At 68.9% G+C, this 57,671-nt stretch carries 49 protein-coding genes and 2 pseudogenes (2 of these 51 cut by a window edge); 22 read left to right on the plus strand and 29 right to left on the minus strand.

The window, feature by feature from the left end; genetic code table 11:
- A protein-coding gene (locus ACM6LR_RS31180) for a bifunctional lysylphosphatidylglycerol flippase/synthetase MprF (protein WP_414940761.1) crosses the window boundary here: on the plus strand, positions 1-1,033 show its final stretch. 1,142 nt of this gene lie to the left of the window's left edge; the window shows 1,033 of its 2,175 coding nt (coding positions 1,143-2,175); its start codon lies off the left edge, out of view; the stop codon is at positions 1,031-1,033.
- On the opposite strand, the gene ACM6LR_RS31185 is transcribed toward ACM6LR_RS31180, so the two are convergent.
- Together ACM6LR_RS31185 and ACM6LR_RS31190 are read right to left on the minus strand one after the other, a co-directional pair.
- Positions 970-1,722 carry a hypothetical protein gene (locus tag ACM6LR_RS31185; protein WP_414945077.1) on the minus strand — a complete coding sequence of 251 codons (753 nt, stop codon included), beginning with the start codon at positions 1,720-1,722 and terminating at the stop codon, positions 970-972. The two genes, ACM6LR_RS31180 and ACM6LR_RS31185, sit on opposite strands and share 64 nt — an antisense overlap.
- A gap of 193 nt (positions 1,723-1,915) precedes the next feature.
- The gene (locus ACM6LR_RS31190) at positions 1,916-3,664 is read right to left on the minus strand and encodes a proline--tRNA ligase (protein WP_414940763.1); all 1,749 of its coding nucleotides are present in this window, start codon (positions 3,662-3,664) and stop codon (positions 1,916-1,918) included.
- Positions 3,665-3,790: 126 nt separating this feature from the next.
- Between ACM6LR_RS31190 and ACM6LR_RS31195 the strand changes: the two genes are divergently transcribed.
- Positions 3,791-4,147, plus strand: coding sequence for a VOC family protein (locus ACM6LR_RS31195; RefSeq protein ID WP_414940764.1), 357 nt, complete (start codon positions 3,791-3,793; stop codon positions 4,145-4,147).
- A 28-nt stretch (positions 4,148-4,175) separates the two neighbouring features.
- Entirely contained in the window at positions 4,176-5,078 is a 903-nt protein-coding gene (locus ACM6LR_RS31200; protein ID WP_414945078.1) for a 2-hydroxyacid dehydrogenase, read from the plus strand.
- Between the two features lie 109 nt (positions 5,079-5,187).
- Here ACM6LR_RS31200 and ACM6LR_RS31205 read toward each other — a convergent pair whose 3' ends face one another.
- Complete coding sequence (locus ACM6LR_RS31205) at positions 5,188-6,123, minus strand: aminoglycoside phosphotransferase (RefSeq protein ID WP_414945079.1); 936 nt, start codon at positions 6,121-6,123, stop codon at positions 5,188-5,190.
- 73 nt (positions 6,124-6,196) lie between these two features.
- Positions 6,197-7,165: a GNAT family N-acetyltransferase gene (locus ACM6LR_RS31210; protein WP_414940767.1), complete on the minus strand. Its 969-nt coding sequence runs from the start codon at positions 7,163-7,165 to the stop codon at positions 6,197-6,199.
- Positions 7,166-7,224: 59 nt separating this feature from the next.
- Between ACM6LR_RS31210 and yaaA the strand changes: the two genes are divergently transcribed.
- Both yaaA and ACM6LR_RS31220 read left to right on the plus strand, forming a co-directional pair.
- Positions 7,225-7,971 carry a peroxide stress protein YaaA gene (gene yaaA, locus ACM6LR_RS31215; protein ID WP_414940768.1) on the plus strand — a complete coding sequence of 249 codons (747 nt, stop codon included), beginning with the start codon at positions 7,225-7,227 and terminating at the stop codon, positions 7,969-7,971.
- Positions 7,972-8,154: 183 nt separating this feature from the next.
- Positions 8,155-9,606: a trypsin-like serine protease gene (locus ACM6LR_RS31220; protein WP_414945080.1), complete on the plus strand. Its 1,452-nt coding sequence runs from the start codon at positions 8,155-8,157 to the stop codon at positions 9,604-9,606.
- On the opposite strand, the gene ACM6LR_RS31225 is transcribed toward ACM6LR_RS31220, so the two are convergent.
- The 5 genes and pseudogenes from ACM6LR_RS31225 to ACM6LR_RS31245 all read right to left on the minus strand — a co-directional run bounded on the left by ACM6LR_RS31225 (position 9,545) and on the right by ACM6LR_RS31245 (position 14,549).
- Positions 9,545-9,967, minus strand: coding sequence for an Imm1 family immunity protein (locus tag ACM6LR_RS31225; protein ID WP_414940770.1), 423 nt, complete (start codon positions 9,965-9,967; stop codon positions 9,545-9,547). The two genes, ACM6LR_RS31220 and ACM6LR_RS31225, sit on opposite strands and share 62 nt — an antisense overlap.
- A 93-nt stretch (positions 9,968-10,060) precedes the next feature.
- Positions 10,061-10,138 (minus strand): annotated as a pseudogene (locus ACM6LR_RS31230) (hypothetical protein); the annotation flags it as partial.
- 95 nt (positions 10,139-10,233) lie between these two features.
- A complete protein-coding gene (locus ACM6LR_RS31235) occupies positions 10,234-11,766 on the minus strand; it encodes a phytoene desaturase family protein (protein WP_414945081.1) in 1,533 nt (510 codons plus the stop codon).
- Between the two features lie 72 nt (positions 11,767-11,838).
- Positions 11,839-13,386: a S8 family serine peptidase gene (locus ACM6LR_RS31240; protein ID WP_414940771.1), complete on the minus strand. Its 1,548-nt coding sequence runs from the start codon at positions 13,384-13,386 to the stop codon at positions 11,839-11,841.
- A complete protein-coding gene (locus ACM6LR_RS31245; RefSeq protein ID WP_414940772.1) occupies positions 13,386-14,549 on the minus strand; it encodes a S8 family peptidase in 1,164 nt (387 codons plus the stop codon). The genes ACM6LR_RS31240 and ACM6LR_RS31245 overlap by 1 nt, the downstream gene beginning before the upstream one ends.
- A gap of 309 nt (positions 14,550-14,858) precedes the next feature.
- On the opposite strand from ACM6LR_RS31245, the gene ACM6LR_RS31250 reads away from it, so the two are divergent.
- The 4 genes from ACM6LR_RS31250 (at position 14,859) to ACM6LR_RS31265 (ending at position 22,327) form a co-directional block, all read left to right on the plus strand.
- Positions 14,859-17,684, plus strand: a complete 2,826-nt coding sequence (locus ACM6LR_RS31250; RefSeq protein WP_414940773.1) for an ATP-binding protein — start codon at positions 14,859-14,861, stop codon at positions 17,682-17,684.
- Positions 17,685-18,183: 499 nt separating this feature from the next.
- A complete protein-coding gene (locus ACM6LR_RS31255) occupies positions 18,184-19,125 on the plus strand; it encodes a serine protein kinase RIO (RefSeq protein ID WP_414940774.1) in 942 nt (313 codons plus the stop codon).
- A 365-nt stretch (positions 19,126-19,490) separates the two neighbouring features.
- Entirely contained in the window at positions 19,491-20,990 is a 1,500-nt protein-coding gene (locus ACM6LR_RS31260; RefSeq protein WP_414940775.1) for a DEAD/DEAH box helicase, read from the plus strand.
- A gap of 149 nt (positions 20,991-21,139) precedes the next feature.
- Complete coding sequence (locus ACM6LR_RS31265; protein WP_414940776.1) at positions 21,140-22,327, plus strand: 8-amino-7-oxononanoate synthase; 1,188 nt, start codon at positions 21,140-21,142, stop codon at positions 22,325-22,327.
- Here the strand turns inward: ACM6LR_RS31265 and ACM6LR_RS31270 are convergent.
- Entirely contained in the window at positions 22,293-22,775 is a 483-nt protein-coding gene (locus ACM6LR_RS31270) for a GNAT family N-acetyltransferase (RefSeq protein ID WP_414940777.1), read from the minus strand. The genes ACM6LR_RS31265 and ACM6LR_RS31270 overlap by 35 nt on opposite strands.
- Before the next feature lie 33 nt (positions 22,776-22,808).
- Entirely contained in the window at positions 22,809-23,642 is an 834-nt protein-coding gene (locus ACM6LR_RS31275) for a S1 family peptidase (RefSeq protein WP_414945082.1), read from the minus strand.
- A gap of 399 nt (positions 23,643-24,041) precedes the next feature.
- On the opposite strand from ACM6LR_RS31275, the gene ACM6LR_RS31280 reads away from it, so the two are divergent.
- Positions 24,042-25,436, plus strand: coding sequence for a mycothione reductase (locus tag ACM6LR_RS31280; RefSeq protein ID WP_414940780.1), 1,395 nt, complete (start codon positions 24,042-24,044; stop codon positions 25,434-25,436).
- A 16-nt stretch (positions 25,437-25,452) separates the two neighbouring features.
- On the opposite strand, the gene ACM6LR_RS31285 is transcribed toward ACM6LR_RS31280, so the two are convergent.
- Complete coding sequence (locus ACM6LR_RS31285) at positions 25,453-25,926, minus strand: hypothetical protein (protein ID WP_414940781.1); 474 nt, start codon at positions 25,924-25,926, stop codon at positions 25,453-25,455.
- A 94-nt stretch (positions 25,927-26,020) separates the two neighbouring features.
- Entirely contained in the window at positions 26,021-27,268 is a 1,248-nt protein-coding gene (locus ACM6LR_RS31290; RefSeq protein ID WP_414940782.1) for a CynX/NimT family MFS transporter, read from the minus strand.
- Between the two features lie 48 nt (positions 27,269-27,316).
- On the opposite strand from ACM6LR_RS31290, the gene ACM6LR_RS31295 reads away from it, so the two are divergent.
- On the plus strand, positions 27,317-28,003 hold the full coding sequence (locus ACM6LR_RS31295; protein ID WP_414940783.1) for a FadR/GntR family transcriptional regulator: 687 nt from the start codon (positions 27,317-27,319) through the stop codon (positions 28,001-28,003).
- A 188-nt stretch (positions 28,004-28,191) separates the two neighbouring features.
- On the opposite strand, the gene map is transcribed toward ACM6LR_RS31295, so the two are convergent.
- The 6 genes from map to dxr form a co-directional block, all read right to left on the minus strand.
- The gene (gene map, locus ACM6LR_RS31300) at positions 28,192-29,049 is read right to left on the minus strand and encodes a type I methionyl aminopeptidase (RefSeq protein ID WP_414940784.1); all 858 of its coding nucleotides are present in this window, start codon (positions 29,047-29,049) and stop codon (positions 28,192-28,194) included.
- A gap of 23 nt (positions 29,050-29,072) precedes the next feature.
- Positions 29,073-30,878 carry a penicillin-binding transpeptidase domain-containing protein gene (locus ACM6LR_RS31305; RefSeq protein ID WP_414940786.1) on the minus strand — a complete coding sequence of 602 codons (1,806 nt, stop codon included), beginning with the start codon at positions 30,876-30,878 and terminating at the stop codon, positions 29,073-29,075.
- A gap of 50 nt (positions 30,879-30,928) precedes the next feature.
- On the minus strand, positions 30,929-31,783 hold the full coding sequence (locus tag ACM6LR_RS31310) for a GNAT family N-acetyltransferase (protein WP_414940787.1): 855 nt from the start codon (positions 31,781-31,783) through the stop codon (positions 30,929-30,931).
- A gap of 155 nt (positions 31,784-31,938) precedes the next feature.
- Complete coding sequence (ispG, locus tag ACM6LR_RS31315) at positions 31,939-33,090, minus strand: flavodoxin-dependent (E)-4-hydroxy-3-methylbut-2-enyl-diphosphate synthase (protein WP_414940789.1); 1,152 nt, start codon at positions 33,088-33,090, stop codon at positions 31,939-31,941.
- 118 nt (positions 33,091-33,208) lie between these two features.
- Positions 33,209-34,450 (minus strand): M50 family metallopeptidase, encoded by a 1,242-nt coding sequence (locus ACM6LR_RS31320; protein WP_414940790.1) that lies wholly within the window; start codon positions 34,448-34,450, stop codon positions 33,209-33,211.
- 3 nt (positions 34,451-34,453) lie between these two features.
- Positions 34,454-35,659, minus strand: coding sequence for a 1-deoxy-D-xylulose-5-phosphate reductoisomerase (gene dxr, locus ACM6LR_RS31325; protein WP_414940792.1), 1,206 nt, complete (start codon positions 35,657-35,659; stop codon positions 34,454-34,456).
- Between the two features lie 95 nt (positions 35,660-35,754).
- Between dxr and ACM6LR_RS31330 the strand changes: the two genes are divergently transcribed.
- Complete coding sequence (locus ACM6LR_RS31330) at positions 35,755-36,024, plus strand: DUF2631 domain-containing protein (protein ID WP_414940793.1); 270 nt, start codon at positions 35,755-35,757, stop codon at positions 36,022-36,024.
- 12 nt (positions 36,025-36,036) lie between these two features.
- On the opposite strand, the gene ACM6LR_RS31335 is transcribed toward ACM6LR_RS31330, so the two are convergent.
- Positions 36,037-36,636 (minus strand): hypothetical protein, encoded by a 600-nt coding sequence (locus ACM6LR_RS31335; protein ID WP_414940795.1) that lies wholly within the window; start codon positions 36,634-36,636, stop codon positions 36,037-36,039.
- A 90-nt stretch (positions 36,637-36,726) separates the two neighbouring features.
- Here ACM6LR_RS31335 and ACM6LR_RS31340 point away from each other — a divergent pair, with 90 nt between their 5' ends.
- The 3 genes from ACM6LR_RS31340 (at position 36,727) to ACM6LR_RS31350 (ending at position 42,754) form a co-directional block, all read left to right on the plus strand.
- A complete protein-coding gene (locus ACM6LR_RS31340; protein WP_414940796.1) occupies positions 36,727-37,401 on the plus strand; it encodes a peptidylprolyl isomerase in 675 nt (224 codons plus the stop codon).
- Between the two features lie 292 nt (positions 37,402-37,693).
- Positions 37,694-41,302: a methionine synthase gene (gene metH, locus ACM6LR_RS31345; protein WP_414945083.1), complete on the plus strand. Its 3,609-nt coding sequence runs from the start codon at positions 37,694-37,696 to the stop codon at positions 41,300-41,302.
- A gap of 12 nt (positions 41,303-41,314) precedes the next feature.
- On the plus strand, positions 41,315-42,754 hold the full coding sequence (locus ACM6LR_RS31350; RefSeq protein WP_414940799.1) for a PLP-dependent aminotransferase family protein: 1,440 nt from the start codon (positions 41,315-41,317) through the stop codon (positions 42,752-42,754).
- 38 nt (positions 42,755-42,792) lie between these two features.
- On the opposite strand, the gene ACM6LR_RS31355 is transcribed toward ACM6LR_RS31350, so the two are convergent.
- Positions 42,793-43,521: an alpha/beta fold hydrolase gene (locus ACM6LR_RS31355; protein WP_414940801.1), complete on the minus strand. Its 729-nt coding sequence runs from the start codon at positions 43,519-43,521 to the stop codon at positions 42,793-42,795.
- Between the two features lie 49 nt (positions 43,522-43,570).
- Between ACM6LR_RS31355 and ACM6LR_RS31360 the strand changes: the two genes are divergently transcribed.
- Positions 43,571-44,830 (plus strand): cytochrome P450, encoded by a 1,260-nt coding sequence (locus ACM6LR_RS31360; protein ID WP_414940804.1) that lies wholly within the window; start codon positions 43,571-43,573, stop codon positions 44,828-44,830.
- A gap of 46 nt (positions 44,831-44,876) precedes the next feature.
- Here ACM6LR_RS31360 and ACM6LR_RS31365 read toward each other — a convergent pair whose 3' ends face one another.
- Entirely contained in the window at positions 44,877-46,334 is a 1,458-nt protein-coding gene (locus ACM6LR_RS31365) for an MFS transporter (protein WP_414940806.1), read from the minus strand.
- 86 nt (positions 46,335-46,420) lie between these two features.
- Here ACM6LR_RS31365 and ACM6LR_RS31370 point away from each other — a divergent pair, with 86 nt between their 5' ends.
- On the plus strand, positions 46,421-46,807 hold the full coding sequence (locus ACM6LR_RS31370) for a MarR family winged helix-turn-helix transcriptional regulator (protein ID WP_414940807.1): 387 nt from the start codon (positions 46,421-46,423) through the stop codon (positions 46,805-46,807).
- Positions 46,808-46,810: 3 nt separating this feature from the next.
- Here ACM6LR_RS31370 and ACM6LR_RS31375 read toward each other — a convergent pair whose 3' ends face one another.
- A complete protein-coding gene (locus tag ACM6LR_RS31375) occupies positions 46,811-47,206 on the minus strand; it encodes a PASTA domain-containing protein (RefSeq protein ID WP_414940808.1) in 396 nt (131 codons plus the stop codon).
- Between the two features lie 162 nt (positions 47,207-47,368).
- On the opposite strand from ACM6LR_RS31375, the gene ACM6LR_RS31380 reads away from it, so the two are divergent.
- The 4 genes from ACM6LR_RS31380 (at position 47,369) to ACM6LR_RS31395 (ending at position 50,614) form a co-directional block, all read left to right on the plus strand.
- Positions 47,369-47,794 carry a hypothetical protein gene (locus ACM6LR_RS31380; protein ID WP_414940810.1) on the plus strand — a complete coding sequence of 142 codons (426 nt, stop codon included), beginning with the start codon at positions 47,369-47,371 and terminating at the stop codon, positions 47,792-47,794.
- The gene (locus tag ACM6LR_RS31385; protein ID WP_414940812.1) at positions 47,788-48,003 is read left to right on the plus strand and encodes a helix-turn-helix transcriptional regulator; all 216 of its coding nucleotides are present in this window, start codon (positions 47,788-47,790) and stop codon (positions 48,001-48,003) included. Before ACM6LR_RS31380 ends, ACM6LR_RS31385 begins: the two co-directional genes overlap by 7 nt.
- A 13-nt stretch (positions 48,004-48,016) precedes the next feature.
- Positions 48,017-48,979, plus strand: a complete 963-nt coding sequence (locus ACM6LR_RS31390; protein ID WP_414940813.1) for an NAD(P)-dependent alcohol dehydrogenase — start codon at positions 48,017-48,019, stop codon at positions 48,977-48,979.
- Between the two features lie 96 nt (positions 48,980-49,075).
- On the plus strand, positions 49,076-50,614 hold the full coding sequence (locus ACM6LR_RS31395; RefSeq protein ID WP_414940814.1) for an alkaline phosphatase D family protein: 1,539 nt from the start codon (positions 49,076-49,078) through the stop codon (positions 50,612-50,614).
- Between the two features lie 260 nt (positions 50,615-50,874).
- On the opposite strand, the gene ACM6LR_RS31400 is transcribed toward ACM6LR_RS31395, so the two are convergent.
- A complete protein-coding gene (locus ACM6LR_RS31400; RefSeq protein WP_414940815.1) occupies positions 50,875-51,747 on the minus strand; it encodes an alpha/beta fold hydrolase in 873 nt (290 codons plus the stop codon).
- Between the two features lie 28 nt (positions 51,748-51,775).
- On the minus strand, positions 51,776-52,600 hold the full coding sequence (locus ACM6LR_RS31405; protein ID WP_414940816.1) for a GAF and ANTAR domain-containing protein: 825 nt from the start codon (positions 52,598-52,600) through the stop codon (positions 51,776-51,778).
- Between the two features lie 369 nt (positions 52,601-52,969).
- Between ACM6LR_RS31405 and ACM6LR_RS31410 the strand changes: the two genes are divergently transcribed.
- Positions 52,970-54,433 carry a PP2C family protein-serine/threonine phosphatase gene (locus tag ACM6LR_RS31410; RefSeq protein ID WP_414940818.1) on the plus strand — a complete coding sequence of 488 codons (1,464 nt, stop codon included), beginning with the start codon at positions 52,970-52,972 and terminating at the stop codon, positions 54,431-54,433.
- A gap of 6 nt (positions 54,434-54,439) precedes the next feature.
- Here ACM6LR_RS31410 and ACM6LR_RS31415 read toward each other — a convergent pair whose 3' ends face one another.
- The 4 genes and pseudogenes from ACM6LR_RS31415 to ACM6LR_RS31430 all read right to left on the minus strand — a co-directional run.
- Positions 54,440-54,994 (minus strand): cysteine hydrolase family protein, encoded by a 555-nt coding sequence (locus ACM6LR_RS31415; RefSeq protein ID WP_414940819.1) that lies wholly within the window; start codon positions 54,992-54,994, stop codon positions 54,440-54,442.
- Positions 54,995-55,064: 70 nt separating this feature from the next.
- Positions 55,065-55,892, minus strand: coding sequence for a chlorophyllase/cutinase-like alpha/beta fold protein (locus ACM6LR_RS31420; RefSeq protein ID WP_414940820.1), 828 nt, complete (start codon positions 55,890-55,892; stop codon positions 55,065-55,067).
- A gap of 261 nt (positions 55,893-56,153) precedes the next feature.
- Positions 56,154-57,337, minus strand: a pseudogene (locus tag ACM6LR_RS31425) (cysteine desulfurase-like protein).
- Between the two features lie 81 nt (positions 57,338-57,418).
- Positions 57,419-57,671: the final stretch of a WD40/YVTN/BNR-like repeat-containing protein gene (locus ACM6LR_RS31430; RefSeq protein ID WP_414945084.1), read on the minus strand. The gene runs 1,727 nt beyond the window's last position; 253 of the gene's 1,980 nt are visible here — the last part of the coding sequence; its start codon lies beyond the right edge, outside the window — the gene reads right to left on this strand; it ends in the stop codon at positions 57,419-57,421.

Raw genomic sequence — 57,671 nt, forward strand, 5'->3', positions numbered from 1 at the left:
CTCGTGGATGACGACATGGCCGCAGAACTCGTACTTCGTGACCGCGGACGGCAAGTCCTACCTCGCCTACCGTCGGCACGCGGGTGTCGCCATCGCCCTCGGTGACCCGATCGCCCCGGACGGCGCCGGTGACCGGACGATCACCGAGTTCATCACGATGTGCGAGAACACCGGGCTCGTGCCGTGCCTGTTCTCCGCCACCGGGAGCACCACCGCCAAGACCACGGAACTCGGCTGGAAGCAGGTCCAGGTCGCCGAGGACACCCTGATCGAACTGGAAACGCTGGAGTTCCGCGGCAAGCGCTGGCAGGACGTGCGGACCGCGCTCAACCGCGCCAAGAAGGACGGGATCGAGTTCCGGCTTGTCCGGCTCGCCGATCAGCCTCGTTCGGTGATCTCGCAGGTCCGCGCGATCTCCGAGGAGTGGATCAGCGACAAGGGCATGCCGGAAATGGGTTTCACGCTCGGCGGGGTCGACGAGGCGATGGACCCGGAGACCCGCGTCGGTCTGGCGGTGGACGCCGACGGCGTGGTACACGGCGTGACGTCGTGGCTGCCGGTCTACACCGGTGCCGGCGCCGTCGGAGGCTGGACGCTCGACGTCATGCGCAAGCGCGCTGACGGTTTCCGTCCCTCGATGGAGTTCCTGATCGCTTCGTCGTGCCTCGCTTTCCGCGAGGAGGGCGCGAAGTTCGTGTCGCTGTCCGGCGCTCCGCTGGCGGGCTCCGGCGAACCCGCGCACGCCGTCGAACGCGTCCTGGACGCGCTCGGCACGATGATGGAACCGTTCTACGGATTCCGTTCGCTGCACGCGTTCAAGGCGAAGTTCCAGCCGCGTCACGTCCCGCTGTACCTGGCGTTCCGCGACGAGGCGGATCTGCCGCGGATCGGGATCGCGCTCGGCCGGGCCTACCTGCCGAACACCGGACTGCTGCGGCTGGCCAAACTCGCCAGGTCCGGCAAGAGGCCTCAGCGCAGCGTCGAAGGCGGCGGCGTGATGGTCTTGCGGTCGGCTTCCGGAACGCCCCGGTAGGTCTTGAGGATCTTCAGGATCAGCTCGCGGTCCGCGCTGCCCTGTTCGTCGGAATCCGAATAGACGAGCAGGGCAGCGGACGCGTCTCCCATGTCCACCGCCTGTACGCCGACCAGAGCGCGCTTTGGGACGCAGGGGCCGGTCTGCGCGAGGGTCACCTCCGCGACGACGATGCTCGCGGGGACCTTCTTGCCGGTGCCCAGCGTGAACTCCGCCGCCTGCGCGGGTTCCGCGAGGATCTTGGCGGACAGCGGGCCGTCGTCAGGGTTGTACGCGCTCACCGCGAGGTCGTTCAGCGCTTTGGCCGCCGCGGCCGGCGCGTCGGGGAGCTTCACGGTCGTCAGGCCGCTGCCCCCGATCCGGCTGCCCTTGACCGCCGGGCAGTAGCCCTCGCCGACGAAGGCGCTGGAGAACATGCTGATGCCGGGGACGAGAGCGCTCTTCTCCCAGCCGTGGACAGTGCCCGGTTTCGGCGCCCAGTTCGGCGGGACGTCGTAGGCGACCTGGCCGTCCGCCCCGGCCACCGACTGCCAGCCTTCGGTCACCGGCGGAGCGACGACCCGAGGCGAAGGCGTGTAGACGACCGGGGTCCGGGTAGTCGGCGTGCTGCCGCTCGATGACCGATCCGAGCCGTTGTTCGCCAGTGCGGCGACCGCGATGACGCCGAGCGTGGCGAAGAGGCCGTACATGGCCCTTCGCCGCTTCGCGACATCGGCTGCTTCGCCGACTTCTGCGGCTCGGGGGTGGGTTGGACAGGAGCGTTGAGCTCGGGCGACGGCGTGTAGCCGGGCGAGTCCGAGGGCTGATAGCCCCCGAACCCGCTCAGCGCCTCTTTGTCCTCATAGCCCGGTTCGTCCCCGCGCTTCTCGCCGAACAGGCCCATTACGAGCGGACGAGCTTGACCAGGTGCTCCACGACCGCGTCGACGGCGATCTCCTCGCGGTCGCCGGTGCGGCGGTCCTTGACCTCGACGACGCCGTTCGCCAGTCCGCGCCCGACCACCAGGATGGTCGGGACGCCGACGAGTTCGGCGTCCGCGAACTTCACGCCAGGGGAGGCCTTGCGGTCGTCGAGGACGACCTCGATCCCGGCGGCGTCCAGTTCGGCGGCGAGCTTCTCCGCGCCCGCGGAGACCGTCTCGTCCTTGCCCGCGATGACGACGTGCACGTCGAACGGCGCGACCTCGCGCGGCCAGATGATGCCGAGGTCGTCGTGGTTCTGCTCGGCGAGCACGCCGACCAGCCGCGAGATGCCGAGGCCGTAGGAACCCATGGTGATGCGGATGGGCTTGGAGTCCGGGCCCAGGGCGTCCAGCTCGAACGCGTCCGCGTACTTGCGGCCCAGCTGGAAGATGTGCCCGATCTCGATACCGCGCGCGGCGACCAGGGTGCCCTTGCCGTCGGGTGAAGTGTCGCCTTCGCGGACCTCGGCGGCCTCGATCGTGCCGTCGCCGGTGAAGTCACGGCCCGCGACCAGGTCGACCACGTGGTGGTCGCGCTCGTCGGCGCCGGTGACCCAGGCGGTGCCTTCGACGACGCGCGGGTCGAGCAGGTAGCGGACGCCGTTGTCCTTCAGTGCCTTCGGGCCGATGTAGCCCTTGACGAGGAAGGGGTTCTTCTTGAAGTCCGCTTCTTCGAGCAGTTCGAACTCGGCGGGCACGAGCGAGGCTTCGAGGCGCTTCGTGTCGACCTCGCGGTCACCGGGGAGACCGATGGCCAGCAGGTCCCACTCCTTCGCGCCCGGCCGGCGCGTCTTGACCAAAACGTTCTTGAGCGTGTCCGCGGCGGTGAAGGTGCGGCCGAGGTCGGCGGCGTTCAAGAACGCGACCAGCGACTCGATGGTCGGCGTGTTCGGCGTGTGGTGGGTCTTCGCCTCGGGCAGGCCCTCGATCGGCTTGGCCTCGGGAGCGGGCGTGGTGACCGCTTCGACGTTGGCCGCGTAACCCGATTCGGTGCTGCGGACGTAGGTGTCCTCACCCGTCTCGGCGACGGCGAGGAACTCTTCGGAGGCCGAGCCGCCCATCGCGCCGGAGGTGGCCTTGACGACGACGTACTCGATGCCGAGGCGGTCGAACAGCTTCGTGTAGGCCTGACGGTGCAGGTCGTACGACTTCGCCAAGCCCTCGTCGTCGAGGTCGAAGGAGTAGGAATCCTTCATGACGAACTCGCGGCCGCGCAGGATGCCCGCGCGGGGGCGCGCCTCGTCGCGGTACTTGGTCTGGATTTGGTACAGGACGACCGGGTAGTCCTTGTACGAGTTGTATTCACCCTTCACGGTGAGCGCGAAAAGCTCTTCGTGCGTCGGGCCGAGGAGGTAGTCGGCGCCCTTGCGGTCCTTGAGGCGGAACAGGGCGTCGCCGTACTCGGTCCAACGGCCGGTGGCCTCGTAAGGCTCCCTCGGCAGCAACGCGGGGAACTGGATCTCCTGCGCGCCGAAAGCGTTCATCTCCTCGCGCACGACGTTCTCGATCCGGCGCAGCACCCGCAGGCCCAGCGGCAGCCAGGAGTAGCCGCCCGGGGCGACTCGGCGGACGTAGCCGGCGCGTACCAGGAGCCGGTGGCTCGGTACCTCGGCGTCCGCCGGATCCTCACGCAGAGTGCGAAGGAACAACGACGACATCCTGGTGATCACTTCTGGGCTCCTCGCTGGAATTACGCGCTTAGACGTTCTGCGCAGCGTAGTCACCCCACCCCTGGCAGGTTCAACCGGTTATCGCGGGTGCCCGGTTTTGTCGGTGGGTGCCGCTAGCGTTCGGGGATGGGCATCAAGCTGGGCATGATCACGATCGACTGCGTGGATCCGCGCGGCCTCGCGGCGTTCTGGACGCAGGCGCTCGGAGTGGAAGTGGACCAGGACCACGGCGGAGAGTTCGTGATCCTGCGCTCCCAGGTGGAGAACGGACCCGTCTTCGGGTTCCAGCGCGTGCCGGAGCCGCGCGCGGGCAAGAACCGGGTCCACGTGGACTTCGGTACCGACGATGGCGAAAAGGAGGTGGAACGCCTGATCGGATTGGGTGCGAAGAAGCTGGACGAGCAGAAGGTGCCGGGCCTGGCCTGGACGGTGCTTGCCGATCCGGAGGGCAACGAGTTCTGCGTCGCGACCCACCACGGGTGACGCCGATCCCGATGGTCAGAATGGCGGCATGACGGAGCGAGCCATCCTGCCCTGGTCCGACGTCGAGCTGCCCCAGGGCCTGGCAGCCCGGTTGTACGACGGCACCGGTCCGTTTCCGGACGGCGACCTCGATGACGTCGAGGTCTACGTGCTCCCGTACGACACCGGCATGGAGCCGACGAAGCTGATCGCCCAGCTTCCGTCGCTGAAGCTCGTGCAGTCGCTCTCGGCCGGGGTGGAGAAGCTGTTCCCGCTGGTGCCGGCGGGGGTGAAGCTGGCCAACGGCCGCGGCCTGCACGACCTCAGTGTGGCCGAGCACGCGCTGGCGTTGATCCACGCGTCGCAGCGGGATCTGCCGCGTTGGTTCGCGCAACAGGCGAGGGGATCGTGGCAGCGTGAGCACACGCGCTCGCTGGCCGACAGCCGCGTCCTGCTGGTCGGCCACGGCTCGATCGGCCAGGCCATCGAGCGGCAACTGGTCGCGGCCGAAGCCGTCGTGACCAGGGTGGCGAGCACGGCCCGTCCCGCGGAGCGGGTACACGGCGTCGGCGAGCTGGCGGCGCTGCTGCCGTCCGCCGACATCGTGGTCCTGATCCTGCCCGAGACACCCGCGACCACGGGCCTGATCGGCGCCGCGGAACTCGCCGCGCTGCCGGACGGTGCCCTGGTGGTGAACGTCGGGCGAGGCTCGGCGGTCGACACCGCGGCGCTCACGGCCGAGACCGTCGCCGGGCGGTTGCGTGCCGCGCTGGACGTCGTCGATCCCGAACCGCTGCCGTCGGACCATCCACTGTGGACGGCGCCGGGCGTGCTCGTCACGCCGCACATCGCGGGCGGGTCCGCGTCGTTCTACCCGCGCGCGAAGCGGCTGGTCGCCGAACAGCTGCGCCGGTACGTCGCCGGGGAAGAACCGCTGAACGTAGTCGGCTGACAGGACCCAAGCGGCTGAAGGGGACTTTCCCCGCGTCTCACGCGGTGAAGGGCGCTTTCGTCGCATGGCATGCGGGGAAAGCGCCCTTCAGTCCGGTCGAACCGAGCGTCTAGGGCCAGTGCGTGCGGTAGGCGAGCCAGTCGCGCATGGCCGCGGCGAGACGGCGCTGCGCCGCGCGGACGCCGGTCGTCGCGGGTGGTTCCGGCAGACGGCACGCTCGTTCGGCGTGGCCTGTCAAGGCGACGCCGAACGCGGTGACCGCCCAGACCGGGACGCCGGTGAGCACGGGACGCCGCCGCAGCAGGCGGTCGACGTCGGCGGGCTCGTGCCCGGCGTCGAGCAGATACGGGACGAGCGCGACCAGATCCAGCCAGCCCGCGCCTCGCGCCGGGTAGCGCCAGTTGGTGACCAGTACCCGTCCTGGTCCGGTCCGCACCAGGTACTCGGGCTGGATGTCGTTGTGCAGCAACGTGTCCCCGGCCGACCAGGGATGCCAGGAAGTCTCCAGCTGGACGAGCCTGTCGAGGTTGCGGACGGCCCAGCCGTCGAGGTCGTCGGGCGGTTCCTTCGCCAGTTCGTGCCAGCCGCGCAGGATCGGGCCGAGATCGTCGAGCGCGTCCGGGACGTCGGGCAGCGGGCACGGCGTGAGCGTGCGCCCGAGCGCGCCGAAGGTGGCCAGAACCGCGGAGAGGTCCGGCGACCCAGGGCGCAGGTTCGGCCTGGCGCCGTCGAAGTCGGCGAACGCGAGCACCAGCCATTCGCCATCCACAAAGGACAGCAACTGCGGCGTCGGCGCCTCCGGGGGCAGCCGCCGGGCGATGGCGGCCTCCATCCGGTAGCCGCCCGCTCGCGGACTGTACGCGGGGATCGCCTTCAGGAAGACCCAGCGATGACCACGTTCGAGTTCGAGCCTCGCGGCGACACCGCCGTCGAACTCCGGGGTCTGCCACAGCGAACGGCGGACCACCGACCCGAGCTCTCGCTCCACGGTGTCACGCGTCGCCGAAGGGAGGTCATGCCAGCCGAGGCGTGCGGAAACCGGCAACGCCCTACCACCCCCAGCGATCTCTCCGAGAAGATCGACTGTACCGAAATCCACCCTTTCGGGTATCAACCGGTCAGTTCACGATGGACTTCACGTACCCGGCCCAGCGCTGATGTTCGCTGAAGCCGACACGCTCGTAGACACCGAGGGCGCGGTGGGTGTTGTCCTGATCGACGTTGAGCGAAGCCCGCTGGAAGCCCTTCGCCTTGGCCTCGACGATCGTGTGCCCGAGCAGTGCGCCCGCGATGCCGCGCCCGCGGAGGGCCGCGTCCGTCGCGACGTGACTTACGTACAGGTCCTTCACGCCCGTAGCAGCCGCGTCGGAGGCGAAGAACGCGCTCAGCACCATCGCGACCACTCGGTCGCGCTCCGGGCTCAGCAGCAGGAACGACAAGTCCGGCTGGAAGTCCTTCCCGCCGACCACCAGATGCCGCCAGGCCTCCGGAGACTGCTCCGTGCTCCCCCAGTGGTCCGCGAAGGTCTCGTTGCGAGACCGAAGGGTGAAGGCCTCGTACTTGTCCTCGTACGTGACGAGCGGGAACTCTTCGGGCAGCGGCTTCACCGGCGGGATCGAGCCGAGGTCGGCACGCATGTCGACGAACCACCGGGCGTGCTCGTACCCGGAGCCTGCCAGGACTTCGGAGAGCCAGCGCTGCTTGGTGTTGGCCGCGGCGTGCAGTTCCAGTGGCACGTCCGGGTGGGACTTCGCGTGGAGCCGCTTCCCCGCCTCCTCGAACCAGCCGGTGAGGTGCGCGGCGATCGCGTCGTCGCGGTACTCGGGGTGGACGAGCGTCTCGGCCCGCATCATGTGCACCGGATTCGCCGCGTCACGTCGCCTGAGCAGACCGTAGGCGACCAGCTTGTCGCCATCCCAGGCGCTGGTGGACGCGGTCGGCAGGTCGACGGTCGGCGTGCCGATCTCTTCGGCGAGATCTTCCGCGCTGTAGTGCTCCTCGATCGGCTCGACACGCTCAGCCGCGGCGAAGGTCTCGGCCAGTCGCGGCATGTCGTCCAGGGTCAGCGGGCGCCAGGTCAAGCTCATACGGACGAGGCTAAGCCCGCGCCTCGGGGTGACGCACTCCATTTAGTTACGCTTTCGTGGTGCTCGTGCTCCTCCCCCCTTCCGAAACCAAGGCCGCCGGAGGCACCGGTGCGCCGCTGGACCTCGGCGCGCTGTCGTTCCCGGAACTGAACCCGACCCGGGCGAAGCTGGCCGACGCGCTGGCCGAACTGGCGGGCGATGTCCCGGCCAGTGTCGCCGCACTCGGCATCACGCCGCGCCAAGCCGACGAGGTCGCCCGCAACGCCGAGCTGTGGACCTCACCCACGATGCCGGCGCTACGCCGCTACACCGGGGTGCTCTACGACGCGCTCGACGTCAAGTCGTTCACCAAGGCGACGCTGGCGAAGGCCGAGAAGCGCCTCGCCGTCGCTTCGGCACTGTTCGGCGTGGTCGCGGCCACCGACCCGATCCCCGCGTACCGGCTTTCCGGTGGGAACACGCTGCCGTCGTTCGGGACCGTTCGCAGCGTGTGGAAGCCGACGCTCGAACCAGTGCTCCAGGGCGTCGAAGGGCTCGTCGTCGACCTGCGCTCCGGGACCTACTCGGCGCTCGCGAAGCTCCGGCCGGACGCGGTGACCGTGCGCGTCGTGACCGAGGACGCCAAGGGCAACCGGACGACGGTGAGCCACTTCAACAAGGCTTACAAGGGAAAGCTGGCTTCGGAGCTGGTGAAATCCCGCAGCGAGCCGTCCACTGTGGAACAGCTGCTGCGAGTGCTGTCGAAGGCGGGCCTCGACGTCGAGCGCACCGGCGACCACAGCCTGGAACTACTCACCGGGGATTGACCCGACGGACAACTCACGTGGCGAATCCGGCCGCGGTCGTGTTCTCCGTCCAATCACGCGTGTCGTCCATCCAATCACGGGTGTCACGCGCATTAGTTCCGTACCCCTACGGGCTTCTTCCTCGGTTGTTCCGCCAGGTGCACATGCGGAAAGTGATTTCCAGCCACCTGGAAAGGAACCACCGTGAACAGAAGACAACGGCTACTGGGGATCGCCACCGCCACCCTCGGCTGCCTCTCGGTCCTCCTGCCCGCGCCCGCGGCCGCCGCGAACCTGACCGCCGTCACTCCGACGGATCAAGCGATCGTCCCCGGTGGACCGCAGACGAACTCCATCGGCGGCACCCCCGCCTCGGTCAAGGACCACCCGTTCATCATCGCGGGCCTGCGCCAAGGCGGGACGCGGCCGCAGGGCCAGACCTGCACCGGCTCGGTCGTCGCGCCGCGCAAGATCCTGATCGCCGCGCACTGCAAAGCGGCCGACGGTGAGAAGAGTTTCCTTTACGGGCTGGACGATCTCAACGCGGGCGGCGGGACGCGGATCGGCGTCGTCAGCTATGACATCCACCCGAAGTACGTGAACTTCGACCAGGGTTACGACGTCGCGGTCGTCACCACGGACGCCGACATCCCGGTGCCGGGCGGGCAGTACGCGAAAGTCGCGACGTCGGCCGACACGGAGCTGAACAAGCCGGGCAAGTCCGGGCTCGGGCTGGGCTACGGCAAGAAGAACCACAACGACAGTCCCGCGAACGTCGAACTGCACAAGTTCACCCTGCCGATCGTGCAGGGCATCAGCTGCAACGGTGTCGGCGCGGGCTTCAAGGACGCCACGATGATCTGCAGTGGCTACAGCGACGGCCACGTCACGATCCTGCCGGGTGACAGCGGCGGGCCGCTGATCGTGGACGGCAAGGTCGTCGGCGTCGCGTCGTGGAGCCGCAGCGACTTCAAGTGGTACAGCGTGTACGGCAGGCTCAACAACGACATGGGCGACTGGGTCAAGGAAAAGATCGGTGCGCCGCAGAACCCGGAGAAGTTCTCCCTCGGCGTGACGCCGTCGTCGCTCAAGGCCGAGCCGGGCAACTACGTTTCCGCCACGGTGACCAGCAAGCCGGGCAAGGACGGCACGGAGAAGGTCGACCTGACCGCGACCGGACTTCCGGACGGCGCGAAGGCCACGTTCCAGCCCGCGTCCATCAACTCGGGCGACTCGGCGAAGGTGACCATCGAAGTTCCCGCCGGGACGGCCGAAAAGGACTACGCGGTCACGATCTCCGGTAAAGGGACCACCGACACGGCGACCGCGAACCTGACGCTGACCGTCGGCGACGGCGGGCCGCAGCCCGGCGAACTCCAGGTGAGCGTGAGCCCCGGCAGCGGGACCACCCAGCCCGGGTTCTTCAGCAACGTCAAGGTTTCCGCCACCGGCGGGACCGGCATGATCACGCTGTCGGCGGCCGGACAGGGCCTGCCGTTCGCACCGTTCTTCACCCCGAAGACGATATCGAGCGGCGGTAGCTCGACCATGCAGGTGGTCGCGCCGTTCCAGCGCGGCACCTACCCGGTGACCGTCACCGCGACGGACTCGGCTGGCAAGACCGCCACCGCCACGTACACCCTGACCGTCCAGTAAGCAGATGCGCGTAAGGCCCCCTTCCCTCGGTTGAGCCAAGGGAAGGGGGCCTCCACGCGCTAGACGTCAGCCACGTGATGTTGTCGGGTCCTGCGCCACCGGACTCGACGAATCGGCGGACGGCTTCGCGGACCTGGTCGACCGGGATTTCGGCGCTGGCGGGTACCGCGCGAACATGTGCCTGCTCGTCGTACTCGACGGTCCCCGGTGAGTCTGCAGAATGGCAGGTGTGACAAACCCGCGAGCGCCGTTGACGCCTACGTCGAGGACTTCGCCGGATTCCTCGTGTTCGACAGCGGCCATCCGCGGCAACTCGCCAGGGTCCTGGGCTTCGGCCATGCGAGAAGCAGCGCGTCCGCATCGGCCGGACTAACGAGTTCTTCCCCTTCGCGGGTGTAATAGGCGATTACCGCCATCGTGGTGAAACCCTTCCGGTGTAGGTCTTCACGAGGCCTTACGTCCCGTACACGGTGATTGTGTAGTCCTCGGGAAGGACAGCGGGGAGCAGCCTGTCACAGCCGTACGGACCACCACACGGCCTGTTGTATCACGACGGTGATATGCCTCGAAGAAGTATCGGACTCACGAGGGCAGCGTTCTTCGACAAGCGCCGCGTCGACCTTCTGTTCAGGACCGGGAAAGCACCGCCATCGCGGCATTGTGCCCAGGAATCCCCGAAACACCACCACCCCGCACCGCCCCGGCGCCACAGAGCAGCACCCGCTCGTGCTCCGTCTCGACACCCCATTGCCCCACCTGAGCAGCATCGGCCGCGTAAGGCCACGACAGATCCCGGTGGAAGATGTGCCCCGCGGGCAACCCCAGCTCAGCTTCGAGGTCCAGCGGCGTCTTCGCTTCCACGCACAACCGCCCGTCCGGAGCCCGCAGCACGCAGTCCTCGATCGGCTCGGCGAGCACACTGTCCAAAGAGGACAAAGTCGCTCGCAACGCCTCCTCGCGCACGGCGTCGTTGCGTCCCTCGAACAACCGCGCGGGCATGTGCAACCCGAACAGGGTCAACGTCTGCACACCGGCGGACTGTTCGGCCGGGCCGAGGATCGACGGGTCGGTCAGCGAATGGCAGTAGATCTCGCACGGCGGCAGCGACGGGATCTCACCCGCGGCGGCCTCGGCGTAGGCCGTCGCCAGCTGCTCGTAGCCCTCATTGACGTGGAACGTGCCCCCGAACGCCTCGCGCGGATCGACGCTCGCATCACGCAGCCGCGGCAGCCGTGACAGCACCATGTTCACCCTGAGCTGTGCGCCTTCCGGCGCCTCCGGCGGCTCCTCCCCCAGCAACCGCGCGAGCGTCCGCGGCGCGACGTTGGCCAGCACGTGGCCGCCGCGCACGGTGAATTCGTCATCACCCAGGCGATGACGCACTGAGCCGTCCGGGTCGATGGACAGCACCTCGGCGCCGGTCACCAGCCGAGCCCCGGCCGCCCGCGCGGCCGACGTGAGCGCGCCGGTCACCGCGCCCATACCGCCCACCGGAACGTCCCAATCGCCGGTCTCGTTGCCGATCACGTGGTACAGCAGGCAAAGGTTCTGCCGAAGATCGCCGGCGTCGGCGAAAGTCCCGATCAGCGCGTCGGTCAGCACGACGCCGCGGACGGTGTCGTCGTCGAACAGTTCGGTGAGCGTTTCGGAGACCGGCCGCTCGAAAAGCGCGTCCCAGGCCTCCGGCTCGATGCCCGAACGCAGCTCCTCCCTGGCGAGCAACGGTTCGGTCAGGGTGGGGAACGTCCGCTCCGCGACACGGGACGTCATCGCGTAAAACCGTTGCCACGCCTCGAAGTCCTTGGTTGACCCGGTGAGCGCGGAGAACGACGACGCCGTCCGGCCGTCGTCGCCCGTGTCGACAAGGAGACCGCTCTCTCCGACCGGGGTGTACGACGACAGCCGCCGCCGACGGAGATCGAGTCCGAGCCCGAGGTCCGCGATGATCTTTCGCGGCAGCAGGCTCACCAGGTACGAGTACCGCGAAAGCCGGACGTCGACGCCGGGAAACGCGCGGAAGGACACCGCCGCCCCGCCCACCTCGTCACGGCGTTCCAGCACCAGCACCGAACGGCCCGCCCTGGCCAGGTAGGCCGCCGCCACCAGGCCGTTGTGCCCGCCACCGACGATCACAGTGTCGACCACGTCGTACGACTCCATCAAAAGCCTCCCAGCGAAAACGACAGTACGCCGCGGTCATCGTGACCACGGCGCACCGCCGTTCGCAAGGACTCAGAAGGTGATGGAGAAGCCTTCGATCGTCCCGCTGTCGAACCGGTGAACGTCACGGACCCGCAGCTTCCAGGTCCCGTTCGCCGGTTCGGACGAGGCGTTCACCGAGTACGACGTGTGCACGCCGCTCGCCTCGCCGATCCCTCCCGCTGGCTTCAGCGCGAACACCGCGCCGCTCGGCCCGACCAGATCGATCGCCAGGTCACCGGTGTAGGTGTGCGCGATGTCGACCTTGACCGGCAGCGTCGCCGACGCCTTGCCGTCGCAGCCTTCCTGCGTCACCGAACTGGTCACCGCGTCACCCGCGTCCGGAATGGACACCGGCGTCGTGTTGGACTTGGCCCCGCACTTCGGACCGGGGCCGCCACCGCCGATGAACGACACGTTCAGCAGCTTGTTCACCGTCCCGCCCGGCAGGCCCTTGAGTACGCCGTCCGAGGCGTTGTTCACCAGCGCGTCCCGCGTCTGCTGCGCGGTGGCACCGGAGTTGGCGGACAGGTACAGCGCCGCCGCGCCCGCCACATGCGGCGTGGCCATCGAAGTCCCGCTCATGTTCGCCGAACCACCGTTGGACGTGGACAGCGACGTGATGTTGCTGCCAGGGGCGAAGATGTCCACGCAGGAACTGTGGTTGGAGAACGAGGACTTGTTGTCGTTCTCGTCCGAGGCGCCGACCGTGATCGCCTCGGGGATCCGCGCGGGGCTGACGTTGCAGGCGTTCTGGTTCTCGTTGCCCGCCGCCACCGCGTAGACGAAGCCCGCCGCGATGGACTTCTTGATGACGTCGTCGCCGAGCCCGACCTGGTCCATCCGCAGGCTCAGGTTCGCCACCGCCGGTTTGGTGCCGTTCGCGGTCAGCCATTCGGCCGCGTCGACGATGGCGGAGTCGGGACCGTTGCCCGAACAGTCGTTGCCCAGCACCTTCAGCCCGACGAGCTTGACCTTCTTGGCCACGCCGTAGGTCTTGCTGCCGATGGTGCCCGCGGTGTGACTGCCGTGCCCGTTGCAGTCCTTACCGTTACCGCCCACGAAGTCCTTGCCGATGGACGCGCGCCCCTCGTACTCGGGGTTCTCCGGGTTGATCCCGGTGTCCATGTCGTACGCGGTGACGCCCTCCCCGGTATTCGAGTAGGTGAAGCTCTTGTCCCGCGGCAGGTTCTTCTGGTCGATCCGGTCGAGACCCCAGGTGGGGTCGGTCTGGGTGCCGACGGCACGCGCGGTGCCGTCCTGGTAGACCGCCTTGACCGCCGGGTCGGCCGCGAGCCGCCGGGCCTGCTGCTCGGACATGCCCTTGACCGAGAAGCCGCGGAGCACGTTCTTGTACGCCGACCGGACTTCGCCGCCGTAGCGGCCGGTCAGCGCGGCCGACGACTGCTCGACCGCCATGGCGCCGACCTCGTGGAGCTCCACGATGTACTGGTCCCCGTAATGCTGATTCGCCTGCACGACAACGCCTTCCGCCTCCGTGGCGAGGGCGTTGCCCGCGGCGAGCGCGGCCAGCGCGGTGGCCGCGACGGCCACCAAACCGGCCCGCACGCCGCGGCGCATCAGAGACCCGCCACGTTCAGCAGCTTGTTGGTCGAACCGGTGCCCGGGCTCTTCACCACACCGCTGGTGGCGGCGTTGGCCAGCCCGGAGGCGACGGCGGCGGGGTTCGCCGACGGGTTCGAGGTCAGGTAGATCGCGGCCGCGCCGGCGACGTGCGGGGTCGCCATCGAGGTGCCGCTCATCTGCTGGGTACCGCCACCGTTGCGCAGCGAGGTGATGCTGGTTCCCGGCGCGAAGATGTCGGTGCAGCTGCCGTAGTTCGAGAACGACGACCGGCGGTCGTCGCTCTGCGTGGCGTTGACGGTGATGGCCTCACGCACGCGGGCCGGGCTGGTGCCGCAGGCGTCGGTGTTGGAATTCCCGGAGGCGACGGTGTTGGTGATGCCTGCCGAAACCGCGCGGCGCACGGCGGAGTCCACACCGGAGTCGGCCGGTCCACCGAGGCTCATGGTGAGCACCGACGGGCCCTTGGCGTTCTTCACGACCCAGTCGATCCCGCTGATGATCTGCGAGTACTGGCCGCTGCCCTGGCAGTTCAGCACGCGGACCGCGACGATCTTGGCGCCCTTGGCCACGCCGTAGGTGGCGCTGCCGACCGTGCCGGCGACGTGCGTGCCGTGACCCTGGCAGTCACGGGCGTCACTGTCGTTGTCGATGAAGTCGTATCCACTGGTCGCGCGGCCGCCGAACTCGGACTGGCGGTAGTCGACACCGGTGTCGAGGACGTAGACCGTCGCCCCGGCACCGTCGTTGGGGTACGTGTACTTCTTGTCCAGCGGCAGGTTCTTCTGGTCGATCCGGTCGAGGCCCCAGGTCGGGTTGTTCTGGGTACCGGTCATGTGCGCGACGGCGTCCTGCTGGACGAAGTCGACGGCCGCGTCGGCGGCGAGCCGCTTGGCCTGCGCCTCGGTCATCTTCGCCGAAAAGCCGTTCAGCGCGGCACTGTAGGTGGCCTTCACCTGGCCGCCGTACTTCGCCGCGAGGCCGGCGTCGCCGCTCTTCAGGAAGACGATGTACCCGTCCGTGACGGCTCCCGGCACACCGGCGCCGCGGATCTGCCCCTCGGCGGCCGTGGCAGATCCGGCGAAGGCCAGCGAGGCCGCTACACAAGCGCCGGTGAGCACCGCACCCGCGATCCGGTGACGTCGAAGTTCTCCACGCATTTCCTGAGCTCCGTTCACTCGAACAGGTGGTTCGCGCCGACAGGAATCCGGGCCGACGCCGTGACGAACAGTCACGCTTCACCCACTTTCGGGTGGCGGGACCTGCGCGAACAAGCGAGGCAACGGTCCGTAGGACTACGTATCTAATAGGGAAAATCACCATCCCTACGAAAGTTGTGTGACCGTCCGAGCGGGTTCCGTGATCGCCGAACACGCGCTTAAGCTGCGTTCACTCGAACGGTGTTGTTCGTGAAGCGGGGGTGACCCGGCATGGTGATCGGTGGCTGCCGACGCAGGACGAGTTCGCCCGTGCTCGTCGGCCGTGATGCGGAACTACGAGAGATCCTCGACGGCGCGATGCGCTCGCCGGCGGTGATCATGCTCGAAGGCGAAGCGGGCGTGGGCAAGACCCGGCTCGCCACCGAACTGCTGGCCTGCCCCGAACTGGCCGGGCGTCCGGTCCTCACCGGAAGCTGCCAGCCGCTGCGCGAGCCCTTCCCGTACGGCGTGGTCTTCGACGCGCTCAAGGACGTCCGACCGGCACGCGAACTCAACCCCGTGACCGGTGTACTCGGCCCCTACCTGCCGGAACTCGCCGCCTTCCTGCCCGCTCCGCCACCCCGGCTCGGCGATCCGAGGGCCGAGCGGCACCGGCTCTTCCGCGCCGTCCGGGAACTGCTCGGCTCGCTGGGACCACACGTCCTCCTCATCGAAGACCTCCACTGGGCGGACGACGGTTCCCGCCGCCTGCTGCGGTTCCTGATGACCGACCCGCCCGCCGGCCTGACCCTCCTGCTCACCTACCGGCGTGAGGAAACGCCCGGTGGCATCCCGCTCGGCAGCGCCTACCGGGCCGCTCCCGGCACCGAGCACGTGCTCGTCGCTCTCCGCCCCCTGGACCGCGACGGCGTCCAGGCACTGGTGTCGGCCTTGCTCGGCGAGGCGAACGTCTCGGCCGAGTTCGCGGCGCGGCTGCACGAGCGGACCGCGGGAATCCCGTTCGTGGTCGAGGAGATCGTGCACGCGATCGGGGGCATCGAGGGCGCGGTGCACGCCGACGGCGCGACCGCGCGGCGTCTGCTCGACGCGGTCGAAGTCCCGGCGCTGCTGCGCGAGGCGACGGTCGAACGCCTCTCCGCGCTGCCGCCCGCCGCCCGGCGGATCACCGAGGCCGCCGCCGTCCTCGGCACACCGTCCACTTCGGACCTGCTGGCCGCCGCGGCGGCCCTCACCCCCGAACGCGCCCACCCCGCCCTGGTCCTCGCCCTCGAACGCAACGTCCTGGTGGAGACCGGCGATGGCGAATACGGCTTCCGGCACGCGCTCGCCCAGCAGGCCGCCTACCGCACCATCCCCGGCCCCGACCGCCAGGAACTGCACCGGCGCGCCGCGCGGCTGTTGCGCGACCGCCTCCCGCAGTCCCTGGTGCGGCTCGCCGAACACTGCCGCAAGGCCGGCGACCGGGCCGGTGCCCTGAAATACGGCGAAGCGGCCGCCGATCAGGCGTCGGCGGTCGGCGATCTCGCCACCGCGACGGATCTGCTCCGCACCCTGCTCGACGAACCGGGCCTGCAACCGTCCGATGTGGACAGACTCGCGGTCAAGTTCAGTTCGGTGGCGTGCAACGGTCTCGGTCAGACCGAAGTCATCCCGGCGCTGGAACGGCTGCTCACCGACGGCAGGCTGTCCGGACGGCTGAGCGGCGAGGTCCGGCTGGGCCTCGGGCTCCTGCTGGTCCGCCAGGCGGGCGGGCTCGAGGCGGCCAGGACGGAGATCGAACTCGCCGTCAACGACCTCCCCGACCGGCCCGACCTCGCCGGACGCGGGATGGGCGTCCTCGCCCAGCCGTGGGTCGGCTCGACCCCGCTGCCGGAGCACCGGCGATGGATGGATCGTGTGGACGGGCTCATCGACCTGGCCACCGACCCGCGCCTGAAGATCATCCTGCTGGCCAACAACGTGGCGTCGCGGCTGCACATCGGGGACGCGCGCGGCTGGGACATGCTGGACCGGGCGCCCACCAGTGTCGCCTCGGCCGACGAGCAGCGGCATCTGGCGCGGTTGCATTGCAACAGCGCCGACGCCTGTGCCTGGATCGGCCACCACCGTCGCGCCAGAAGCCTGCTGCGCAGCGGCATGCAGCTGGCCGCCGACTGCGGGGCGCCGTACGTCGTCAGCACCGCCCGCGCGACCGCGGTCCACACCGACTGGCTCACCGGGAACTGGGACGGCCTCGCCGAACGGGCCGACGCGCTGATCGACGAATACCGCGACCTCCTGCCGGTGACCAGCGAACTGTGCCTGGTGCTGGGCCTGCTCGCCGCCGCCCGCGGCGAATGGGACGAAGCCGCGGTCCGGTTCGCCGGGACAGCGGCGGACCAGCCGGAGAACGCGTACACGCCGGTCGCGATCGCCGCGCACGCCGGGATGGCGGGCATGCTGCTCGCGCAGGACCTCGGCGAGGCCGCCGTCACGCAGGCCGAGAAGGGACTGGAACTCTTGCGCGCCAAGGGTGTCTGGGCCTGGAGCGCCGACCTGATCGTGGCCGCCGTCGACGCGTACTGCGCCACCGGGCTGGACGCCGCGGCGCAAGCGCTGACCGACGAGTTCGAACGTGAGATCGGCGACCTCGACGCGCCGTCCACCCATGCCGCGCTGGCCGCGAACCGCGGCCTCATCGCCGCGTCCCGGGGCGACCACGAGGCGGCGATCGAGGCCTTCGAGCAGGCACGGACCCGCTACGACGCCCTTCCAGCGCCGTATCACGCGGCGCTGATCGCCGAACGGGCCACGCGCTGCCGACTGGCCTGCGACGAGGACGTCGCCGAGACGTTCGCCGCGCTCGCCGAAACGTTCGACCACCTCGGCGCCACCCGCGACGCCGCGCGCTGCCGCCACGCCTTCCGGTCCACTGGCGCGGTCGCCCCCTCACGGCGCGGCCGCCGGGGCTACGGCGACGAACTGTCCCCGCGCGAACGCGACGTCGCCCGGCTGCTGGCCGCCGGGCATACGAACCGGGAGATCGCCGAGGTGCTGTTCCTGTCCCGGCGGACGGTGGAACAGCACGTCGCGAGTGTGTTGCGCAAGCTGAAGGTGCGGTCCCGGGGTGAGCTGGCGGGGCTGCGTTCGGCTTAGGAGTCGTGAGCGAGGCCGGTGGCCGGGTGAAGGCTCCCTTCGCCGCGTCCGATGCCACGAAGGACGCCCTCGGCCCTGGTCAGACACGGAGTCGTGAGTGGCGATTCGGGTTAAAGCCATGAGTGTCCGAGATACCTGCTGGATTCTGGGCGCGAGTGATCGCCGATTCGGTCCGTGAAGACCCGACGGCCGTGTCGTGAAAGCCACTTCCGGGACGTCAGACGTCGCGAAAGGGGCTTTCGCGACACCCACCCCGCGACCGACACCGAAGAACGGCACGTGCACGCCACGTTTGCCTTACTCCTCATTAATTCGGTTGCGCGCGTCCGGCGGTGTCCAGGATGATCGGGCTCGATCCGGCAGGGAGCCGGTGGATGCGACAGGGAGGTGCGTCGTGCAGATGACTGTCCGGGGCGTTGGCCGCCCCCATCCACTCGCCCCTCGCGGCTGAGCCACGACGCTCGCCCGGTGGGGCATCCCTGACTAGGAGAACCCACCAGTGCGCAAGCACGATCTCGAAGAGTCCTACGAACAACGTCCACGCCGCACCCGTCGCGCCCGTTTCGACGACGAGCCCGAACCCACCCGCGGCGGACGGCTCACCGAAGCCGAACGCGTCCGGCTCGCCCGGCTGCGCGAGGACGCCTACACCGAAACCGCCATCCCCGACGGCGCCGACCGTTGGAGCACCTGGGGAGACGCCGAGCAGGGGCCGCAGCCGCGGCCGGACTGGGTGATCACCGAACTGGCGGCGGTGGACACCGAACTCGGCATCCTCAAAACCGGCAAGGAGGCCGACGTCCACCTCGTCCGGCGCAACCTGCCCGGCACCGAGGGCACGGTGCTCGCGGCCAAGCGGTATCGCAGTGGCGAACACCGGTTGTTCCACCGCGACGCCGGCTACCTCGAAGGCAGGCGGATGCGGCGTTCGCGGGAGATGCGGGCCATGGAGTCGCGCAGCAGCTTCGGCCGCAACCTCATCGCCGAACAGTGGGCGGTGGCCGAGTTCACCGCGCTGAGCAGGCTCTGGACGGTCGGCGCGCCCGTGCCGTACCCGGTGCAGCGCGACGGCACCGAGATCCTGCTGGAATTCCTGGGTGACGGTGAGACCGCCGCGCCGCGGCTGGCGCAGGTCCGGCCGGAACCCGGGCAGTTGCGGGAACTGTGGTTCCAGACCGCGGCGATGCTGGAACTGCTGGCGTCGCAGGGTCTCGCGCACGGCGACCTCTCGGCGTACAACCTGCTCGTCCACCGCGGGCAGCTCATGGTGATCGACCTGCCGCAGGTGGTCGACATCGTGGCCAACCCCGGCGGGCTCGAGTTCCTCGCGCGCGACGTGCGGAACATCGCCACGTGGTTCCACTCACGGGGACTGCCCGAGCGACTGACGGCGGTCACGGAGCTGATCGAGGAACTGCAAGAGGTCGCCGGGTTGCGTTGACCGTCCACAGTGTTATGAAAGGGTCTTTCCTGACGTGATACGTCAGGAAAGACCCTTTCATGACACCCCAGGAGAAGCGGCGGTGGAGACCCTGCCCACAATCGGTCCCTCCGGTTGGGAGGCCGGATAACGGTCCGGTACAGTAGTGCTAGACCGCATCGGCGGCGTGGATCAGTGGTGTCCGTCGCTTCCAAAGCCAACCGAATGGCTCGCGGTATCCTTATCAATCAAGTGGCGCGCGGTGTCCTACAGACGCGGTGTGCCGGGTTCGTCCCTGTGAACGCCCATCTGTGCACACCATCTTGCCCTGCCTGCGTGCGGGCAGCCCGGGCCTCCTTGTGACGTGCCACGTCCGAGAGGCATTTGTGACAGTCACGTTCAACTCCGGCCACGTCTCACCGTCGGCGCGTCAGCACCGCAGCAAGCCGCGCACCCGCCCCACGGGTGACGCGATGCTGCGCGACGACGCCGTCGAGACGGTCAAGGCCACGACCTGGGCGGAGCTCGGTCTTCCCGAGCCGCTGCTGCGGGCGCTGGCCGACTCCGGTATCACCACCCCCTTCCCGATCCAGTCGGCGACCATCCCCGACGCGCTCGCCGGCCGCGACGTGCTGGGCCGCGCCCAGACCGGTTCCGGCAAGACCCTGGCCTTCGGCCTCGCGATGCTGACCCGGCTCAACGGCGGCCGCGCCCGTCCGAAGCACCCGCGTGCGTTGATCCTGGTCCCGACCCGTGAGCTGGCCATGCAGGTCGCCGACTCGCTGACCCCGCTGGCCAAGTCCCTCGGCCTGTGGTGCCGCACCGCCGTCGGCGGAATGGCCTTCACCCGCCAGGCCGACGCGCTTTCCCGCGGCGTCGACCTGCTGATCGCCACCCCCGGCCGTCTGTCGGACCACGTCCGCCAGGGCACCGCGTCGCTGTCGGACTGCAACTTCATCGCGCTCGACGAGGCCGACCAGATGGCCGACATGGGCTTCATGCCGCAGGTCCGCGAGATCCTCGACCTGACCCCGCGTGACGGCCAGCGCCTGCTGTTCTCCGCCACCCTCGACGGTGACGTCGACCGCCTGGTCCGGGCGTACCTGACGAACCCGGTCACGCACTCGGTGGCCCCGTCGACCGCCAGCGTCACCACCATGGACCACCACGTGCTCCAGGTGTCGCATCAGGACAAGCAGGACATCATCACCGAGATCGGTGCCCGCGAGGGCCGCACGATCATGTTCGTCCGCACCAAGCACCACGTGGACCGCCTCACCGAGCGCCTGCGCGAGAAGGGCGTCCACGCGGCCGCTCTGCACGGCGGCAAGACCCAGGGTCAGCGCAACCGGGTCCTCTCGGACTTCAAGGAGGGCTTCGCGCCGGTGCTCGTCGCCACGGACGTCGCCGCGCGCGGTATCCACGTCGACGACATCTCGCTGGTGCTGCACGTCGACCCGGCCGCCGACCACAAGGACTACCTGCACCGCGCCGGCCGCACCGCGCGCGCCGGGGCGTCCGGTGTCGTGGTCACCCTGGTCACCAACGACCAGCGCCGCATGGTGCGCCGGATGACCGACCGCGCCGGTGTCCGCGCCGAGCAGACCACGGTCCGCCCGGGCGACGCCGAGCTTTCCCGCATCACCGGGGCGCAGCAGCCCAGCGGTGAGCCGGTCATCGAGCGTCGTCGTGAGTCCCCGCGTCGCGGCGGTGGCCGTGGCTACGGTGGCAGCGACCGCGGTGGCTACCAGGGTTCGCGTGAGGGCGGACGCGAAGGCGGCCGTCCCGGCGGCTTCCGCGGCCGCCCGCGTCGTGGCGAGTCCGGTGGCGGCAGCGGCCGCCCGCAGCGTCCGGGTAGTCGCCCGCGTCGCAGCTTCGACAGCTGACACCCGTGATTTAACGGCGCACTCGCATGATCAGACGGACGACACGCCCGGCGGGACTCCCGCTGGGCGTGTCGTCCGTTCAAGCACGTGTGTCGTCCTGCGGGGACCACCACGTCCATCGGGAAACGGCGGGTGGGAGACTGCGGGACGTGACTTCTCCCGGCCCCGCTCCCCAGAACCTCCCGCCCGAGCAGGTTTTCGACTGGCTCGACGTGGAGGCGGAGAAGCGGGCCGAAGCCGGGCTGGTGCGCAAGCTGCGTATCCGGCAGGCACAGGAACCGGGGCTGGACCTCGCGGGCAACGACTACCTCGGGCTCGCCAGGGACAAGCGCGTCGCCGGTGCGGCCGCGGCCGCCGCGTTGCGCTGGGGCGCCGGGGCGACCGGTTCCCGTCTCGTCTCCGGCACCACCGAGGTCCACGCCGAACTCGAGCACGAGCTCGCCCGCTTCTGCGGCACCCAGGCCGCGCTGGTCTTCTCGTCCGGCTTCACCGCGAACCTCGGCGCCGTCACGGCACTGTCCGGCGCGGATTCCGCGATCGTCACGGACAAGTACATCCACGCCTCGCTGATCGAAGGCTGCCGTCTGTCCCGCTCGGACATCGCCGCTGTCGCGCACAGCGAACCGGGCGCTTTCAAGCACGCGCTCGCGACCCGACGCAAACCACGCGCGCTCGTCGTCACCGATTCCGTGTTCTCCGTCGACGGCGACATCGCCCCGCTGGAGCAACTCGCCGGTGTCTGCCGGGAGCACGGCGCGTCGCTGCTCGTCGACGACGCCCACGGCTTCGGCGTCCTGGGTGAGGGCGGCCGAGGCGCGGTCCACGCGGCGGGCCTCTCCGGAGCGCCGGACGTCGTCACCACGATCACGCTGTCGAAATCCCTTGGGGCGCAAGGAGGAGCGGTGCTCGGGCCGCGCCGCGTGATCAGGCATCTCGTGGACACCGCGCGCAGTTTCATCTTCGACACCGGGCTCGCACCCGCCAGTGCCGCCGCCGCGCTGGCCGCTCTCAACGCGCTGAAGGCCGAGCCGGAGCTGGCCACCAAGGTGACCGAAGTGGCCGGAAACCTTGCGATGCAACTGAAAGCGGCGGGGTTCCGGGTCAGTCTCCCGGACGCCGCGGTGATCTCGGTGCAGGCGCCGTCGCCCGAAGCGGCCGTCACGTGGGCGGCGTCGTGCGCGGATCAGGGCATCCGTGTCGGCTGCTTCCGTCCACCGTCCGTACCGGACGGCATTTCCCGCCTGCGCCTGACCGCGCGCGCCGACCTCACCGAGGCCGACGTGGACCGCGCGGTCGGGGTGATCACGGCTGCGGCGCCTCCCGGCGCCACATCGTGAAGTGCGGGATCCCGTCTTCCATGAACTCGTTGCCTTCGACCACGAAGCCGTACTTGGCGTAGAAGTCCTTCGCGTACGTCTGCGCGTCGAGGAGGCACGGCGCGTCCCCGATCCCCGCGAGCGCGGTCTCCATCAGCCGTCCCGCCAGTCCCTTGCCTCGGGAGCGAACGGACGTGCACACCCTGCCGATGCGGAAGGTGCCGCCGGCGTCCTGCAGCACCCGCAGGTACGAGTCGACGGCGACGGAACCGCCGATCCAGAGATGCCGGGTACCCGGCAGAACGTCACGCCCGTCGATCTCGTGGTAGGCGCACTCCTGTTCGACGACGAACACGTCGACGCGCAGGCGGAGGATGCCGTGCAGCTGTGCGGCGGTGATCTCGTCACCGGCGACGGACAGCGGGAACGACGAGGTCTCGGTGATCGGGGTGTCGGTGCTCACGCCCACTTGTTAGCACATCGGACGGGAAGACGGCATCGATCAGCCGATCAAGCCCCGCCTGTTCTGCTGGGAGATCTCGTTCGCGTAGTGCGAGACGCGGGTGTACACACCCGGTTTGTTCGGCTTCGCGCAGCCCTCGCCGAACGAAACGATCCCGATCAGCGTGTCCCCCACCACCAGCGGGCCACCCGAATCGCCCTGGCAGGCGTCGATCCCGCCTTCGGGGTAGCCGGCGCACACCATGTCACTCGGGTTGTAGCCCGAGTACGCGGTGCGGCAGGTCTTGTCGCTGACCACCGGGACGACCGCGCTGCGCAGGTAGTCCGAACGCGCGCCGCCGTCGGCGACGCGGCCCCAGCCGAGCACCGTCGCCTTCGTGCCTTCGCGGTACTTCTCGACATCACTGGTGTCGGCGACCTTCGCGGGCCGGTACGAAAGCTGACCGCTGACCGTCATCACCGCGATGTCGCCACCCTTGGCGGGATCGCCTTGGTAGTCGGGGCTGACCCAGACCTTCGAAACACGCAGTTCCACGCCTTCCCGCGATCGCTTGTCCTCGCGGCCCGCGACCACCCGGACGTCGTTCTTGTCGACCGCGACCGCGCAGTGCGCCGCCGTCGCGACCGTCGTGGAACTGACGATCACCGCTCCGCAGTACTGGTTACCGGCGCGATCGGCCAAGTAGACCGCGTATGGGTACTGCGAGACCGAAGCCTTGCCGCCGCCCACGATCCTCGGCTCGACGGCCTTGTCCGGTCCGCTCACCGCGCTGTCGTCCGCCGACGCGCTGCTGACCGCCACCGGCCCCATCACGGCCGTCGCGAGCACCGCCCCGACCGCGAGCAACAGGGTGCAATGTGACTTCTTGGGCATCTTCGGTCCCTTCACCGGGGCGTACGTACGGTCAAACCCTGGGAAGTCATTCGACTCCAGCGCGTACACGAGCGATTGCGAATACCCTAATCCGAGAAAGCCCGAGGTGGTGTCACTGAAACGGGTGGAGCTGTGCTCACCGAACGCATCTGTCACGCTGGAGCCCGTGCGGGCGACGGGGACGGTTCTGGTGGTTACGGCCTTCTTCCAGCTGTCGTGTTCCAGTCCCGCCCCTCGTGTTCCGACAACCCCGCAGCCCGCGCCGTCCCCATCGGCAGCTACGAGCAGTCTCCCGAAACTTCTTCATCAGCACCGACACCGAGTACGCCAACCCCGCCGCCCGCTGTGACAAGTTGGCTAGAGTCGGAACCACCCGCTCCAGCCGCAAAGGAACACAGCGTGCCCCACTACGACCTGGTGATCGTCGGTACCGGATCGGGTAACTCGATCCTCGACCCGCGTTTCGCGGACTGGAACACGGCGATCGTGGAGAAGGGCACGTTCGGCGGCACCTGCCTGAACGTGGGCTGCATCCCGACGAAGATGTTCGTGCACGCCGCCAACGTCGCGGCCACCCCCGCGTCGTCGGCGAAGTACGGCGTCGACGAGGAGCTGCTCGGCGTCCGCTGGCGCGACGTCCGCGACCGGATCTTCGGGCGGATCGACCCGATCGCCGCGGGCGGGCGCGAATACCGCGTCAAGCACGAGGACAACAAGAACGTCACCGTGTACGAGGGCGAAGGCCGCTTCACCGGGCACAGGGAACTCCAGGTCAGCTACCCCGACGGCCGCCCGGCCGAGACGATCACGGCCGACCGGTTCGTCCTCGCCGCGGGCGGGCGCCCGGTGCTCCCGGACGTACCCGGCCTCGCCGAAACCGGCTATCACACCTCCGACACGGTGATGCGGCTCGACGAACTGCCCGCGAGCATCGTGATCCTCGGCGGCGGGTACATCGCGGCGGAGTTCGCGCACGTCTTCGCCTCGTTCGGAGTGAACGTCACGGTGGTCAACCGGTCCGGCGCGCTGCTGCGCTCCGAGGACGACGACGTCAGCGCCCGGTTCACCGAACTGGCCGCGCAACGGTTCGACGTCCGGCTCGACCGGAAGACCGTCCGCGCGCGCAAGACCTCGTCGGGAGTCGCCCTGGACCTCGAAGGCCCGCAGGGCGCCGAGACCGTCGAGGCCGAGGTGCTGCTGGTCGCCACCGGCCGCAGGCCGAACTCCGACATCCTCGACGTCGGCGCCACCGGCGTGACCACAGGCGAGCGCGGGCACGTCGTCGTCGACGAGTACCAGCAGACCGTGGTCGACGGGATCTACGCGCTCGGCGACATCTCGTCGGTCTTCGAACTCAAGCATGTCGCGAACCACGAACAGCGCGTCGTGCAGCACAACCTGCTGCACCCGGACGAGCGGATCGAAGCCGACCACCGGTTCGTCCCGCACGCGGTGTTCACCTCGCCGCAGGTCGCTTCGGTCGGACTGACCGAACGCGAGGCTCGCGAGCGCGGCGTTTCGTACGTGACGTCGCACCAGGACTACGCCGGCATCGCCTACGGCTGGGCGATGGAGGACACCACCGGCTTCGCGAAGCTGCTCGCCGACCCGGCCACCGGGCGACTGCTGGGCGCGCACATCATCGGCCCGCAGGCGTCATCGGTGATCCAGCCGCTGATCCAGGCGATGAGCTTCGGTCTCGACGCGAAGAGCATGGCGCGCGGGCAGTACTGGATCCACCCGGCGATGCCGGAACTGGTCGAGAACGCCCTGCTGAACCTGCCGCTGGACTGATCCCCTCACCCGCGAGTCAGGTCAGGATCACGCAGGCGTAGGCCTCATGCCTCTGCGCGAGATCCCGCACCACGTCTCTCGCGCTGTCGGAGGCATCCATCAAGGCGGGCGAGCGGGCCCCATTCCCCTGGAACCGCTCGCCTGCCTCGAGATAGTGGCGGACGGCCGCCAGAAAGTCCTCACGCGCCGAGACCGCGTCTCCGCGGCTCGTGCGGACCCCCGTCGCCCCCTTGAAGACCTCTCTGGCGCCGTCCACCTTCATCGCGACGTAGTGCTCCCACTTGCGCCGCTCGACCGCGACGTCCCCCCGTGGGTCCGGCCAATAGAGCTCGCGCCTCACGCCGCTGTCCTTCCCCGCCTGTACACAGACCCGGTTCACGGCGCGGTAGAACTCCGCGGTTGTCGCGACCGGAGCGGGCCGCTCCGGTGCGATAGCGACGCACACCGCGGCGAAGCAGGCCAAGGCCATCCCGAACGCCAGTTCCTCCATCACGCCGACCCCCAGCACCTGAGTTTTTGAACAGGTTCAACTCACTCAGGCTATGGCTCCGCCCGGCGTGGGGTCAAGAGGTTTTTGAACGCGTTCAGACGAAGCGGCGGCGACCGGCGAAGGCGCCGAAGGTCATCTGTGCGGCGAAGACGACGAGCATCATGATCCAGGGCACGGTCCAGCCGTGGGTGAGGTCGTGGAGCAGCCCGAAGAGGAAGGGCCCGACGGCGGCCATCAGGTAGCCGATTCCCTGCGCCATCCCCGACAGCCGCGCGGTGTCCTCGCTGGTGCGCGCCCGCAGCGCGATCACCGTCAGCGCGAGCGAGAAGACGCTCATCCCGAGCCCGATGAGGAGGCACCAGAGCAGTGGCGAGGCGGCCGGGGCGACCATCATGCCGACCATGCCGACGAAGCCGAAGACGCCGAGCCCGACGATCCACGGGCTCTGACTGCCGTGCCGCGCGGCCATCGGGGCCACCACGAGACTGATCGGGACGGCGATGAGCGAGATCAGCCCGAGCAACAGGCCGGAGTCACCCTTACTCACCCCTGCGTCGATCAACACTTCCGGCAGCCAGCCCATCACGACGTAGGCCAAAAAGGCCTGAGTGCCGAAGAAAAGGGTGACCATCCACGCAAGGGGGCTCCGCAGGAGCGATCGCCCGCTACCCTGCTTGCCTGCCTCGGGAACGGGCGCACGCCCGGTACCGCGGGCTGCGAGAATCCAGACGAGGAGTGCGAGCACCGCCAGCACCGACCAGGCGCCGAGACCTTGACGCCAGCCGCCGAACGCGTTCTCCAGGGGAGGGGTGAGCGCGGACCCCAGGGCGCCTCCGCCCTGAAGAGCGGCGGTGTACACGCCGGTCATCATGCCAACACGCGCTGGGAAGGAGTCCTTGATGACGACTGGGATCAGCACGTTCGCCAGTGCTATTCCCGCCGTGGCCACCAGGGTTCCCCCGAGCACGACGTACGGCCCGTCGATCACCCTCAGCACCAGTCCGACGGCCAGCACCGACAGCGCGGACGCGATGGCCACGCCGACGCCGAACCGGCGGGCCAGCGCGGGGGCGGTGAGCCCGGCGGCGGCGAAACAGAGGCCGGGGAGCGTGGTGAGCACGCCGGCCCAGGTCGCCGTGGCGCCGAGGTCGTCGCGCATCTCGCCGAGGATCGGGCCGACGCTGGTGATCGCCGGGCGCAGGTTGAAGGCGACCAGGATCACCGCGACGCCGAGCAGGACGCCGCCGGAGATCACTCCCGGTCGCCACTCCGTTTCGATCGAGCCTTCGAGTTCAAGACGATCGTCGAACGGGGAAGCGGATTCTCGGGAGTCGACACGCACGTCGGCTAGTATCACATACATAGGATGATTGGATGAAGGGACAACGCTGTGCCATTGGCCACCACGCGCCGTGCCGGCCTGGTCGATCAGGTCATCGAGCAGCTGCGTGACGCCGTCACGCAGGGAGAATGGCCCATCGGGCAGCGGATTCCGACCGAACCGGAGCTGGCAGGACAGCTCGGCGTCGGGCGCAACACCGTCCGGGAGGCCGTTCGCGCGCTCGCGCACACGGGACTGCTCGAGGTCCGGCAAGGCGACGGCACCTACGTGCGCGCGACCAGTGAGGTCTCGGGCGCGATCCGGCGGTTGTGCGGTTCGGAGCTGCGTGAAGTGCTGCAGGTGCGGCGTATCCTCGAGGTCGAGGGTGCCCGGCTCGCGGCCTTGTCGCGGACCGAGGAGGAGGTCACCGAGCTGCGCTCGCTGCTGGAACGCCGCAATCTCGAACTGCGGGAGCGCCACTGGGAGGATTTCGCCCGTCTCGACGCGGAATTCCACTTCGCCGTCGTCCAAAGTGGACACAACACCCTGCTGACCGAGATGTACCGCGGGCTCACCGAGGTGATCACGGCCAGCGTGGCCGCGACGTCGAACGTGACACCGGGGGGCGAATACCTGCCGGAGATCGGGCACGAGGGGCTCGCCGAGGCCATCGCCGACGGCGACGCCGACCGGGCCGCCTCCGAGGCGTGCGGTTTCCTGGACGAGCTGCTCGCCAGAGTGGAGCGGGACGAGTAAAAGCGCAACGAGCCCTCCAGCCGACCACACGGTCTCCCCGAGGGCGCTCTGTGCCCGACGGAGACTTCACGTCGCGCGCCCTCTTTTGGGCCGGAGGCCCACGGAAACACGATGAAGGGGCGCCTTCGCACACAACGTGAGTTGCGTACGATACGGCGCCCCTTCGGCGTGTTTACGTCAGCGCGCGATCAGGGAACAGTCAAGATCTCCGCGCCGTCCTCAGTCACCACGAGGGTGTGCTCGAACTGGGCCGTCCACTTCTTGTCCTTGGTGGTGACGGTCCAGTCGTCGGCCCAGATGTCGTAGTCGATGGTGCCGAGGGTGATCATCGGCTCGATCGTGAAGGTCATGCCCTGCTCGATGACCGTGTCGACCGACGGCTCCTCGTAGTGCAGGACGGTCGGCGCGGTGTGGAACGCCGGGCCGACACCGTGGCCGGTGAAATCCCGCACGACGCCGTAGTCGAACCGCTTCGCGTACGCCTCGATGACCCGGCCGATCACGTTGAGCTGCCTGCCGGGGCGGACGGCCTTGATCGCGCGCACGGTCGCCTCACGGGTGCGCTCGACCAGCAGCCGCGCCTCCTCGGAGACGTCACCCGCGAGGAACGTCGCGTTGGTGTCGCCGTGGACGCCGCCGATGAACGCGGTGACGTCGATGTTGCAGATGTCGCCGTCCTCGATCACCGTCGAGTCCGGGATACCGTGGCAGATCACCTCGTTGAGCGAGGTGCAGCACGACTTCGGGAAGGCCCGGTAGCCGAGCGTCGACGGGTACGCGTGGTTGTCCAGCAGGAACTCGTGGATCACCTTGTCGATGTCGTCGGTGGTCGCGCCGGGTTTGACGGCCTTGCCGCCTTCCTCGAGCGCCTGTGCCGCGATCCGGCTCGCGACGCGCATCGCCTCGATCACCTCGGGCGTGCGGACCCCGTTGCCCGTGTCGCGTTTCGGCGCCGGCCGGTCGACGTACTCGGGGCGGGCGATACTGGCGGGGACGACTCGCCTCGGCGTCTGGACGCCGGGCTGCAAGGGGGAACGAACGGACATGAGTCCAGCCTACGACCTGCTGGCTAGCCGAGCCCCGTCAGGAAGCGCTGGGCGGCCTCGACCGCGGGTTTGGCCGTCCCCCCGTCGGTGACCAGCACCGCGAAAGCCAGGTCACCGGTGTAGCCGACGAACCAGCCGTGCGAATGCGTCCCGTCGCCGAACTGGGCGGTCCCGGTCTTGCCCCGGACTTCGGGCAGGGGCTTGAGCAGGGTCGCCGTGCCGTCGGTGACGACCTCGCGCATCATCCCGCGGACGGCTTCGAGCACCTCCGGCCGGATCGGCTTCCCGAGACCGGACGACGTCGTGGTCATCCCCCGCACCAGCGTCGGCACCGGGACCTTCCCGGCCTGAACCGTCGCGGCGGCGATCGCCAGCCCGAACGGGCTCGCCACGACGGTCCCCTGGCCGAATCCGCTCTCCGCCCGCTGCGCGACGGTGTTCGACGGCGGCACCGAACCGGTGATCGTGGTCAGGCCCGGTATGACGAAGTCGGCGCCGATGCCGAGGTCACGCCCGGCGTCGGTCAGCGCGGCCGGCGGCAGCTCGGTCGAGAGCTTCGCGAACGTCGTGTTGCAGGACTTGGCGAAAGCGGTGGACAGCGGGACTACGCCGAGGGCGAATTTGCCCTCGTTCGGCACCGTCCGGTTCTCGAAGATGGCCGAGCCGGGGCAGTCGACGGGGCTGCTCGCCCGCACCGAGCCCGCGGACAGTGCCGCGACGGCGGTGGCCATTTTGAACGTCGAGCCCGGCGGGAACCGGCCGCTGAGCGCGATCGCGCCCTGTGTGTCGGCGGGGACGTTCTGTCCCACGGCCAGGACTTCGCCGGTCGACGGCTGGATCGCGACCAGCGCGGAAGCCGTCGGGAGCGAGGCGAGCGCCCGCTCCGCGGAACCCTGAGCCTTCACACTGAGCGTGCTGACGACCGCCGGAGCCGGTTTGGGCTGTTCGGTGTGCAGATCGGTGATCTCGCCGCCGCCCGTGTCGAGTGTGACGACACGCCAGCCCGCCGAGCCCTCCACCTGGTCCTCGATGAGCGAGCGAACGGCCGGCAGCACCTGCTTGCCGAAGTTCTTGTCGTCGGGCAGCAGCCGGTCCTGTTGGCCGAACCGGACGCCGGGCAGGTCGTAGATTTCGGGCTTCACCTGTTGGTAGTCGTTCGCGCGCAGACTGATCACCGGATAACCGGCTCCTGGCTTGAGCGTCTTCACCCCGTCGCGGATCGACTGGCCGGTCACCGAGGCGTCGAACCGGCTGAGCACCGCGCCGAGCTTGTCGGAGACCGCCACCAGGTCCCCCGCCTTCGCCGGGTCGAGCACCACGCCGACGACGGTCTGCGGGCGTAGCAACGGCATCCCGTCGCGGTCCAGCACCGGCGCGAGGTCCGGTGGCTCGGACTTCAGTGTGATGGTCTGCTGCACGGCCAGCTGCGGGTGGAGCGCTGTCGGCAGCCACCGCACCTTCCAGCCGCCCTGAGTGGAATGGACCTGCGCGTCGGCCTTGTACGTCCAGACGCGGCCGCGCGGGAGGTTCCAGGTGAGCCGATAGGTCGCTGTCCCGTTGTCCTCCCCGGACGAGTGCTGGACCTTCGTGTCCGCGACCTTGATCGAATCGGGGGAAAGCGCGTTCCGCGCCATCTCCAAGGACGCGCGCGCGGCGTCCGGCGAATCGGTGAAGGAGGCCGCGGCGGCCACGTCACCGGAGGAGAGTCCGTCGAGGAAGCCCGATACGGCCTCATCGGGACCGGAATCGGCGAAGAGTCCGCAGCCAGTGGCCGAAAGGGCCACCACTCCCGCGAGCACGACGACGGCGATACGACGACCTGCTGGCATGCAACGGATCCTGCCAGCCCCGGCGGTTTCCGACCGAACGCAACGCCGGTCTAGAAAAGAACCGTCGCGTATTGCCCGACCTGCTGGAAGCCGATCTTGCGATAGGCGGCGAGCGCCGGGCTGTTGTAGGCGTTGACGTACAGGCTCGCGGTGCGGCCCATCCCGCGGACGAGCCTGGTCACCACGGACGCCGTCCCGGCGGTACCGAGGCCGCCGCCGCGGCGTTCCGGATGCACCCAGACACCCTGGATCTGGCCGACCGTGGAGGACATCGCACCGATCTCGGCCTTGAAGACGACCTCGCCGTCCTCGAACCGCGCGAACGCGCGACCGCCGGCGATCAGTTCCGCGACGCGGGCGCGATACCCGGCGCCGCCGTCGCCGTTGCGGGGATCGGCACCGACCTCTTCGATGAACATGGCGATCGCGGCCGGAAGATACCTGTCGAGTTCCTCCGGGCGTACCGCGCGGACCAGCGGATCGACGGCCACGTGCGGGACCCCGTCCAGCGCCATCAGCGGCTGGTCTTGCCGTACTTCGCGAGCGGGGCCCCATTCGGGCTCGAGTTCGTCCCACAGCCCGATGACCAGCTCCGCGTGGCCGACGAGCGAAGAACAGCTCCGCTGACGGCGCAGGGCGCGATCGGCGAAGGAACGCAAAGCGGAGGCGTTGCCGCGCAAGGGAACCAGGTTCGGCCCGGAGAAGCACAGCCCCTGGAGTCTGCCCGCCCGCACGGGACGGGAGTCGGCGGCCCAAAGCTCACCACCGAGCCGCCAGGGGTCGAGACCCGCGGTCTCCACCCTGGCACTGACCATGCAGCTGCCGACCGGGTCCGCGGCGAGCGCGGCACGGACCGCCGGATAGTCCCGATCATCGAGCAGCCGTGCACCTGCAAGCCGCAACACCACTCCAGGGTGCCAGATCGGCGGCGTAAACGGAACGCGAGCTTTACGACACGCTGAGAGAACCTTGGCTGGTGGAGGCGCCCAAGTGTGATGAACGGTCCGTTCATCACAGATTTCTGTGATGAACGGACCGTTCGTAACGTGGTCTCGACCAGTCAGCCGACCGTGACGGTGGGCTCTCCCTCGCCGATCGTCTGGCCCGACTCCTCCGCGATCCGCATGGCCTCTTCGATCAGCGTCTCGACGATCGCGTGCTCGGGAACGGTCTTGATGACCTCACCCTTGACGAAGATCTGGCCCTTGCCGTTGCCCGAAGCGACGCCGAGGTCGGCTTCGCGCGCCTCACCCGGACCGTTGACGACGCAGCCCATGACCGCGACGCGCAGTGGGATCTCCATCCCCTCGAGCCCGGCGGTCACCTGCTCGGCGAGCGTGTAGACGTCCACCTGCGCGCGGCCACAAGAAGGGCAGGAGACGATCTCGAGCTTGCGCTCCTTGAGGTTCAGCGACTGCAGGATCTGGATCCCGACCTTGACCTCTTCCACCGGCGGCGCCGAAAGCGACACGCGGATGGTGTCGCCGATGCCTTGGCGCAGCAGCGCGCCGAACGCCACGGCCGACTTGATGGTGCCCTGGAACGCCGGTCCCGCCTCGGTCACCCCGAGGTGCAGCGGGTAGTCGCACTGCTCGGCGAGGATCTCGTACGCACGCACCATGACCACCGGGTCGTTGTGCTTCACGGAGATCTTGACGTCGTAGAAGTCGTGCTCGGCGAACAGCGACGCCTCCCACAGCGCCGACTCGGCCAGCGCCTCCGGGGTCGCCTTGCCGTACTTGTCCATGATCCGCTTGTCCAGCGAACCCGCGTTGACGCCGATCCGGATCGGGGTGCCGTGGTCCCTAGCGGCCCGCGCGATCTCCTTGACCTGGTCGTCGAACTTCCGGATGTTGCCCGGGTTCACCCGTACCGCCGCACAGCCGGCCTCGATCGCGGCGAAGACGTATTTCGGCTGGAAGTGGATGTCCGCGATCACCGGGATCTGCGACTTCGTGGCGATCGCGGACAGCGCCTCGGCGTCGTCCGCGGACGGGCACGCGACCCGCACGATGTCACAGCCCGCAGCGGTCAGTTCGGCGATCTGCTGCAGGGTCGCGTTGACGTCGGAGGTGAGGGTGGTGGTCATCGACTGCACCGAAATCGGGTGCTCGCTCCCGACGCCGACCGGCCCGACCTGCAGCTGTCGGGTCTTGCGACGCTCGGAGAGGACGGGAGGAGGAAGCGCTGGCATACCTAGAGCGACAGTCACGCCGTCAAGCGTACCTACCCCGATCGGCGGACAGACACGACGTCAGCCGTCACGGTGAGCAGCATTACCTGGGCAGCCCAACGGTGCTGACAGCGCGCTCCGTAATCGGCGGTCCCCGTCACTGGAACAGCTTGACCGGGTTCACGATGTCGGCGGTGACGGTGAGCAGCGTCACCGCTCCGCCGAGGAAGACGAGCACCATCGTGATCGCGGAGAGCTTCGTGTAGTCGACCGGGCCACCCGCCGCCTTGCCCCGCAGTTTCCGGAACCAGTCCCGGACCCGCTCGTACCAGACGACCGCGATGTGCCCGCCGTCGAGCGGGAGCAGCGGCAGCAGGTTGAACACGCCGATGAAGAAGTTCAGGCTCGCCAGCAGGAGAACGAAGATCTCCCACAGGCCACGCTCGGCGGCCTCACCGCCGATGCGGCTGGCGCCGACCACACTGACCGGGGTGTTCGGGTCACGCTCGCCGCCGAAGATGGAATCCACCACCGCGGGGATCCGCGACGGGAACTCGATCAGCCGTTTGGCGGTCTCGGAGAACATCGTGCCGGTGAAGGAGAACGTCGCCCCGACCGCGTCGGCCGGGCCGTAGGTCAGCAGCGGTGGCGCGGTGTTCTGGATCGGCGAGGCGCCGATCATGCCGACGTCCTTGACCGTGGTGTTGTTCGAACCGTCGGCGACCAGTCGCTGCACCCGCGGCACGTCGACAGTCAGGTTCAGCCGCTGCCCGTTGCGCTCGACCACGAACGGCGTCGGGCCGTTGGCGACCTGGACGGCGGCGAGCATGTCGCGCCACGTCTGCACCGGCTTGCCCGCGACGGACAGGACCTTGTCGCCCGCCTGGAGGCCGGCGGTCTTCGCGGGGGTCGGGGCGCCGGGCGGGCAGGTCGTGTCGTTGAGCTGCTCCATGGTCGTGGCCGCGCGGGCACACGACGTGGCACTGATCACGGCCTCGGTGGGCGCGGCCTGCGCGGCCGGGTTCGGCAGGCCCATGGTGACGGCCATCAAGTAGAGAATGACGAAACCGAGGATGAAGTGCATCGCCGAGCCCGCCGACATGACGACGGTGCGCTTCCAGGTCTTGAAGCGCCACATCGCGCGCTTCGACTCCTCCGGCGTGACCTCGTCGAGCGCGGTCATGCCCGCGATGTCGCAGAACCCGCCGAGCGGGATCCACTTGACGCCGTACTCGGTCTCGCCGCGGCGGAAGGAGAAGATCGTCGGCCCGAAGCCGATGAAGTAGCGCCGGACCTTCATGCCGAAGGCCTTCGCCGCCCACATGTGGCCGGCCTCGTGCAGCGCGACGGACAGGCAGATGCCCAGCGCGAACAGCACGATCCCGAGAATGAAGACCACGCGCTACTTCCCCTTACCGATCAGCGCACCGGCACGCGCGCGAGCCCAGCGCTCGGCAGCAAGTACGTCGTCGACGTCGCGAGGTTCGCGACGCCATTCGTCGGCGGCTTCCACCACCTGGGCAATAGTGTCCACAAGCGAGGTGAAGCCGGTGTTCTGTGCCAGGAAAGCGGCGACCAATTCCTCGTTCGCCGCGTTGTACACCGCCGGGACGCACCCGCCGACGGTGCCGGCGTGCCTTGCCAGCTCGACGGCGGGGAACGCCTCGTTGTCCAGCGGCTCGAAGGTCCAGCTCGCGGGCTTGTCCCAGACGCACGCGGCCGCGGCGTCGGGGACGCGATCCGGCCAGTGCAGGGCCAGCGCGATCGGCAACCGCATATCGGGCGGGCTGGCCTGGGCGATCGTCGAGCCGTCCACGAAGGTCACCATCGAGTGAATGATCGACTGCGGGTGGACGACCACGTCGATGCGATCGGTCTCGATGTCGAACAGGAGCTTCGCCTCGATCAGCTCCAGCCCCTTGTTGACCAGGGTGGACGAGTTGATCGTAATGAGCGGGCCCATCGACCAGGTCGGATGCGCCATCGCCTGCTCGACGGTGACGTCGGCCAGTTCCTCGCGTTTGCGGCCGCGGAACGGGCCGCCCGAGGCGGTGAGGACGAGCCTCGCGACCTCGGCCTCCCGGCCGGCGCGCAGGGCCTGTGCGATCGCGGAGTGCTCGGAGTCGACCGGGACGATCTGGCCCGGCTTGGCCGCGGCCAGCACCAGGGGGCCGCCCGCGATCAGCGATTCCTTGTTGGCGAGCGCGAGTGTGGCGCCGGTGGCCAGCGCGCGCAGGGTCGGCGGGAGCCCCTGGGAACCGGGCAGCGCGTTGAGGACGACGTCGACCGGGGTGGCGTCGATCATCTCGAGGACCGCGTCGGCCCCGGCGAAGATGCGCGGGAGCTTGAAGTCGCCGCTGGAGTAGCCGCGCTTCTGGGCCTCGGCGTACAGCGCGAGCTGCAGGTCTTCCACGGCCGTCGGCCTGCCGATGGCGACGGCGTCGACCTGGTGCGCCAGGGCCTGGGCGGCCAGCGCGGCGGGGTCGGAGCCGCCGGCGGCGATCCCGGCGACCCGGAACAGCGCCGGGTTACGGGCCGCGACGTCGAGGGCCTGGGCGCCGACCGAACCGGTCGAACCGAGTACGAGCACACTTCGCGAGGTAGTCATCGGGGGTCATTGTCGCGCGGGGCCCGTCGGGCGCGTGCAGCCAGGTGTGGGATCATTCGCGGGCAAGTGAACCACCGGGTCTTGAGGAGTTGATCGTGGCGAGCAAGGCGGTCGAAAAGCGTGGCCGGGTGGGCGTCGACACCGTCGATCCCCGCGACGAGCCGTCGGCCGAATGGGGCTGGCACGGCTCCTTCCCGAAGGCGACGCGGATCGCTGGCTGGTTGAGCGCGATCATTCTGCTGGTGATGCTGTACGGCAACCACCACGGCTGGACCGAGGACCTGTGGCTGATCGGCCTGTCCCTGACGCTGGTGTTCGGGCTGGTGCTCGACATGCGCAAGCAGCGCACGGCCTGGCGCAAGTAGTTCCTTCACGGCTCATCGGCCCCCGTTCTCCTTCGAGGACGGGGGCCGATTGCCGTCCTGGGACCACAGCTCCTTGGCGATCTTGACCGCGTCGCCCGCCTCGACCCCGTAGCGATGCCGGTACTTCGCCGCCGGCCGCTGGACCGCCGCCGCGACGTCCCCGATGGCGGCGTTGTTCCACGCCCCGTTCGGATAGAACTGCCGCATCACGGCGAGGAACCGGCCGGTCGCCCAGACCGGGTCGGTCCGCTGCTGGAAGGATCCCCAGCTGGCGCGCTGCTGGAAGAGCCCGACCGAGTCGCCGAGCCCGCCGTCGAGGTTGGCGATGCTCGACTCGACGATCACCGTGGCGATGGCGATGGCCGCCGCGCGTTCGTTGAGGCCCGATCTCTGGACGGTTTCGACGACCACCCTGGCGCACGACGTGTTGTACGGGTTCATGTAGCCGCGCATCTTGGTGCCGAGTTGCCGGTTGAGCGCTCTCGCCGTGTCCGCGTCGGCGGCGGACGCGCCCGTCTGGACGCACGGCAAGGCGACGTGTTCGACCTGGTCAGGCCGTAGCTCGGTCGGCGGGATCAGCAGCAGGAGGATCGCGAGGCTCGTAGTCACCATGTGCGTGTTCTAGCGGCCACGGCCACCCACCGTGCGCGACCCGCGTGAAGCGCTACCCGACGACCACCCATTTGAGTTAGGTTCCTCCTCATGAAGCTGCGCTGGGGTGTCACCGCTGTCGTTTCCGCTCTCGCCGCCGTCCTGTTGCCCGGTGTGGCCACGGCCGCACCTGCTTCGGTGTCCCTGCCGATCGTGCGCTGCGAGTTCACGCCGACGCCGGAGAACCCCGCCGCCCGGCCGGTGCTGCGGCCGCTCCCCTTCGCGCTGACCCGCGGCACCATCGACGTCACGTTCCGCTTCAACTACGGCCCCGTCACCGTCCGTCTGAACCGCGCCGGCGCCGCCCCGTGCGCCGCGCACAACCTGGCGAGCCTGGCCCTGCAGCGGTTCTACGACCACAGCCAGTGCTGGCGCCTGACGAACTCCTCGCGCCTCGGCGTCCTGCAGTGCGGCGACATCTACGAAGCCGAAAAGGGCGGACCGGGCTACAAATTCCCGGACGAGGTCGACGGCACCGAGACCTACGAACGCGGCACCATCGCCATGGGCAACCAGGGCCCCGGCACCAACGGCAGCGAGTTCTTCATCGTGCACTCGTTCGCGAACATCCCGAAGAACTACTCGGTGATGGGCAAGGTCGTGCGGGGCATGGACGTGCTGGACAAGATCGTGGCCGCCGGGATCATTCCGACGGATCCGAACGGTCCCGCCGACGGGCTGCCCGCGAAGCCGGTGAAGATCCAGAAGGCGACCGTCGGTTTCTGAGATCGAGGCCTCCTTCCAGGACGGCGGCACCACCTACGTCGTCGCGCTCATCGTTTCCGACGCCCTCTACCGCTGGGTCGAGGTTCGGAGCAAGCCCTCGACACCCGATCCCACAGTGCGGGAGCCCTTGCCCGCTCTGGCCCGCGGCTGAGCAATTCAGGCGAAGTGCCCTTGTGTGTGTCCGGTAAGCTCGTCGAAGGTCGAGAGGCGCTGCAACGGACCACGGGGTCCGCCACGCTCGGCCCAGGACACCACCGCAAGGGCGCCTCCCACGACATGGGAGGAGCTCTGGATGGAAACGACCGCCCTACGAAAGCTGCTGGATGAGCGCATCGCCGTGCTCGACGGCGCGTGGGGGTCGATGCTCCAGAACGCCGGCCTCAAGCCAGAGGACTACCGCACTGAGCGGTTCCACGATCACCCCCGCGACCTCACCGGCGATCCCGACCTGCTGAACATCACCCGGCCGGACGTCATCCTCGACATCCACCGCCAGTATCTCGACGCCGGCGCGGACATCACGACGACGAACACGTTCACCGCCACCACCATCGGCCAGGCGGACTACGGGCTCGAGGATCTCGCGTACGAGATGAACCTCCGTGGCGCCCGGATCGCGCGTGAGGCGGCGGACGCCGCCGGCGGGAAGTTCGTCGCCGGGTCGGTCGGGCCGCTGAACGTCACGCTGTCGCTGTCGCCCAAGGTCGAGGACCCGGCGTTCCGCGCGGTGACCTTCGACGAGGTTTACGCCGCGTACGCGGACCAGATCAAGGCGCTCGCCGAAGGCGGCGTCGATCTGCTGCTGATCGAGACGATCTTCGACACCCTCAACTGCAAGGCCGCGATCTCCGCCGCCCGCGACGTCGCGCCGCATCTGCCGCTGTGGATCTCGGTCACGATCGTCGACCTGAGCGGACGGACACTGTCCGGGCAGACGGTCGAGGCGTTCTGGAGTGCCATCGAGCACGCGGAGCCGTTGCTGATCGGGGTCAACTGTTCACTCGGCGCCGAGCAAATGCGCCCGCACGTCGCCGAACTGTCCCGTCTCGCGGGCACCTACACCGCTTGTCACCCGAACGCCGGCCTGCCGAACGCGTTCGGCGGGTACGACGAGACACCCGAGGAGACCGGCGGGCTGCTCGGCGACTTCGCCACGGCCGGGATGGTCAACGTCGTCGGCGGCTGCTGCGGCACGACTCCCGCGCACATCAAGAAGATCGCCGACGCCGTCCGTGGGATGACGCCGCGGCACGTCCCGGCTCCGAAGGCGAGTACCCGGTTCAGCGGGCTCGAGCCGTTCGAGATCGGCAAGGACACCGGGTTCGTCATGATCGGCGAGCGGACCAATGTCACCGGGTCCGCCAAGTTCCGCAAGCTGATCGAAGCCGACGACCACCAGGCCGCCGTCGACGTCGCGCTGGAGCAGGTCCGCGGCGGGGCGAACCTGCTGGACGTCAACATGGACGCCGACCTGCTCGACAGCGAAAAAGCGATGACCACCTTCCTCAACCTCATCGCCACCGAACCCGAGGTCGCCCGGCTGCCGATCATGATCGACAGCTCGCGCTGGACGGTCCTCGAAGCCGGGCTGAAGTGCGTGCAGGGCAAGGGGGTCGTCAACTCCATCAGCCTCAAGGAAGGCGAGGAGCAGTTCCTCCAGCAGGCCCGGCGCATCCGCGACTACGGCGCGGGCGTGGTCGTGATGGCCTTCGACGAGCAGGGCCAGGCCGACACCGCCGACCGGAAGGTCGCGATCTGTGGCCGTGCCTACGACCTGCTGACGCAGAAGGCCGGTTTCCTCGCCGAGGACATCATCTTCGACCCGAACGTGCTCGCCGTCGCGACCGGTATCGCCGAGCACAACGGGTATGCCAAGGCGTTCATCGACGCGTTGCCGCGGATCAAGGAACGCTGCCCCGGCGTGCGCATCAGCGGCGGTATCTCGAACCTTTCGTTCTCCTTCCGCGGCAACAACGTCGTCCGCGAGGCGATGCACTCGGCGTTCCTGCTCTACGCGGTGCGCGCGGGGCTGGACATGGGCATCGTCAACGCCGGACAGCTCGCGGTCTACGAGGACATCCCCAAGGATTTGCTGGAACTGGTCGAGGACGTGCTCTTCGACCGTCGTGAGGACGCCACCGACAGGCTGGTCACCTTCGCGGAAACGGTCAATGGCAAGGGAACACAGCGCGTCATCGACCTGTCCTGGCGCGAAGGCCCGGTCGAAGCACGCCTCAGCCACGCGCTGGTGCACGGCATCGTCGACTACATTGAAGAGGACACCGAGGAAGCACGGCAGAAGCTGCCGAGGCCGCTCGAGGTCATCGAGGGTCCGCTTATGGACGGCATGAAGATCGTCGGCGACCTGTTCGGGGCCGGGAAGATGTTCCTGCCGCAGGTGGTCAAGAGCGCGCGCGTGATGAAGCGGTCGGTGGCCTACCTCGAACCGTTCATGGAGGCCGAAAAAGAAAAGGCGCGCCTCGAAGGCCGGGTCGAAACCCGCCAGGGCAACGGAAAGGTCGTCCTGGCGACGGTCAAGGGCGACGTGCACGACATCGGCAAGAACATCGTCGGCGTCGTCCTCGGCTGCAACAACTACGAGGTGATCGACCTCGGCGTGATGGTCCAGGCTTCGGTCATCCTGGACACCGCCGTCTCCGAAGGTGCCGACGCAGTCGGGCTTTCCGGCCTGATCACGCCGTCGCTGGACGAAATGGTCAACGTCGCCACCGAAATGGAACGGCGCGGGCTGAAACTGCCGCTGCTGATCGGCGGCGCGACCACGTCACGCCAGCACACCGCGGTCCGCATCGCGCCCGCGTACGAGAACACGACCGTGCACGTCCTCGACGCTTCCCGCGTCGTCGGCGTCGTCGGTGACCTGCTCGACGCGGACCGCGCCGAAATCCTCGACAAGAAGAACCGCGAGGATCAGGAACAGCTGAGAATCCAGCACGCGAACAAGCAGCGGACCCCGTTGCTGACGGTCGAGCAGGCCAGGGCCAACCCGGAGAACGTCTCCTTCGACGAGGTCCCGACGCCCGCGTTCACCGGCGTCCGGTACGTCTCGCCGACGCTCACCGAACTTCGCGGGATGGTCGACTGGACCTTCCTGTTCCTGGCATGGGAGCTGAAGGGCAAGTACCCGGCGATCCTCTCGAACCCGGTCGCACAGGAGCTGTTCGACGACGCGAACACCCTGATGGACCAGATCGTCGCCGAGGAGCGGTTCCAGGCCAAAGGCGCGTACGCGTTCTGGCCGGCGCACTCCGAAGGTGACGACATCGTCCTCGAGTCGGGGATCAAGTTCCCGATGCTGCGCCAGCAGACCAAGAAACCGCTGGAGCGTCCGAACCGCTGCCTGTCCGACTACATCGCGCCGTCGGGTGCGGGCGACCACCTCGGCGGGTTCGCGGTCACCATCCTCGGGGCCGAGGACTTCGCCGCCGAGTTCGAGGCGAAGCAGGACGACTACCGCGCCATCATGGTGAAGGCGCTCGCGGACAGGCTCGCCGAGGCGTTCGCGGAGTACATCCACCTCAAGGCGCGGCGGGACTGGTTCGAACCGGACGCCGATCCGAAGCTGGAGGACCTGCACGCCGAAAGGTTCCGCGGTATCCGCCCCGCGCTCGGCTACCCGGCGAGCCCGGACCACAGCGAGAAGCAGGAACTGTTCGATCTGCTCGACTCCGACCGCCTCGGGATGGCACTGACCGAGTCCTTCGCGATGACGCCGGCGGCGAGCGTCAGCGGGCTGATCTTCGCCCACCCCGATGCGCGGTACTTCACCGTCGGACGGCTCGGCAAGGACCAGGTCGAGGACTACGCCGCCCGCCGAGGTCTCGAACTGTCCACTATGGAGCAATGGCTGCGCCCGAACCTCGCCTACGAACCCGAATGACACAATGATCGGGTGACTGCCGAGGGCTCGGACTTCCTGCAGCTGGACATCGGGGACGCACCACCGGGGCGCCGGTCGGACTGGCTGGCGTCGCGGTTGCGGCACGCCATCTCCGACGGCCGCCTGCCGGTCGGCAGCAGGCTGCCCGCGACCAGGGCGCTGGCCGCGGATCTCCGGGTCTCCCGCGGCGTGGTCACCGAGGCCTACCAGCGGTTGGTCGAGGACGGCCACGTCGCCGGACGCGGCCGTGCGGGCACGGTGGTCGTCGCGGCACCGGCGAGGACGAAGGAACAAACGACGCCAGGGCCGCCGTCGGCGGGCACGATCTTCCGGCCCGCCCCCGGGATCGGGGTCTTCGACTCGCTGCGGTCGACCCCGGCGAAGATCGACCTGTCCCCCGGCGTGCCGGATCTGACGGCCTTCCCGAGGACGGCTTGGCTCCGCGCCGAGCGCACCGTGCTCAACGACCTTTCGGCGGCGGCCTTCGGCTACGGCGACCCGCGGGGCGCGCCCGCGCTACGGCTGGCCATCGCGCACTGGATCGCGCGTACCCGCGGCATCACCGCCGACGCCGACGACGTCCTGATCGTCGCCGGTGTCGCGCAGGGCCTCGGGTTGCTGGCCCAGGTGCTGTGCGACAACGGGATCTCCGAGATCGCGGTCGAGGACCCGAGTTCGCTGGGCGCGCGGCAGCATCTGCACGACCGGCGGCTCGCGACCCCGCCGATCCGCGTCGACGACGAGGGCGTCGACGTCGACGAACTGGTCCGCAGCGGCGCGCCCGCCGTGCTGCTGACGCCCGCGCACCAGTTCCCGACCGGTGTCGTACTCGGCGGGGAGCGCCGTCGCGAACTGATGCGCTGGGCCGCGAACGGCGGGCTGATCATCGAGGACGACTACGACGCCGAGCACCGCTACGACCGCCCGCCGGTCCCCGCGCTGCGCTCGATGCTCGCCGAACAGGTCTGTTACGCGGGCAGCGTGTCGAAGTGGCTCGCGCCCGCGCTGCGGGTGGGCTGGATGCTGGTGCCGCCGCGGTACCGGGACGAGGTGGTCGCGGCCAAACGGTTCGCCGACCTCGGCAACGCCGTCCTCCCGCAGCTGGTGCTCGCGCACCTGATGGAGTCCGGTGAGATGGAACGGCAACTGCGCTTCGTGCGCAAACGGCACCGCCGGCGGCGGGACGCGATGATCGACGCGCTCCGGACACATCTCCCGGACGCCGTGGTGCACGGCGCGGCCGCCGGGCTGCATCTGACGATCACCTTCGACGCCGAGTTCTCCGACCTCGACTACGCCGCCGCCGCGCTGGAGCAGGGTGTGAAAGTGCAGCCGCTGTCGTGGCACTGCCAGCGGCCGATGAACCCGGGGCTCGTCCTCGGCTACGGGGCGAGCCCGGCGAGTGACATCGCCGAGGGCATCGCCGTCCTGGGCAAGATTCCCCACGTTTAGTCCTCTAGTCGCGGTAGTTCGCCACCGAACTACCGCAACTAGAGGACGAATTGCCGGGGGAAGGGCAGGAGTGCGGACGGGTCTTCGACGTGGGCGTTGTGGCCGAGTCCCCGGAGTACGACCGAGTGCGGACTGAGGGCGCGAAGCTGTTCGGGGCGGCTCATGGGGTCGTGCTCCCCGGCCGCGAGGACGACCGGGCAGCGCGCCGCGCCGAGCAGGCCGCGCATGTCAGGCGCGCCGACGCCGAACGCGCGGGGGTCGAGCGCCAGCCGCCAGCCGCCTTCGGTTTCGGTCACGCCGTCGGGATCCGCGTCGGCGAGGCCGACCAGACCGGCGATCTTGAGGAAGCCGCGTTCGGCGTCCTCACGGGCCGGGAACACCCTCGGTGGCTTGGCCGCCATGGCGGCCGCCCTCGCGAGGTCGTCCTCGCTCCATTCGACCTTGACACCGACCGTGAACAGCCCGGCGACCTTCACCCCGAACCAGCCGCTGGCCAACGCCAGCCCGACCACGCCGCCCAGGGAATGGCCGATCACCAGCACCGGCCCGCGTTCCGGGAGCGCGTCGGCGACCGCCGCGGCCAGACCGCCGAACGAGTAGTGCGGCAACCGGGCCGATCCCCCGTGCCCTGGCAGGTCGGGTGCCAGCCAGCGATATCCCGGCTGTGCCATGAGGCCGTCCCAGACCGCGCCCGTCGCGCCGAGGCCGTGCAGCAGCACCACGGCGGGGCCTTCGGTTCCGGCTGTGCGCATCTTCAGCTTGTCCACCGGACGGATCTTTCCCCAGTCCCCCGTTCGCGGGCTAGTGTTCGGAGCCGTGATCACCGATCCGGACACGTTCACCCGGGGCGTGCCGTACGAGCATCTCGCCGCGCTGCGCCGGGAGTCGCCGGTCATGCGGGTGGAAGATTTCTGGGCCGTACTGGGGCATTCGGACATCAAGCACGTGCTGAAGAACCCGAAACTGTTCTCGTCGCGCCTCGGCGGGACGCAGATCCGGGACCCGGCCACCGAACAGGACCTCGGTTACGTCCGCCGGATGATGCTCAACATGGATCCGCCCGAGCACGCCCGGCTGCGCGGCCTGCTCACCAAGGCGTTCACCCCGCGCGCCATCGGCAGGCTGACCGAGCGGATCCACCGCTGGGCAAGGGATCTGATCACCGAGGTCGCGGCGGACGGCCGATGTGACTTCGCCGCCGTCGCCGCCGATCTCCCGCTGCTCACGCTCGCCGAGGTCTTCGGGATTCCCGAACAGGACCGGCGGCTGATGTACGACTGGAGCAATCGCGTGATCGGCTACCAGGACGCCGACTACGCGGTGAGCGCGACCGTCGAGGCGGACGAGGTCACCGATCTCGCGCGGGCGGCGCTGGCCGTGCGGCCGGTTCCGGGACCGGACGGCGCGATGCCCGATCCGCGCACGCGCGCCGGGATGCCGGACCTCTACGCGTACGCCACCGCGCTCGGCGAGTACAAACGCCGGCATCCCGGCGACGACGTGATGAGCAACCTCATGGGTCACGTCGACGATGCGGCCGGGCGTGTCTCGATCGCGGAGTTCGAGAACCTGTTCTGGCTGTTTTCCGTGGCGGGTAACGAAACGTTGCGTAACGGCATCCCCGGCGGGATGCTGGCCTTGCTGTCGCATCCGGATCAGTACCGGCGGCTGCTGGCCGACCGATCGCTGCTTCCCGGTGCGGTGGAAGAGATGTTGCGCTGGTGGACGCCGGTCATGCACTTCCGCCGGACCGCGACCGAGGACGTCACTCTGTCCGATGTGGACATCCGGGCGGGCGACAAGGTCGTCGTCTGGTTCTCGGCGGCGAATCGCGACGAGTCCGTGTTCGAGGACCCGGATCGCTTCGACGTCGGCCGGACGCCCAACGATCACTTGACCTTCGGGCACGGCCCGCATTTCTGCCTCGGCGCCCAGCTCGCCAGGGTGCAGCTGCGGGCGATGTTCGAAGCGGTCCTCGATCTGCTCGGCGAGGTTTCGCTCGCCGGGGAGCCGGTGCGGTTGCGGTCGAACTTCCAGAACGGGCTGAAATCCCTGCCGATCCGCTGGCAGGGATGAGCCCCTTCCCGCCCCCGAACGCGGGAAGGGGCCACTCACCCCCGGGTCATTCGGCCGCGGCGAACTCCGTCTCCGCCACAGCGGAGCGGGCTTCGGCCTTGCGCAGGCCGACCACTCCGGACAGCGCCACCAGGACGCTGATCACCGCGATGCCGGTGACGACGGTCAGCGCGGGCACCAAGCCGTTCAGCAGCGCGGCCGGGCCGGTGGCGCCACCCGCGTTGCCGGTCAGGACCGCGGTCACCACGGCGAGGCCGATCGCACCGCCGACCTGGATCGACGTGTTCAGCAGACCGCCGGCGAGACCCTGCTCGTCGTCGGAGATGCCGTTGGTCGCCTGGATGTTCAGCGAGGAGAACGCCAGCATGAAGCCGACACCCAGCAGGATCATGCTCGGCAGCACCGAACCGACATAGCTGGAGCTCTCGTCGATCCGCAGGAACAGCGCGTATCCGATGACGTGGGCGATGACGCCCGCGAGGATGGTGCGCGATGTGCCGAGCCGGTCGATCAGCGGCTCGACTCTCGGTGAACCGAAGGCCACGATCACCGCGGCCGGCAGGAATCCGAGCGCGGTCTGCAGCGCGGACCAGCCCAGCACGGTCTGCAGGTACAGCATGACCACGAACTGGAACCCGATGTAGGCGCCGAAGAACGTCGCGCCGCCGAGGTTGGCACGGGCCAGCGGACCCGAGCGCAGGATGCCGAGGCGGAGCAAAGGGTGTTTGCTGCGCTTCTCGATGAACACGAAGGTGGCGAGCAACGCGAGCGCGAGGGCGAACGAGATCAGTGTGCGCGTCGAGGCCCAGCCGATCTCCGGTGCCTCGACCACGGCGAAGACCAGCAGAAGCGAACCGGCGGCACCGGTGATCGCGCCCGGGAAGTCATAGCCGCCACCGGTCTGCGGCTGGTAGGACGGGATCAGCTTGACGGCGGCGACCAACGCGGCGAGCGCGATCGGCACCGGCAGCAGGAACGTCCAGCGCCAGCCCACCTCGGTCAGCAGACCCGAGAAGACGAGGCCTGCGGAGTAACCGCTGGCGCCGAACACGGCGAAGATGCTGATCGCCCGGTTGCGGGCGGGCCCTTCGTGGAAGGTCGTGGTGATGATGGACAGGGCAGCCGGTGCGGTGAACGCGGCCGCGAGGCCCTTGATGAAGCGAGTGGCGATCAGCAGCGCGCCGTCGTCGACGAGGCCGCCGAGGAGGGAAGCGAGCGCGAAGACCGCGACGGCGACGAGGAAGACCCGGCGCCTGCCGAGCAGGTCGGCGGTGCGCCCGCCGAGGAGGAGCAGGCCGCCGTAGCCGAGCACGTAGGCGCTGATGATCCACTGCAGGGCACTGGTGGAGAGGCCGAGTTCGGCCTGGATGGACGGGAGGGCGACGGCGACCATCGACACGTCGAGCGCGTCGAGGCCCACGACGACGGACACAGTGAGCAGGACACCCCAGAGGCGCGCGTCCCACCTTGTCGAGCTGGTGGACAGCTGCACGGAAGAACTCATGAGCCGTACAGTACATGCACACGCATCTAATGCAACAACATTTAATGTCTTTGCATAAAATTCACGCGCATGCTATCTTGGGCCGCGTGAGCGACGACGCTGAGCAAGACCTGTTGCAGGAGTGGCACGACCTGTCCGCCCGGCACGCGGCGGTCTTCGGCAGGCTCGAGTGCCGGCTGCAGGAGCGTCACGGCCTCGGCGTCACCGAGTTCGAAGCCCTGGACCGACTGGTGAACTGTGTCGTCGGCAAATGCCGCGCGGCCGACCTGACCGAGGTGGTCCACCTGAGCCAGAGCGCCACGTCACGGCTCGTCGCCCGCCTCGAGCGCGAGGGACTGGTCCAGCGCGCACTCTGCGAGGCGGACCGGCGCGGGATCTTCGTCGTCGTGACCGACGAAGGCCGCCGCCGCTACGAAGAGGCGAAGCCGACGCACCGGGCGACGCTCGGAGAGATGCTCACCGTCAAGGCGTGAAACTCACTTTTCGCCGATTTTGACGGCGGTCAGCGTGATCACCGCGTCCGCGGCCACCTTCGTCCCCGGCGCGGGATCCTGCCCGGTCTGGACCCAGTTCCGGTCCATGACGAGCATCCGCCCCTTGCCGCTCCCATCGACCTCGCGCAGGTTGTACAACCCGGCCGCCTGCATCGTGTCCTGCGCGGCCTGATGGTTCATCCCGGAGACATCCGGGACAGTGACGAGTCGAGCGGCCGCCGACGTGGGAGCACTCGCCTCGGCGGGCGCCCGCACGCTCACGGAGGTCTCGGTGACGGTCGCCGGCGCCCCTGGCCGCGGGTTCGGGGCGCCGCACCCGGCGAGGCCGAGCACTCCGGCCGCCAGCAACAGGGCGATCCGGCCGTCGGTTTTGGTCATCCGGGACTCCAGTCTGAGATGGCGGGACCGAGAAGAGTCGCGGCCGGACAACGGATCGTTAACACCCGACCGGGCGGCACTCCTCTCCTGCCCGAAGTCCGCGCCCCGCACCCAAGTAAAAAATATTTGACATGGTGTCTGGAACTCTTTACGTTGGGCAGCGTGGCATTGGAAGAGAAGCGCGCGTGGATCATGCTCGTGGTCACGGTTTGCGCCTACGCGGTCTACCTGATCGTCGTCCTCGGCCGGGCATCCGGCGCGCTGGTCGAAGTCCCTTACGTGGCACCGTTGCTGTGGACGGTCGGGGCGGCCATCGTGGCCTCGATCGTGCTGCACATCGCCGCGTCACTGGTCTCACCGGAGGACGCGGGCCGCAAAGATCAGCGCGATCGTGAGATCGGCCGGTTCGGCGAGCACGTCGGGCAGTCGTTCGTCGTGATCGGCGGTGTCGCGGCGCTCGTCATGGCGATGGCCGAACTGGACCACTTCTGGATCGCCAACACGGTGTACCTCGCCTTCGTCCTCTCATCCCTGCTCGGTTCGATCGCGAAGGTCGCCGCGTACCGCTGGGGATTCCAGAAATGGTGAAACCGACCAAGGTCACGAACTCGATTCGCGCCCTGCGCTTCGCCGCCGACGAAATGACGCAGGCGCAACTCGCGGACCGGATCGGCGTCACGCGCCAGACGGTCATCGCCATCGAACAAGGGCGCTACTCGCCGTCTTTGGAGATGGCCTTCCAGATCGCCAGGGTGTTCGGCGTCGGACTCGACGACGTCTTCCAATATCCGGATTAGAAAAGAGGCCGCCGTGAAGGCGATCGTCCAGAACGAGTACGGCACGACAGATGTTCTCCGGCTGACAGACCTGCCGGAACCCGAAGCGGGGCCGGACGGCGTGGTCGTCCAGGTGCGTGCGGCCGGCGTCGATCCCGGTGTCTGGCATCTCATGGAAGGGACGCCGTACCTCGTACGGCTGATGGGATTCGGGGTCCGCAGACCGAAGGCACGCGTGCGCGGGTTGGACTTCGCCGGGGTCGTGCACACGGTCGGCGAAAACGTGACGGAGTTCCAGCCCGGCGACGAAGTTTTCGGCACCTGCCAAGGTTCCTTCGCCGAGTACGCGCTGACCACAGTGGACAAAATCACGCGGAAACCCGGACGAATCGGTTTCGAGGAAGCCGCCGCGATCCCGATCTCCGCTTTCACGGCACTGCAAGCACTTCGGGACAAAGGCGGGGTCAGGCCCCGGCAGAAGGTCCTCGTCATCGGGGCGGGTGGCGGCGTCGGCACCTACGCGGTGCAGATCGCCAAGGCGTTCGGCGCGGAGGTCGACGGCGTGTGCAGCCCCGGCAAAGTGGACCTGGTCCGCTCGCTCGGCGCGAGTACCGTCTTCGATTACACCCACGAAGATTTCGCTGGCGGCTACGACGTCATCCTCGACACCGCGGGCAACCGGTCGCTGACCTCACTACGGAAATGCCTTACCCCACAAGGAACCCTCGTGATCGTCGGCGGTGAAGGCGAAGGGAAATGGATCGGCCCGGTGGGACGCAACCTGCGGGCGCTGGTTCTCGGGCCGTTCGTGAAGCACAAGCTGCGAGGCCTGTTCTCGACGGAGAATCGCGAAGATCTCGAGACCCTGCGCGCGCTCATCGAGGAGAAGAAACTGACGCCGGTCATCGACCGGGCCTACTCCCTGGCCGACGTCCCCGTAGCCATCCGCTACGCGAGCGAGGGTCACGTGCGCGGCAAGGTCGTCATCACCGTCTGAACCACCGGCAAGAGTTTTCCCGCACGTTCACCCCCGGCCATCTTGGGCGTGTTCGGTGTCGTGGAGCGACCCACCACCCAACCAGGGAGACCACCGATGTCCGTCAACCGCCGGGACCTGTTACGAGGCGCCGCCACCGCCGGTGCGCTGGGACTGGCCTGGCCGTTGAGCTCGCGGATGACCGTCGCGCAGGCGGAAGAGGCCGCGGCGGCGCTGGGGGCGAGCTGGGACGAGGCGCCGTTCACCCTCGGCGTCGCGTCCGGTGACCCGGTCCCGCACGGCGTCGCGCTCTGGACCAGGCTCGCGCCGAAGCCGATGGAGTTCGAACAGCCGTTGCCGGACACCGTCGATGTCGGCTGGGAGGTCGCCACCGACCACGGGTTCCGCCGCCGCGTGGCGCGCGGGACGGCGGCGGCCACCGCCGGGCTCGGGCACAGTGTGCACGTGCCGGTGGCCGGGCTCGAGCCGGGCGAGCAGTACTTCTACCGCTTCCACGCGCTCGGCAAGGTCAGCCGGACCGGGCGCACCCGCACCGCCCCGGTCGGGCCGGTCCGGCGAGTGCGGTTCGCGTCGGCGAACTGCCAGGCGTTCCACGACGGGTTCTACGCGGCGCACGCCGGGATCGCACGGGAGGACCTCGATTTCGTCGTCCACCTCGGTGACTATGTCTACGAGCACGGGCAGGTCGGCGGCAACCCGCTGCGCGACCACGAAGGCCCCGAGGTGCTGACCCTGCCCGCGTACCGGCGGCGGCACGCGCTTTACAAATCCGACCCGTCGCTGCGGGACGCTCACGCGGCCCACCCCTGGTTCATCACCTGGGACGACCACGAGGTCGTCAACGACTACAGCGGCACCACCCCTGCGCTGCGGGCGCGGCGGTCGGCGGCGTATCAGGCCTGGTACGAGCACATGCCGGTGCGGCCCGACCACCCTGAGACGCCGAGGATCCACCGGCAGCGCCGCTGGGGCGACCTGCTCGACCTGTCCATTTTGGACCTCCGCCAGTACCGGTCGGCGCAGAACCTGCCTAACGGCACGATCCTCGGCGCGGACCAGAAGGCATGGCTCAAGGACCAGGTGACCGGCGCCGGCGAGGCGTGGCACTGCTGGGTGAACTCGATCATGCTGAGCCAGCTCGCGAAGCCGGGTGGCGGCGGTTACCTGTTCACCGACCAATGGGACGGCTTCCTCGCCGAACGCAAGGAGGTGCTGACCCACGTGGCCCAGAGCGGCCTCGAAGACCTCGTGGTGATCACCGGCGACTGGCATTCCGCGTTCGTCGACGACATCCGACCGGACTTCGCGGATCCGGCCACCCCGGTGATCGGCACGGAGTTCACCGCGCATTCGGTCTCCTCCGGCGCCTACTCCCCCGAGTGGAACGCCACGAACGGGCCGAAGATGGGTGCGGCGAACCCGCACCTCAAATACTTCGAGGGCGACCGGTACGGCTACGACGTCTACGAGGTCACCCCGCGCCGCTGGAGCACGCACATGCGAGTGATCGGGGACAGGCGCGACCCGCGTTCGCCGGTGAGCACCCTGACGACGTTCCACGTCGACCGCGGCAAACCAGGGTCCTATGAGGACCGGGCGACGATCACCTCTCCGGCGCAATACCGGCGCCGCTAGAGCAAAGGGGAGGCGGTTCACCGCACGCGTTCTCGTTTCACCCGCCCGGTGAATTCACGACAGCAGCGATCGCCGCTTTAGTCTTGGTCGCCCTGTCGCCTCCGCGGCGACCGACAGCAAGTTCCCACCCTACGGTTGTGACAGCAACCGCGCGGCGGGGTCGTCCTTTCGGTACACCGTCGGACATTGGGTTCCGCGTGATTTCGGATCGTCGACGGCGGACTGCTTTCGAACGCTTATGTCGCCGTATATCGCGTATTTCAAGAACGCGATGTCGATCTTGACCCGGGTCCCCACCGGTCCACTTCCGCGGTGAGCCACTGATGCAGGGAAAAAGCCAGTTCGACCGGAGCGTCGTACTGGATCAGGTGCCCGGCGTCCGGAATCACGTCCAGGAGGGCACCGGGAATCGCGTCCGCGAGTCGTTCCGCCCTGTCCACTGGGATCCACGTGTCGTCCGCGCCCCAGATCACCTTCACCGGCAACGCGAGTTCGGGATAGCGATCCTGGATCTCGTCGGTGTACCGGACGTCCGCCTCGGCGATCTGCCGGTAGAAGGCGCGTTGCCCCTCCGCGTCCAGCCAAGGCCCGGTCAGCGTGTCCAATTGCGTACCGGTGAGACCACGATGAGAGGCCGTCCCGATGTAGGACTCCAGCGCGCCTCGGTGCACCGCCGGGGGTTGCGCCTGGAAGACCTCGGCGTTTTCCGCGACGAGCCGGAAGAATTCCGAACCCCACGGCCGCAGCGCGACGACGTCCACCAAGGCGAGCGAGGCGTATTCGGCACCGTGCAGCAGCTTCGCGCGCAGTGAAACGGCCCCGCCGTAGTCGTGCGCGATCACGTGCGGGGCCGTCAGCCCCCAATGCCCGAGCAGGTCGGCGAAAAGCTCGCCCTGTGTCCCGAGATCGACGGCGTGACCGGGTTCCTTCGACGAACGGCCGTACCCCGGCATGTCCCAGACATGGACGGCGAACTCCTTGCTGAGCGCCCGGGCGAACGGCGCCCACAGCTGCGCCGACCACGGTGTCCCATGGCACAGCACCACCGGGGCGCCTTCGCCGAGGCGTTCCCACGCCACCGAACGGCCACGCCAGTCGAACGTCCGCGACAACTCCAGTTCGCCGAAACCCATGATCGCGATGGTAGCGGCGCCCGCCCGCTCAGTCGGGCAGATGCAGTTCCGTATGCCGCTTGGACAGCATCTCCGCCAGTTCCCGGAGTTTGATGTTCATGTTCTGTGACGTGTGCCGCAGGACCTCGAACGCCTCCGCCGCGTCGATCCCGCGCCGCGCCATCAGGATGCCCTTGGCCTGCCCGATCGCGTCCCTGCTGTCCAGCGCCTGCTGGAGCTGTTCCTCCTGGAGTTGACCGCGCGTGACCGCGTGCGTGGTCGCCAGCGCCAGCGACGCGTGTGTCGCCAGCAGCAACAACACGTCCCGGTCCGCCTTGGCGATGCCGTGCGGACGTCGCGAGTAGACGTTCAGCGCGCCCGAGAGCTGCGAACTCGACGCTCCCGGCAACAAGGCCGTCGAGACCAGCGAGTGGAAACCGAGCGCCGCGGCGGCGGGCCCGAACCGCGGCCAGCGGGCGTCTTCGGCGAGGTTGTCGCTGAAGGCCGCCGCCGGTCCTGAAACCCGCGCCGCTTCGACGCAGGCACCCTCGCCGTACTGGTACTGCAGCTGGTCCAGTTCACCGGCGATCTCGTCGGTCCGCACCGGCGTGTGGAACCCGCCGTCCGGATCGAGGAGGGTGACGCTCACCAGATCCGCACCCGGAACCAGGTCACGAGTCGCGAAGACCACCCGTTCCAGTACCGCCGCGACCGAGCCGGAATCCAGCAACGCCCTGGTCAGGGACACGAACTGGGTAACCAGTGGCCCGGCGATGAGCCGAGCGCCGTTTTCCGAGGTCACCGGCAGTTCGCCGTCGCCGACATCCTCGACGAATCGGTTCTTGTCCTGCTGCCAATCGATTTCATCGGCCAAAGCCCGCCTCTCCCACTTCTGCACATCGGCGTGATGCACCACGGGGAGTCACCGGCGGGAACCGGCGCCGAGCGCGCACCATCAACCGCCGCAACCAACCCGGTTACCGGCGGATCGGCGCTAACTTCTCAACGCTCAGAACCGCTTTCGGAAGCCGACCTTAGCCGAATGCGCTCACCCCGCCTACCGCGACCCACGTTCGACCCGCCGCGGATCGCCCCTCCGGTCACGCCGTCGATGGACCGTTCCGCCACCTGGCGTAACCGACCCCTCGTCGAACGGGCGCATTTCGAAAGCCGACTCATGTTTCGCACCGGGTGACGGTTGGTACTCGTAAGCCATAACGTCGAGTTCCCGGGGGTGATCACCGTGGCCTCGCTCCAGGCCGAGGAGCAGCGCAGGATCGTCGCGGCGTGTTTCGCGCGGACCGGACTCACCTTGGAACAGCTGTGGCTGAGATATTTCGCACTGGGCGGTGACGTCAACGAGGTGGAGCTGGAGAAGTTCCTGCAGGGCCAATCCCCCTTGCCCCGAATCCAGCGGGACATGGTGGCGCACGCGGTCAACGAGCGGCTCGACGAGGTCGACGCGGCCGAGGAGGCCGACGAGGCCGAGGAGGCCGACGGCGAGCGAAGGGCACCGTACAGCCGTGGGACCGGCGAGGACACCCGCCCTCGCGGACCCTTGGCCGCGCTGGTGAGTCTCCTCGACGGTGCCCGCCGTGCCTCGCCGGAGAGACTGCCCGGGCTCATCGCCTCGGCAGGCCGGGCGCTGAGCCTCGAGATCGCCGTCTACCTCGTCGACCACGACCAGCGGCAACTGGTCCCGGCCCCCGGCGGATCGGCATCCGACCGGGTACCTCTGGCCATCGAGACCAGTACCGCGGGCCGGGCGTACCGGCACGCCGGCACCTTGCTGGGCGAGGAGCCGGAGGGACCACGGTTGTGGGCCACGCTGCTGGACGGCGACGAGCGCATGGGCGTACTCGAGGTCGCAGCAGGTACGGACGCCGACCTCCACGACCCCGCCCTGCGAACCCAGTGCCAGTGGCTCGCGTCGCTGTCCGGCCGTCTGATCGCCGCCGCGACGAGGTACGGCGACGGTCTCGACATGCTGCGGCGCCAACGTCGGCGCAACCCCGCCGCGGAGCTGCTTTGGCGGAACCTGCCCCCGTCGACCGCCGCGACACACACCATCGTGGTCGCGGGCGGCATCGAGCCCACCTACGACGTTCGCGGCGTCACCTTCGACTACGCCCTTTCCGAAACGAAGGCGTGGCTGGCGATCTTCGACGCCGGCCGGGACACCGCGTCCCCGGACCTGGTGGTCTCGGCCGCGCTCGCGGCCTACCGGTCCGCTCGTCGCGAGGGCCTGGATCTGCGCGACCAGGAAGCCGCTGTCGACAAAGCGCTGTCGACACAGTTCGGCGACCACGCCGCAGTCCGCGGCGCGCTGGCCGAGCTTGACCTCACCGGCGGCGGGCTCCGCTACCTCGAAGCGGGAGGGGAACCGCCGTTCGTACTCGGCGGCGAGCACGTACAGACCACATTGGACGGTGGTCGACGCCCACCGTTCGGCGCGGGGCCGCCCGGCCGGATCGCGACCGCCCGGCTGCGGCCGGGAGATCTCCTGGTCCTGCACACCGAAGGTCTCTCGGGCGCGCGTGACACCGACGGCGAACGGTTCGCGTTCGCCACCTGTCTGGCCGCCAACGCCGGACGCGTGCCACCGGAAACCACCCGGCGCGTACTCCAAGCGGCGAAGTCCCACTGCGACAGCGACTTCACCGGAGACGCCGGCCTGCTGATCGCACGCTGGTCCGGCTTGCCGTGAGGCGGCTCAGCCGCTGAAATCGACGTTCTCGGTCTCGACCGTCCCTCCCTTCCGGCCCGGCGCGACCTGATAACGCCAGTACAGGTTCGTATGCGCGATGACCTGCTCCGGTGCCGGCGCGCCCCAAGCCGATTTGTCCACGGTCGTGTGCGCGTCGCCGACCAGTGTCGCGTCGTACCCGCGGACCATGGCGCCGTGCAGTGTCGAGCGGATACAGACGTCGGTCTCCGCCCCGACGATCACGAGACGCCCGACACCGCGCTCCGCCAGCGTTTTCTCCAGATCGGTGTCCTCGAAGGAGTCTCCATAGGACTTGTGGACGACCGGCTCGGTGTCGGCCGGGGTCAACTCGCCGACGATGCGCCATTCTTCGCTTTCTCGCACGAGTTCCTCGTCGGAATGCTGCACCCATACGACCGGGACGTCTTCCTGCCGCGCCCTGCCGACGAGAGCGCCGATGTTCGCGACCACCGCGTCGCGCTCGTGGCCATCGTCGACGACGCCGTTCTGGACGTCGACGACCAAGAGCGCGGTGTTCGGCCGGTTGTCGAGAGTGGTCATGACGGGGTGTCCCTCCTGATCAGGCTGCTGGAGGAAGACCCTAGCCCGGCCCACCGACAAGATCCGGCGATCAAGCCGCCGGAACGGCCAGGGCCTTCGCGTTGCGCTGGACACCGGACCAGGCCCCGTCCCGGCACAATCCGCAGGACGCACCGAAGAACTCCGCGCGGGCTCGCTCGTCACCGGACAGCCAGAACCGGAACCACGCCGTGATCGCGCCGCGGAACCCGCCACCGTCACCGACGGGCGTGAAGTGGGTCGCGCCGGCGAGTTCGCCGTAGATCGCGGGCACCTGGTCCGCGAGGCGGTACCGCGGAATGACCAGCAGCGCGGGAATGACGATGGTGTCGAACTGGCCGCCGAGGAAGAACGAGGGCCCCTTCAAAGCCGTGACAGAGCCCTGCGGCCCCGGCTCGATCGGGATCGTGGTGGTGACGCGGGGATCCGCGCCGGCGGCGATCGCCCCGCCGCCACCTTGGGAATGGCCGGTCGCACCGATGTGGGCGGTGTCGATCTTCCCTTCATAGCGGCTGCCGGGACGGGAGTTCTCGGCGATCAGGGTCGTGGCTCCGGCCAGCATTTCCTTGCCTGAGCCCGCGTTCGGTGTGTCGGCCGCCGCGACCACGAAACCGTGTGAGGCCAGATGACGCAACAGACCGCCGTAGATCTTCGGGTTCGCGCCGGTTCCGTTGCCCCACAGGATCACCGGGTGCCTCTCCAGCCGCGTCGGCCGGTACACGGTGTGTGTGCTGTCGAGGGCTTCGACGGTCACCGCGAAGGGACCCGGTTCGCTCCATCGGTCCGCGATCCCGGTCGTGGCCGTCGCGGCGGGCGTGATGCCCACGGTCGCGAGCACGACCATCCCGGCGATCAGTGTCCGTGTGCGAAGTCTTCCCATGGTGGCCACCGTTCTGGTCCGTCCGGGCCCCGTTGCCCGCGACGTTCCCTTCCCAGGGTGTCGGCCCGGTCACCGTACGTCCATGGGGCCGATCACAAGATCAGGCGAACGAGTCTTGTGACCGGACCCAAACCGCGATTCGGGTCAGAGCCAACCGTGTCTCAAATACCTGCTTTCGGGCGGTTCGCGTGATTGAAGGGACGACACAGGTGACTGGATGGACGACACGCGTGTCCAGCCGGACGACACGCGGCGGGCCCCTCACCGAACGAACGTCGACAGCCCGTCCAGCAACCTCTCGACGTCCTCGGCGCTGGTGTACGGCGCGAGCCCGACCCGGAGCGCCGGATCCTCCAGCTTCAGGGCCGCGAAGACTTCGTAGGCGTAGAAAGACCCCGCCGGGGCGACGATCTTCCGTTCGGCGAGATGCCGTTGCGCTTCGCGCTCGCGTCCGCCGAGGCTCATCAGGACGGTCGGGGTCCGGTCGGCCGCCTTGCAGTGGACGGTGACGGCGTCCCCCAGTCCTTCCTCCAGCCTGGTACGCAGCGTGATTTCATGGTCGTGCAAGGAATTCAGCGAGTTCGTCAACCGGTCCCGCCGCGATCCGCCCGCTCCCGGGTCGAGGGCGGCGAGGAAGTCCACGGCGGCCGTCGCGCCCGCGAGGATCTCATAGGGCAAGGTGCCGAATTCGAAGCGTTCGGGCACGGCGTCGGACGACGGCATGAGCTTGTCCGGTTCGACGGTTTCGAGGAGGTCGGGCGACGCGCCGAGCACCCCGCAGTGCGGGCCGAGGAACTTGTACGGCGAGCAGACGAAGAAGTCCGCTCCCAGCGCGGGACGTCCACCGGATCGTGGGCGGCGAAATGCACGCCGTCGACGAACAGCAGCGCTCCGGCGTCGTGGACGAGATCGGCGATCCGGCGGATCGGCGGTCTGGTGCCGAGGACGTTCGAGGCCGCCGTGACCGCGACCAGCCTCGTCCTCTCGGTGAGGACGATTGAATCGAGGTCGAGTTCGGTGGTCTCGGGGTCGATGTCGATCCAGCGGACGGTCAGCCCGGCCCGTTCGGCGACCTGGATCCAGGGCCGGACGTTCGCGTCGTGGTCGAGGCGGCTGACGACGATCTCGTCACCCTCGCGCCAGTTTTTGGCCAGGTGCCGCGAAAAGTCGTACGTCAACTGGGTGGCGCTACGGCCGTGGACGACGCCTTCGGACGGCACGTTGAGGAAGTCGGCGTAGGCCGCGCGGAAACCCGCGACAGCGTTCTCGGCGTTGAGCTCGGACGGGCTGACCGTGCCCCGGTTCGACAACGGACCGGCCAGCGTGTCGGCGATGGCGTCGGCGACGGGCCGGGGTGTCTGAGTGCCCGCGGGTCCGTCGAAGAAGGCGATTCCGCTGGAGAGGGACGGGAAGTGGCGCCGGAGGGCGGGGACGTCGATGGCCATGTCCTCGACTCTGACATCCGGCGACGGACCGAGTAAACGCTTCGTGGCCGGAACTTTCGCCGACCACGAAGCGCCTTGGGCTCAGTACAGCGTCAGGCGGTACGCGCCGGACTGCGCGGTGCCCGCGAACAGATACCGGCCGTCCGCGCTGATCGTCATCGAGAGCACCCTGGCGTCGGGCAACGCGCCGGGCACCGGCGACCAGGTGCGGCCGAAGTCCGTGCTGCGCAGCACGCCTCCTCCGGTCGCGCTGCTCGCGAACCACACCCTGAAGTCGAACGGATGCGGCAGGATCCGGCTGATCTCACGGGGATCCTCGCCGTCGCGGACCCGC

It is taken from the genome of Amycolatopsis sp. cmx-11-32 (assembly GCF_047608695.1).
Taxonomy (GTDB): domain Bacteria; phylum Actinomycetota; class Actinomycetes; order Mycobacteriales; family Pseudonocardiaceae; genus Amycolatopsis.

Excerpts from the sequence above, each read along its gene's own strand:
- ACM6LR_RS31395 (WP_414940814.1), top strand. The coding sequence starts at position 49,076 with ATGTCCGTCAACCGCCGGGACCTGTTACGAGGCGCCGCCACCGCCGGT.
- ACM6LR_RS31210 (WP_414940767.1), bottom strand. The coding sequence starts at position 7,165 with ATGAGCTTGACCTGGCGCCCGCTGACCCTGGACGACATGCCGCGACTG.
- ACM6LR_RS31385 (WP_414940812.1), top strand. The coding sequence starts at position 47,788 with ATGGTGAAACCGACCAAGGTCACGAACTCGATTCGCGCCCTGCGCTTC.
- ACM6LR_RS31415 (WP_414940819.1), bottom strand. The coding sequence starts at position 54,994 with ATGACCACTCTCGACAACCGGCCGAACACCGCGCTCTTGGTCGTCGAC.
- ACM6LR_RS31200 (WP_414945078.1), top strand. The coding sequence starts at position 4,176 with ATGACGGAGCGAGCCATCCTGCCCTGGTCCGACGTCGAGCTGCCCCAG.
- dxr (WP_414940792.1), bottom strand. The coding sequence starts at position 35,659 with ATGACTACCTCGCGAAGTGTGCTCGTACTCGGTTCGACCGGTTCGGTC.
- ACM6LR_RS31275 (WP_414945082.1), bottom strand. The coding sequence starts at position 23,642 with ATGCCCAAGAAGTCACATTGCACCCTGTTGCTCGCGGTCGGGGCGGTG.
- ACM6LR_RS31235 (WP_414945081.1), bottom strand. The coding sequence starts at position 11,766 with ATGGAGTCGTACGACGTGGTCGACACTGTGATCGTCGGTGGCGGGCAC.
- ACM6LR_RS31335 (WP_414940795.1), bottom strand. The coding sequence starts at position 36,636 with ATGGTGACTACGAGCCTCGCGATCCTCCTGCTGCTGATCCCGCCGACC.
- ACM6LR_RS31420 (WP_414940820.1), bottom strand. The coding sequence starts at position 55,892 with ATGGGAAGACTTCGCACACGGACACTGATCGCCGGGATGGTCGTGCTC.
- ACM6LR_RS31365 (WP_414940806.1), bottom strand. The coding sequence starts at position 46,334 with ATGAGTTCTTCCGTGCAGCTGTCCACCAGCTCGACAAGGTGGGACGCG.
- ACM6LR_RS31305 (WP_414940786.1), bottom strand. The coding sequence starts at position 30,878 with ATGCCAGCAGGTCGTCGTATCGCCGTCGTCGTGCTCGCGGGAGTGGTG.
- ACM6LR_RS31225 (WP_414940770.1), bottom strand. The coding sequence starts at position 9,967 with ATGCGGACGCGCTGCTTCTCGCATGGCCGAAGCCCAGGACCCTGGCGA.
- ACM6LR_RS31195 (WP_414940764.1), top strand. The coding sequence starts at position 3,791 with ATGGGCATCAAGCTGGGCATGATCACGATCGACTGCGTGGATCCGCGC.
- ACM6LR_RS31375 (WP_414940808.1), bottom strand. The coding sequence starts at position 47,206 with ATGACCAAAACCGACGGCCGGATCGCCCTGTTGCTGGCGGCCGGAGTG.
- metH (WP_414945083.1), top strand. The coding sequence starts at position 37,694 with ATGGAAACGACCGCCCTACGAAAGCTGCTGGATGAGCGCATCGCCGTG.
- ACM6LR_RS31245 (WP_414940772.1), bottom strand. The coding sequence starts at position 14,549 with ATGCGTGGAGAACTTCGACGTCACCGGATCGCGGGTGCGGTGCTCACC.
- ACM6LR_RS31285 (WP_414940781.1), bottom strand. The coding sequence starts at position 25,926 with ATGGAGGAACTGGCGTTCGGGATGGCCTTGGCCTGCTTCGCCGCGGTG.
- ACM6LR_RS31185 (WP_414945077.1), bottom strand. The coding sequence starts at position 1,722 with ATGTACGGCCTCTTCGCCACGCTCGGCGTCATCGCGGTCGCCGCACTG.
- ACM6LR_RS31340 (WP_414940796.1), top strand. The coding sequence starts at position 36,727 with ATGAAGCTGCGCTGGGGTGTCACCGCTGTCGTTTCCGCTCTCGCCGCC.
- ACM6LR_RS31240 (WP_414940771.1), bottom strand. The coding sequence starts at position 13,386 with ATGCGCCGCGGCGTGCGGGCCGGTTTGGTGGCCGTCGCGGCCACCGCG.
- map (WP_414940784.1), bottom strand. The coding sequence starts at position 29,049 with ATGTCCGTTCGTTCCCCCTTGCAGCCCGGCGTCCAGACGCCGAGGCGA.
- ACM6LR_RS31400 (WP_414940815.1), bottom strand. The coding sequence starts at position 51,747 with ATGGGTTTCGGCGAACTGGAGTTGTCGCGGACGTTCGACTGGCGTGGC.